Here is a 51,568-nt window from a genome sequence, read left to right as displayed (position 1 = left end):
CTGGATCTGCGTGCACATGACCTCTGTGGGAGCCAGCCTGCTAGCGATGAACGATGACGCGGTATCAGCTTAGAAGGCGGATCGGCGTTCCAGCAGACCAGGCCTGAATATCCTCGATCATCTGCGAAAAGAACTGATGGTAATTCTGCTGGCTGACATACCCGACATGCGGCGTCGCCAGCACATTCTCCAATGTCCTGAACGGGTGATGAGCCGGTAAGGGCTCCAGCTCGAACACATCCAGCGCTGCCCCGGCCAGGCGCTGTTTCTGCAACGCCTTGATCAGCGCTGCTTCATCGACAATCGGCCCGCGTGCGGTGTTGACCAGCAGCGCCGTAGGTTTCATCCAGTCCAGCGCCTGTGCGTCGACCAATCCACGGCTGCGGTCGCTGAGCACCAGATGCACGGAGAGCACGTCGGCCTGTTCGAACAGTTCCTGTTTGCTCACATAGGTCACGCCCACTTCGGCGGCGCGTTCGGCGGTCAGGTTTTCGCTCCAGGCGATCACTCGCATACCGAACACCTGGCCGAACTGCGCGACCCGCTGGCCGATGCTGCCCAGGCCGAGAATCGCCAGGGTCTTGCCGTACAGGTCGCCCCCCAGGCCCTGTTGCCATTTTCCGGCGCGCAGGGCATTGGCTTCCACGACAAGGTTGCGGGTCGCGGCCATGATCAGCGCCCAGGTCAGTTCCGGCGCGGCGTGTTTGTAGCTGTCGGTGCCACTGACCTGAATGCCGAGGGCGGCTGCAGCTTTGAGGTCGAGCGCAGCGTTGCGCATGCCGCCGGTAACCAGCAGTTTGAGTTTCGGCAGACGCCGCAGCAGATCCTCGTCGAACCGGGTGCGCTCGCGCATCACGCAGATCACTTCGAACTCACCCAGGCGTGCTGCCAGCGTCTCGTTGTCGGCCGGGTAATCATGGATAAAATCAACCTGGCCGATGGCGTCCAGCGCCGACCAGTCCACGACAGTGCGCGCCACATCCTGCCAGTCATCGATCACCGCAATCTGCACAGCCATCAGCCTTACCTCATCAACGAACGGGGTTGGTTTTGTTCAGCCAGGCGAGCAAGGCCTGGTGGAATTTCTGCGGTTCTTCCATCTGCGGCGCGTGGCCCATGCCGGGGAATTCCACCAGCGTCGACTGGGGAACCAGCTTCGCGACTTGTTTGCCGAGCACGTCGTAGTGACCGAGTTTTGCCTTGACCTCGGGCGGCGCGATGTCGCTGCCGATGGCCGTGGTGTCGGACGTACCGATCAGCAACAGCGTCGGCATCTTCAGGTCCTTGAACTCGTAGTACACCGGCTGGGTGAAGATCATGTCGTAGATCAGCGCCGAATTCCACGCCACTTGTTTATGCCCCGGCCCTTTATTCAGGCCGGCGAGCATGTCCACCCAGCGATCGAATTCGGGTTTCCAGCGGCCGCCGTAATAGGTGTTGCGTTCATAGGTGCGGATGCCATCGGCGGTCAGTTTCAGCTCACGTTCGTACCATTGATCCACCGTGCGATAGGGCACGCCGAGGGCTTTCCAGTCTTCCAGGCCGATAGGGTTGACGAGGGCGAGTTGTTCAACCTGCTCGGGATATTGCAGTGCGTAACGGGTAGCGAGCATGCCGCCGGTGGAATGCCCGAGCAGGGTCGCTTTCTGGATACCGAGGGCTTTGAGCAGTTGCTGGGTGTTGGTTGCCAGTTGCTGGAAGCTGTACTGGTAGTTGTCCGGTTTGCTGGAGGTGCAGAAGCCGATCTGGTCCGGTGCGATGACGCGGTAGCCGGCGTCACTCAAGGCCTTGATCGAAGTGTCCCAGGTGGCGCCGCAGAAATTCTTGCCGTGCATGAGCACGATGCTGCGTCCGTTGGCCTTGCCATGGGCGGCAACGTCCATGTAGCCCATTTGCAGGGATTTGCCCTGGGACTCAAAGGCGAAATGCTTGATCGTGTAGGGATACTCGAAGCCTTGCAGCTCCGGCCCGTACTCCGGACCTTCGGCAGCGATGACGGGCAGTGCGGCGGTCAGCAGCAGGCTGGGTAGCCAACGGAAGCGGGCGAGGGGCATGGGTGAACTCCACAGGAAATCGGCCGATGCTGGATCGGCATGATTAGGGCGACATTAAACACAGGCAATCGCGGCGAATGATCGTTCAACTCATCCAGCCCAGGGTCGCCAGGGCCAGTACGCCATAGCGGGCGCCTTTGGCAATCGTCACGATCACAAGGAAGCGCCCGAGCGGCTCGCGCATCACCCCGGCGACCAGGGTCAGCGGATCACCAATAACGGGTACCCAACTCAGCAACAGTGACCAATGGCCGTAGCGCTGATAATGAACCCGGGCCTTTTCCAGATGCAGCGGGCTGACCGGAAACCAGCGCCGGTCGCGAAACCGCTCGATACCGCGCCCCAGCCACCAGTTGAACAGCGAGCCGAGGACATTGCCCAGGGTCGCGACCGCCAGCAGCGACCAGAGCCAATACTGCTTGCTGAGCAACAACCCCACCAGCAGTGCTTCGGACTGCAACGGCAACAGGGTCGCCGCACCGAATGCGGCGAGGAACAGGCCGATGTACGCACCGAACATCAATGGGCAGCGTAGTCCGCCACCACCACATCAGTGCCGTCCTTTTTCAGGCCGATGACCTGATAAGCATCGCTCATGCCGTCCATTTCCATGCCCGGCGAACCCATCGGCATGCCCGGGGCCGCCACACCCAACAGGTCATCGCGCTTGCCCAGGGCCAGCACCTGATCGGCCGGGACATGCCCTTCGACGAATTTGCCATTGATCAAAGCGGTGTGGCAGGACGCCAGACGCGGTGGCACGCCGTGCTGTTGCTTGAATTCGCTCATGTTGGCTTCAACGTGATCCTCGACCTTGAAGCCGTTGGCCTCCAGATGGCTGATCCATTTTTTGCAACAGCCGCAGTTGGCGTCGCGATGGACTTCGATCGGGATCAGGTCGGCGGCCTGGGCCAGGGAGGAAATGAACAGGGCGCTCAGGGCGACCAGACGCAGGTGGGTTCGCATGGGCAATATCTCGACTCGGAGGATGGTCAAAAAAAGAGGTATTTTGACTGCTTTAGCCAGTAACGAGGCAAGAGATTGTTTCGAAGTGATACCGCCAGGCGGGCTTTTGTGGCGAGGGAGCTTGCTCCCGCTCGCCTGCGCAGCAGGCGCAAACCAGGTTGCGCGATTTAACTGCTAGCACCGCGTTGAATGCCAAGGCGGCCGCTTCGCAGCCCAGCGGGAGCAAGCTCCCTCGCCACAGGGAGCTGCGTTCACCCATCAGCGGACTTTGAACCGCCCCATAATCGCACTCACGCGACTATTGGCCTCCAGCAACTGCCGGGTATTGAGCTCACTCGCCTGACCGCTTTTCACCAATTCATCCACCATGTGGCGGATTTGCACCATGCTGCGGTTGATCTCTTCGGTCACGGCACTCTGCTGTTCTGCGGCGGTGGCGATCTGGGTGCTGAGGCTGTTGATGTGGCTGACAGAACCGGCCATTTCATCCAGCCCGGTGTTGACGCGAGCCGTCGCATCGGCCGCCGACTGGCAGCTGGCCTGAGTGTTTTCCATGGCGCTGACCGACGAGCTCACGCCTTGGGTCAGGCGGGTGAGCATCTCGTTGATTTCCGACGTGCTGGCCTGGGTGCGAGCGGCGAGGGCGCGAACTTCATCGGCCACCACCGCAAAACCGCGTCCCTGCTCACCGGCGCGAGCGGCTTCGATGGCGGCGTTGAGGGCCAGCAGGTTGGTTTGCCCGGCGATGGCGCCGATCACCCCGAGAATCTCGGTGATGCGCTGGGCGTCCTGTTGCATGCTTTCGACTTTGTGCGTGGCGCTGGCCACTTCGTCGATCAGCGCGATCACACTGCTGGAGGCTTCGCCCACGACCACCCGTGAACGGTCGGCGTTTTCGTTGGCGCGTTGGGTGAACGCAGCGGTTTCAGCCGCATTCTGCGCCACGCTTTCGGCAGTGGAACTCATCTCGGTGATGGCGGTGACAGTCTGGTCGGTTTCCGACGCGTGGCGCACCAGGATCTGGCTGGTGTGCGCGGACGTGCGTTGCAGGTTATCGAGGCTGGACGCCATGGCGCCGGTGGCCTGGGTGACTTCGCCGATCATGTTTTGCAGGTACGCGATGAAGGCATTGACCGAGTGACCGATGGCGCCCAGTTCATCTTCGGCGCGGATGGTGATGCGTTTGGTCAGGTCGGCGTCACCGGCCGACAGCGCGTCGATATTGGCCTTCAGCGCTTTCATGCGCTGGATCAACTGGCGGATCGCGTAGATTTGCAGCAACACCAGCAGGATCACCATCGGGATTTGCAGCAGGCTTAGCGTGCTGAGCACGTCGTCGCGCTGGGCGGTGATCAGTTTGGTCGGCAGGGCGGTGGCAAGGAACCACGGCGTGCCTTCGATCGGGCGCATGAAGAAGGTGCTGGCTTCGCCGTTGTTGTCGAACTCGACGCGCTGCGATCGATCACGGTTTTGCAGGCCGGCCTTCACTTGGCTGGCGAAGGGCGAGTTACCGGCCAGTTCGCTGATGTTCTTCAGCACGATCGGCCCGCTGATGCGCGAGCTGTTGCTGATGATCTTGCCGTCGGACTCGACGATCAGCATTTCCGCGCCCAGGTCTTTTTCCTTGCGTGCCACCAGGTCATTGAAGAAACCGAGGGTCACGTCAATGGTTGATACGCCATACGCCGCGCCGTTTTTCTGAATGGCCATGGCGCAGTTGGTGCGCGGCTCGGCGCTGGCATCATCCTTATAGGCCGCGGCCCAGGCGCATTGTCCGCGCGGGGTCTGCATGCCGCCCTTGTACCAGGTCTGGTCGTAATAGTTGGGCGCCGCGTCACTGTTCCAGAAGGTGTTCACCGCCAGCTTGCCCGAGGCATCGCGGTGCCAGAAGGTGCTGAATTTGTTGCGCCCGGCTTCACGCTGGCCGGGCAGGGGCCAGATGCCGCCGCCGAAGACTTTCAGCTCCCCGTATTGATCGACCAGGCCCGGCAGAACGGTGTCGATGGCGGCGCTGTCGAGCAGAGGAATGGTCTGGGTAATGCTGCGCTGCTGCGCCTGAACCTTGTTCAGTTCGCCCTGGATTTGCTCGGCGACTTCAGCGATGCGATTGAGGGCCACTTGTTCTTCGGTGTGGCGAAGTTTCGGCGCTACCAATTGGCTGATGCCGACTACGGTGAGAATAGACAGCAGCAGAATGAACAGGACCAGAAACAGTGTGTAGCGAGCCTGAATGGTGCGGAATGCGGGCATGGAGCCGGGTCCTTTTTAGCAGCGTTCTTATTGGGAAATTTCGGCGCTTCAAAGGGCTATCGGCCTGCATATGCGGAGCTTTAGGTACGATCGTGCAAGCTAGGGGCGAGGTGACGGGCGGTGGAGTGACCGGCCCGTTCAGGCAACCGAACGGGCCAGGTGCAGATCAACGGTCCAGCAACTTCATGACTTCTTCGGGGTAACGCAAACCGGCCGTGGCATTCGCCGGGAAGATGGCTTCCAGCGCGTGCAACTCTTCGCGGCTCAGTTTGACCTCCAGCGCCGCCACGTTCTCCTCCAGGTACTTACGTTGTTTGGTCCCCGGAATCGGGATCAGGTAATCCCCCTGAGCCAGCACCCACGCCAACGCGAGTTGACCCGCCGTCACGCCTTTTTCCGCCGCCAGGTCCTGAACCTGCTGCACCAGCAATAGATTTTTCGCAAAGTTGTCGCCCTGGAACCGTGGACTGAAACGACGGTAGTCGTCTGCCGCGAAATCATCCGGGCTTTTCAGTGCGCCAGTCAGAAAACCGCGGCCCAACGGGCTGTACGGGACAAAGGCGATGCCCAGCCGCTGACACGTGGCCAGACAGCCGTTTTCTTCCTGGTCGCGGCTCCACAACGAGTACTCGCTTTGCAGCGCACTGATCGGATGGACCTTGTTCGCCCGTTCCAGTGTCGCCGCCGAGGCCTCGCTCAATCCCAGGTAACGCACCTTGCCGGCCTTTACCAGTTCGGCCATGGCACCGACCGTTTCCTCGATAGCCACTTGCGGGTCGATACGGTGCTGGTAATACAAGTCCAGGGTCTCGACACCGAGGCGCTTGAGGGTGCCGTCGATTGAGGCGCGAATGTAGTCCGGACGGCCGTTGACCCCGCGGGCGCTCGGATTCGCCGGGTCGCGCACGATGCCGAACTTGCTCGCCAGGAACACGTGATCGCGCTTGCCGACGATGGCTTTGCCGATCAGTTCCTCATTGGTATGCGGGCCGTACATGTCGGCGGTGTCGAGCAGATTGATGCCCAGTTCCAGCGCCCGGTGCAGGGTTGCCGTGGCCTCGCGGGTGTCGACGCCGGTCGTGTAGAAATCGGTCATGCCCATGCAGCCCAGGCCGATGGCACTGACCTGTGGACCGTTCTTGCCCAGTTGACGTGTTTGCATGAAATCAGCTCCCTGTGAATGTGACGTCCATTGTCGACCTCGACAGAAACGAGATAAACCGGCTAAAACTGCTATCACTATTCATGATTTCTAAATAATAAGTCGGTGCAAACAACAATGGATCGTTTCAACGCCATGCGCGTGTTCACCCGAATCGTCGAACTGGGGGGCTTTGCCAAAGCAGCGGACAGCCTGCAAATTCCCCGTGCCTCGGTGACCGTTCTGATCAAGCAACTGGAAAGCCATCTGGGGGTGCAACTGCTGCAACGCACTACGCGGCAGATCAGCCTGACGCTCGACGGTGCCGCCTATTACCCGCGTTGCGTGCGGTTGCTGGCAGATCTTGAGGAAACCGAAGCGGTGTTCTCCGCCGCACGGCACAACCCCAAAGGTCTGTTGCGCGTGGACATGCCCGGGGGCATCGGGCGGTTGGTGGTGATCCCGGCATTGCCGCAGTTCACCGCCCGCTATCCCTTGATCGAACTGGAGATCGGTTTGAATGACCGGCCTGTCGACCTGATTCGCGAAGGTGTCGATTGCGTATTGCGCGGCGGCGCGTCGCTCGATGATTCACTGGTGGCGCGGCCGCTGGTCATGCTGGATCAGGTCACTTGCGCCAGCCCCGATTACTTGCAGCGTCATGGCACGCCACAGGGTTTGGCCGATCTGGCGGGGCATCAGATGGTGGAGTACGTCGCCAGCAACGGCAAACGCTATGGGCTGGAATTTGTCGTCGATGGGCAGGTACAACCGGTCAGTCTGCCCAGGCAAGTCTCGGTCAACAGTGCCGATGGTTACCTGGCGGCGTGCGAGGCCGGATATGGGCTGGTGCAGGCGCCGTACTATCACGTGGCCCGGCGTATCAAGGAGGGTGGTTTGATCGAGGTGCTGAGAGAAGTGCCGCCACCGGGGATGCCGCTGACGGCGCTTTATCCTCCCCACCGTCAGTTGTCGCGGCGGGTAAGGGTGTTCGTTGACTGGATGATCGAGCTTTGCGCGCAGCCGGGAAATGACTTTTTCAGCCATCCGTCAGCTCGCTGAAAATCCTCAGCGATGCTGGTAGTACCCCGGTCCGCCACGGCCGTCGTAATGGTGGCCGCCGTGCCAGCCGCCGTGGGGGAAAATAATGCAGCCGCTCAGGGAAAGCAGGGCAAGCAGGGGAATCAGCAGTGTGATTCGACGGAACATTTCGAAATCCTCATGGTTATCGCCGCTATGAAGCCAAAAGGCTTCATCGGCTGTAACATGAGACCCCGTTTGCAGCGCCGCATCCCCGAAAAACGGTAGGGGCTTGGCATGCATCCGGATACAAACCGGATACATTTTCAGGTTCACGTTCAGGCTTATGTTTAAGCTTTTTGTTAAAGGAAAAGGGCAATGACCCAGTCGCAACGTTTGAAATACTCGATTCTGATCTCCCTGGTGGTGCTGGGGATCATGTTTGGCCTTTCGTATTTGCAGAATGCCGGCGTCATCAGCGAAAAGCTGTTTCAGTACATCGCCATTGGCGTGGCGGTGATCGTGGTGGTGATCAATGGCGTGATGCGCCGCAAGGTCAAACCCTGAGCGACGCCCGCCGACACGATTATTCGCCGTGCAGAGCGGCGGCAGCCTGTGGATGCAGGCTGTAGCTCTTGTCCGCGTTCAGCGTAATCACGCCTTCGCTGCACAAGCGCTTCAACACTTCGCGGACACTGAGAAAGGACAGGGGAATATCCAGCTCCAGCAGGTGGCTGTGTACACCGCGCACCCCCAGGCTGCGGTCGCTGTCGGCGGCGGACAGCAAGGCATCGATGACTTTCAGGCGGATCAGGCTGGTGCGCAGGCCAAAGCTCTTGAGCAGAACCCGGATCCGTTCGTTGCCGTGACGTTCGGTACGCTGAGTGAACAGGCTCGAGCCCATGGAAGTGCCCATTGGTGCAGTGCTACCGTCCGTTGGCAGTTGCGAGTTGTACATGCAAAAACTCCTTTTCAGAGCCTGAACCGGAAAGATGTGTTGGGTGCTCTTACTCAATAAGACGTACGAGCTACGCAAATCATGAAGGCTCGAATGTAGAAATTTTGTCGCCATCACGTCAGAAGCCTGTAAAGCCCTGCAGAAACACCCTCCAGCGCTCTAAATTTTTGTCCTGAATTTCGTTCCTGTAAACAGACCTATCGCGTGTGACACGCTGGGTGTGACCTTCGTTTATTCGATCAGGAGCGAGCGTGATTATTACCAGGCAATTAACCCGATTGAGCCTTGCCGGTGTGTTGGTGGGCTTGAGTCTTGCGGCAAACGCACGCAGCCAGCCGGACCAGGCGACGGCCGAAATCCGCCGGACCAGCTTCGGCGTGCCGCACATTCGCGCTGAAAACGAACGTGGCCTGGGCTACGGCATCGGCTATGCCTACGCTCAGGATAATCTGTGCCTGTTGGCCAATGAGATCACCACGGTGAACGGCGAGCGTTCACGGTATTTCGGCCCGGAGCAGTTCACGGTCGAAGAGCGCGAAAACCAGGTCAGCGATGTCTTTTTCAACTGGCTGAATACGCCGCAGGCCGTCTCTGCGTTCTGGCAGGCACAAACGCCGGAAGTCCGCGACCTCATGGAAGGGTACGTGGCGGGCTACAACCGCTCGCTGGCGGAGCGTCGCGCGCAAGGTTTGCCGCAGCAATGCCAGGGTGAGTGGGTGCGGGACATTACCGCGCAAGACCTGGTCAAGTTGACCCGTCGCCTGCTGGTCGAAGGGGGCGTCGGGCAATTTGCCGAAGCACTGGCCGGCGCCATGCCTCCCAAAGCCGTCGCTCGCAACGCAAACGCGCCCGCGTCGTTCCAGGTCGCCGATGCACGCCGGCAGCGCTTCGCCCTCGATCGCGGCAGCAACGCCGTCGCGGTGGGCAGCGATCGCTCGTTCAATGGCCGCGGCATGTTGCTGGCCAACCCGCATTTTCCTTGGGTCGGCGGGATGCGTTTCTATCAAATGCATCTCACCATTCCCGGCAAACTGGACGTGATGGGCGCCGCGTTGCCCGGCCTGCCGATGATCAACATTGGCTTCAACCAACACCTGGCCTGGACCCACACCGTGGATTCGTCCAAGCATTTCACCCTGTATCGCCTGCAACTCGATCCGAACGATCCGACCCGCTACCTGCTCGACGGCAAGTCGTTGCCGATGAAGCAGCAGACCGTGACTGTGAACGTGAAACAACCTGACGGGCAGACCCGTGCGGTTTCGCACGTGGTCTACAGCTCCCGGTTCGGCCCGATTGTGCAATGGCCTGGAAAACTGGATTGGGACAATCAGTTTGCCTATAGCCTGCGCGACGCCAACCTCGATAACGACCGCGTGCTGCAGCAGTGGTACGCGATGAACCGCGCGGTCAGCCTCGAGGAATTGCAGGCGTCGGTCCACAAGATCCAGGGCATCCCGTGGGTCAACACCCTGGCGGCGGACGATCAGGGCCAGACGCTGTACATGAACCTGTCGGTGGTGCCGAACGTCAATGCCGACAAACTGGCCAAGTGCAGTGATCCGCGAGCCGGACTGGAACTGATCGTGCTCGACGGTTCCAACAGTGCCTGTGCCTGGGACATCGACCCGACGGCGGCACAAAAAGGCATCTATGCGTCGGACAAGTTGCCGCAACTGTTGCGCAAGGACTTCGTGCAGCACTCCAACGATTCGGCATGGATGGCCAACCCGGCGCAGCCGCTCACCGGTTTCTCGCCGTTGATCAGCCAGGACGGTCAGCCGTTGGGCCTGCGTTCACGCTTTGCCCTGGATCGACTCGGCACGTTGAACAAGGCCGGCCCGATTGCGGCAGCGGATCTGCAACGGATGGTGATGGACGATCAGGTGTATCAGGCGGCGCAAGTCATGCCGGACCTGTTGCAATTCTGCGCGCAGGACCTTGGCGCCGATGCGCCGCTGCTGACTCCGCTGTGTGCGAGCCTGAAGGCCTGGGATCGCAGTGCGAATCTGGACAGCGGTCTTGGTTTTGTCCATTTCCAGAACGTCATGGAATCAGTGCAGGACACGCCGGATGTCTGGCGCGTCGCGTTCGATCCGAAAGATCCGCAACACACCCCGCGCGGCCTGGCGGTTGATCGCCCGGAGGTTGCGAAGGCCTTGCGCGAAGCGATGCTGGCTTCGGTGGAAGTGGTCAGCAGGTCGGGGCTCAGGACCGACAGCCATTGGGGCGATATCCAGGTGGTGAGCAGCGGCGGCCAGCAGACGCCGATTCATGGCGGTCCAGGCACACTGGGCGTTTACAACGCCATTCAGAGCGTGCCGAGAACCGATGGCAAACGTGAAGTGGTCAGCGGCACCAGCTATTTGCAGGTCGTGACTTTCGATGACAAGGGGCCTCAGGCCAAAGGGCTGCTGGCGTTTTCGCTGTCCAGCGACCCGGCGTCGAAACATGCCAATGACCAGACCGTGGCGTTCTCGAAGAAACAGTTGAGTGTGTTGCCGTTCACCGAACAGCAGATCACTTCGGACCCGCAGTATCAGGCGCAGACGATCCGTGAACAGGATGAAAAAGCCGGGAAGGTGGCCAAAAAATAAAACGCTGCTTGAGCGATGAAGAAAGGCCGCACCCCGCAAGGGTGGCGGCCTTTCAGCTTTTCGGGGGTTGTTGCGGAATGGAGTTGAGGACCGGATTGCCTTCCTTGTTTCGAGTCAGGTAGACCGGCAACACCCTGGGCAGCGTCGCCACCAGGTTGTGGAGTTCCTTGATGTTGTAGATGCCGCCGAGGCGGATCGCGCCGGTGCTGTTGTCAGCCACCATCACGGGGTTTTCCAGATAGCGATTGATCAGGGGCAGGGCTTCGGATAACGCCAGGTCATCGAGCACCAGTTTGCCGTGGCGCCAGGCCAGTGACGTGTCATTGGCGTAGGTCTGGCTGATTTGCGGCGTGAAGTCGCCGTGTTTATAGCGCGCCTGCATGGATGGCTCCAGACGCAAACCATCGCCCGGCAGGTCATCGTTGCTATTGACCAGTACCGAACCTTCGATCAGATTCACGCGCACCTGATCCTCATACATCCAGACGTTGAATTTGGTCCCGGTGACCCGAATCCTGCCGTCCGCTGCCTTGACGACAAAGGGGTGGCTGGCGTCATGGCTGACACTGAAAAACGCTTCGCCCTTATCCAGCGAGACCCGGCGCTGGTCCTTGTAATTGCTGAAGGTCAGTTCTGTGCCCAGGTTCAACTCGACTTGGCTGCCATCGCTCAGGGTGACCTGGCGGATCGCATTGCTGGCTTCGAAATGCTGGTACGAATTGGGCAGCAAGCCCAGGTTCCAGCCACTGTACGCTGCCAGTGGCAACGCCAGGGCACAAACGGCCGCGGCAATGCCGACGGTGCGCCAGGGCGTTGCACGCTTGGCCCGAGTGATGGGCACGACAGTCTCGAGGCGCGGCAAATCTTCCGCGACTTCCCAAATCTCCAGCATCGCCTCGTATTCGAACGCATGCAGCGGATGAGCATCGCGCCACTGCTCGAAGGCTTGACGCTCCTCGGCCGTGCAGTCGCTGGCGTGCAGACGCATGCACCAATGCGCAGCGGCATCGGTGACAGCGTCATAGTCGGCTTGTGAGAAAGGGCTGTCGGTCATTGACTCATCCTGATTTCCTGCATTCTAACCTTGAGGGCAGTCTGCGAGAACAGGCGTCATGGCATTTACCCATCAAACGTCTGTTTATTTTCCGCCATCAAGGTGTATTGACGTGTAACTGGCGGCCGAGATGACCGATTAACCAGGCCACGCTGTCGGCATTGCCGAGTTGCACCGCCAGGCGAGTCAGGGAATCTTTTTTAAAGGTTTCGCGAGCACCGCTCAGGTTTTCTGCGCCGGTCAACGTCAAAATATGCGCTTTCACCCGATCCGTATTTTCATAAGTGGAATTTCCCGGATCTTCCCACGCCCCGGTGTCTGGATCCCGGGTCATGAACAGTTGTGTGTAAGGGGTCTTGATCGACAGTGCGGTGTCCTGGATGTGGGTCAATGCATTTTTGAGATCGGTGGCTGTCACGCTGGTTGTGCCAATCAGGTCGGCAAAGGGCCTGCCAGGGTCCAGGTAGGAAATGTCCTCGGTTTTACAGACAAGGTGCGAAAGCTCATGCAAAAGGGTCACCGCCCGGGCATGCGTGTTGATCGGAAATGCTGTATCGGAAAGATGTTGGCGGTATAGGTCGAAACCCGGATTGAAGAACCTTTCCGCCAGATAAATCTTCCGCTTGGCGTCATTCGGGACGATAAAGGCGAATGTGCTGTAGGCGTCCTCGATTACCCGGCCGACGACAAAACGATTGGACTTGGTCTTCCTGAGTGTAGGGTCCAATAACGCGGTAAACAGGTCGCCCACGACTTTTTCCAGTTTCTCGACATGCGCGGGCAGCACTTGCGGCACATCGATGAAACGTTTGATGAGTCGATGCACGGGGGTTTCCGCGTCATCGGATGCCTTCAGCAACTGCAGGTTTCGAAAGCTGTTCCAGGCATAGGTCGTTGCCTGGTCCAGCGCTTCGTCGATCTGACGAGCCTTCTGTGGGAAACACCGGCGTATCTGCGGCATTCCATGGGCGTCGATGTTCATGCCACCCCAGGCCGCTGCCGCCGCATCCAGCCGATCCATGAGGCCGAATTGCGGAGGCGGTGCATTCCGGTCGATTACCCATCGATTCGATGCGTTTTGTCGCAGATAAGGGCCGAGGGTCTGTGTATCTGCGATGCGCCAGCGGCTGCCGCGTTTTGTCACCGGAAAAACTTTGCCTTCAACCGGCCCGTAAAGCTGTTTCGTCGTGGGGTGCGCGTAGAGCCCGGGCGTCGAGTCGGGCTTCAGCGCGTTCAGGTGGACATGGCGGCTTTCATGACGCTTCAAGGCTGTGCGCTCGGGGGCGGTGACCTTGATGTCCTGCCATTTGCAGGCGGCATCGGAGTTTGCTGGTGCCGGTGCGACTGGCGTAGCCGTCGGTGGCGCGTGAGTGTCCAACGACTGGCGCAGCGAAGCGAGCTGTGCGATCCCGCTGATGAATGCCCTGATGGCCGCGCCCCATTTGTGCGTCTGCAGGTCTTCGGCGGATTGCTTGATGTCACGGTAACTGTTCCACACCGTGACGGGGTAAGCGAGTTTACCCATGAAAAACGAGTACGCCTCGTGCAGGTCTTCACCCAGTACGTGCTTGATGGTTGCCCACTCACTCTGCTTCTTGTCATCGGACTGACAACCGAGCAATCGGCCGAGCAACGCGGCATTGTCGTTGAACAAGTGCCCGAACAGGTGGCCCTTGATGGGATTCGACGCCAGGGTAACTTCCTCCTCGGGGGCGCCAGGAGTCTCCGGCGTGGCTCTCGCGACCCGGCTCGGGGGCGTCGCCATTCGGGTCTCCAGCAGGATCCGTTCAGGGTTCTCCAGGTTCATGAGGACCCAGTCGAGCAGTCCGCCCTGGGTCTTCAGTTCTGCCAGCAACTGTGTTTCGCTTTCGTATTCTTTTATCCCGTGCCTGGGGCTGTGCGGTGCGAGCAGCACCTGCGGTGCCGTGCTATCGGCCGATGAGCCGATCAGATAGACGCCAGGCACTTTGACGGTTTGCCCGCTCCTGATACCGAGGAACTCCAGGGGGCGGATGATGCCATGGGCACCGTCGACTGCCGCACGGGCGATGGCGTCGGGCATGTCCATGATCTGGCGGATCAGATCAAACCCGGTTTCGCTGAGGCGTTCCTGCAGTTTTTCTGCGTGGGCGTGGTGCATCAGTTGCCAGGGCAACTGTGTGTAAAAAAGCTTCCTGCGTTCCGCGTTCGCCGAGGTGTCTGCCAGGGCGTCGCTCACTATTTGCTGTTGATGCACACCCGGTTTCAGGTCGCGTATCAGGTCTTTGATATAGCGTTCGTCCATGCCTTCTGGAATGGCTGTGTTATCCAGGGACGTCAGTTTGAGGAAGACGGCGTCCAGGTCCTTGAGGTGAGTCAAGGCAAAGTCGGTCAGGGTTTGGGTGCTGGACGCAGACCTCGGGCTCGCGCTGATCTCGACCCGGACCTTGTCCGGATCAATGTTGAAGTCGTCTGCCTTGAGTTGTTTTTCCAGCTCATGGTGCGCGGTGCGCTGCAACGAGCGGATGCCGGTGAGGTAATCCTGGTCGTCTTTGACGTTATGAAGGTATTGCTGAAGCAGTTCGCCATGCAGGATCAGGTCTTTGATTGGCGCCTTGGCCAGCCAGGCCGGGAGCTTTTGCTGGGTGGTCAGGGATTCGGCAATATCGGTTGCACGGCGCAGCCCGGTCATCGGTTCGCGCAGGGCCACCAGATTCAGCAGGCTGGCCAGCGGTGCGGGAGAGAGCGGGGTGGTCAACGCTTGGGTGACGCAGGTCTGGTCGAGATCGACAAAGGGCTTTTGCAGATAATCGAGGAAGTGCCCATGGACCCGTTGCAGTGGCGCCAGGGTGTAAGCCTTGCCTGGCAACCGCTCGCTGCGGCCGAGGTTTTCCAAGAGCATTGATCGATGATTCTCGTCCTTGAGGCGTCGCTCGAGTTGCTCCAGTAGCGGCGTCAGTGCGTTGAAGGCTTCAAATCCCAGTGCCGGCGTCCACAGAATGGCTTTGCCCGAGTGCACCGGATCCAGGCCTCCCCGTTCAGTGAGGACAAAGCAACTGGCCAGTTTCAACGGGGTCGCGGTGGCGCCGGTCTTCAATGCCAGGGAAAAGACCTCCGGAAAAAAACCGTTCAATGCCGCCCGTTGCAGGTGTATCGGGGTATCGAGCACGGTTTTGATGATTGCCTGTTCCGTTGCACCCAGGGTGCGCGAGACGGCGCGAAGCTTCAATTCACTGCGCAGTGCCGTTGACAGGGTATGGGTAAAACTCGATTGCAAATTCGCCAGGGATATACTGACGAGGCTGTGCGCATCAGTGAATGTGCGGGTTTTGATGGGAATGACCGGGTGTTTTTCAAGGAGTTGATCGAGCGCCTGTTCGACCGAGTCCAGCAGCGACAGCTCCTGTCTGGCCGACTCGGCACGTACGGTGGCCGGTCTCGCGCTGACGCGGCGGTCCGGGCGCGTGCTCCAGCGTCCTGCGGCCTCAGCCAGGAGCAGGCGGTTATCGATCAATCCCCGGACGTCCAGGGCATTGTCGAGCAAGGCGTGAGGGTCCAGCGTACCTTCGCTTTCACGGTAGCGGCTCAAGGCATGGCTGAGGTTTTGCCGTTGTTTCTCCACGATGTCGACCATCATCCGTTCAAACGCCGGGCCGATGACCGGCTCTCCCACAACGACTCGATCGTCCGGTTCCAGCCCAAGAAAAGTACCGCGTTCGTCCAGCGACATGAAATTGAGCAGTGTGTCTTCATGCCCCTCGCTTTTGAGCATGTGCAGCACGATTTTTTTCACCGCGGGCAGGTTGCTTGTGGCCTCGATGCCTCGGGTCGGGTTGTACAGAAAACTCAGGGTGCTGGTGCCCCCGATCATCAAGGTCGAGGCAAGCTCCGCAAAATGTTTGAACGGGGCGGTGACCCGCACTTTTTCGATGCGAAGGGGATTGTTTGGGGCAGGCGCGAGGCTGACATTCATCAGTTGCAGATATTCCTGCGTCGTTAAAGTGCCCTGCTGGCGTTGATGTAAAAGCCGCGTGTGAAACGTGTCGCGCATGCAGTCGCTGAAAAAACTCAGGCGCGACAGGCCATTGCTCATGGGCGTGTTCCAGAACGTCTCAAGCAGGCTTTGCAGGTGAGGCGTAAAACTCTGCGCGATCTCCTTTATGGCGCTTTCCCATGCCTGGTTGTCGATATCGCTGCTGACGCTGTGCTCGGGATGGGTAAACACCCTGGAATCGCCTGTCGGCCACTGGTTCGTCAGGTAAAAATGCAGGAGGGCCTCGCTCAGTGACATCGAGTAAATCGTGTGCGCCTTATCACGGTCATCGAACGCGGAGCCTGTACTGACAAAACTCTTCAGCCGCGTCAGGCGCTGGTCGAGTGTGGGAAATGGCTTGAGCAGCGCATGCTTGAGGGTATCGTCGAGCATCGATTGCAAGGTGGGTATCTTGACCAGCTCACCCGCCATCGCCTGGATGTTTTCTTCTTGCTGTTGCTGAAGGACGAGCTCCTGGTCTTCGAACACCGCACCTTCGATGTCGCTGGTGGCAATGTCGAGTGCAGGGGCGGCGGCCAGGGGCAGGCGTTGTTCGATGGAGACGAAACGCAACAGTTCACGTTTTCCGCTGGCGTGCGCCAACCACTCTTTGAGCTTGCTTTTGAGGTCGTCCATGTCCGCGAATTTGATCAAGCCCTTCCACGGCGTGTAGAGCGTGACCTCGCCATCGTTGGGCCGACTCATGGCAAAAGCGCCGGCCAACGGGATGCCGGTCTCGCCCGGCAAGGACAACAGGAGCCGGTAGGCGTGCATCGGTTTTACATGCGTTTTACGGGCTGACTGGGTGGGTCGATAAACCGTCTTCAGCCAGTTCAGATCGTCCAGGCTAAAGCTCAGCGCGTTTTCCCGTTCGCCGGGTTGCCTGGCGGCGGATGCGCGTTCTGCTTCGTCAAAAAAATACGGCAGTGCAGGCGTCGTCATGATGTTTCCTCGATGGGCTGCGACGGTGTTCAGTGCAGGTCGTTGGGTCGAGGGGCAACAATAGAGGCCGGAAAAAGGCGGGGTGCGGTACATATTGCTTGCGCGAGAGACTTGACAGGACGCCGGTAAGAAAGCGCTTAATCGACCTGTCGCCCGTCTCTAAAAATAATACTGGAGCTTCAGATGACCGCTTCGCCTGAAATGGCAGTCAGTTCGGCCAACTCAACCCTGGATTTTGATTCTCTCGTCCTGTTGCTCGAACGCATTTTCGTTCGCCATGGCACCTCCGCCGAGGTCGCCAGGACACTGGCTCTCAACTGCGCGGGCGCCGAACGCGATGGCGCCCACAGTCACGGCGTATTTCGCATTCCCGGTTACGTCTCGACGCTGAAGAGCGGCTGGGTCAATGGCCAGGCCGTGCCGGTGGTAGAAGACGTGGCGTCGGGTTTTGTCCGGGTCGACGCCGGCAACGGTTTCGCTCAACCGGCGCTCGCCGCTGCCCGCGCCTTGCTGGTGGAAAAGGCCCGCAGTGCCGGTATCGCGGTGCTGGCGATTCGCAATTCCCATCACTTCGCGGCGTTGTGGCCCGACGTCGAACCGTTCGCCTATGAAGGATTGGTGGCGTTGAGCGTGGTCAACAGCATGACCTGCGTGGTGCCGCATGGCGCCGATCGCCCGCTGTTCGGTACCAACCCGATTGCTTTCGCCGCCCCGCGCGCGGACGGTGATCCGATAGTCTTTGACCTGGCCACCAGTGCCATCGCCCATGGCGATGTGCAGATCGCTGCACGCAAGGGTGAGCGTTTGCCGGCGGGCATGGGCGTGGATAGCCTCGGTCAGCCGACCCAGGACCCGAAAGCGATTCTTGAAGGCGGGGCGTTGCTGCCGTTTGGCGGGCATAAAGGTTCGGCGCTGTCGATGATGGTGGAACTGTTGGCGGCGGCGTTGACCGGCGGCAACTTCTCGTTCGAGTTCGACTGGAAGAACCACCCCGGTGCCAAAACACCATGGACCGGACAGTTGTTGATCGTGATCGATCCGAGCAAGGCCGCCGGACAGAATTTTGCCGAGCGCAGCCAGGAACTGGTGCGGCAGATGCACGGTGTGGGGCTTAAGCGATTGCCGGGTGATCGTCGTCACCATCAGCGGGCCAAATCCAGCGTGGGTGGCATTCAGCTGGATGCGGACACGCTGGCGAATTTGCGGGAGTTGGCCGGCGCCTAGAAATTGGAACGCAGACCTGTGGGAGCGAGCAAGCTCGCCCCACAGGGATTTCATTTCACTAATGAATTATTGATAGGCGGGCTTAACGGCGGCCCAGCAACAACCCGACAACCAAACCAAAACCGGCGGAAATGGCCACGGTTTGCCATGGATGCCCGCCAATGTAGGTTTCAGTGGCTTCGACCGCCGGGAGGGTGCGGTCGCGAACGCTGGTGACCGAGTCCCGTGCCTGCTGGAGTTTCTGGGCGATCTGTCCGCGAAGCGTGTCTGCTTCTTCACCGACCAGCGACGCGCTGCTTTTCAGCAGTTTTTCCGACTCTTCGATCAGCGCCTGTAGATCGCTGAAAGCCTGGTCCTTGATTTGGTCTTCAGCGACTTGTGCGGCAGTTTTCCGGGCCATTGAGGTACTCCTTGCAAGTGAATAGGCAGTGAACAATGGAGTCTGCCACGACGGAAAAAGTTGCAGTGATTTTGCGCGGCACCGTCATCCTGTGGAAAAATCCAGCGCAGGACATTTCTTCCTACAGTGTAAGATGTCGCCTATTTACGCAGCAGGTAACTCCCCATGAGCTTCAATCTGGCCGACAAACCCCTTGCCGAGCGCGCGGCGCTTGAAGACGAGAAATCCCGTCTGTTCGAACTCTGGCAAAACAACCTGGGCAAAGCCAAGGGCGAAGCCGCACGGTTGTTCGGCGAGCGCGCCAAGCGCAAAGGCAAATGGGCCGAATGGGTCCGTTCCGAACTCGACGGCATGTCGCCTCCGGAGTTCGCGAACATGGTGCGCAGTGAAGTCAATCGCTTGATGGCGGCCAAGTAAACCCCTGCCTGACACTACCCGAGTAGGCGCAGCCTGCGGCAGCTCCTACGGGCTTGCAAAAATCGCGACAATTGCCTCACGCACCTTCAACACCACCGGATCGAGCTGAGTGCTGGTGCGCCAGCCCAGTTCGATCGGGTAACGCGGCAACGCCAAAGGGCAGGGCAGCAGCGCCAGTCCGGTGAGCGCTGCAAGGCTTCGAGCGGCATGCGCCGGAATGGTCGCCACCGCCTGACTGCCCTTGAGCAAATGCGGTAGCGCCGCGAAATGTGTGGTCGAAGCGCATACTCGCCGGCTAAGGCCCAACGCGGCCAATCCTTCGTCGGTGATCCCGATAAAGCCACCCGATGACACCAGAATATGTTCACGGGTGACGAATTCCTCAAGGTCCATGGCCTGCTGTCCCGCGACCAGGCTGATCGGGTCTACCAGACACAAATAATCACCTTCGCCCAGCACCTGACGACTCAGCAATCGCTCGGCGAACCCGCCGGCCGTGATCGCCAGATCGATACTGCGCTCCATCAACGCCTGCGCGACGATCTGACTGTGAGTCTGGCGGAATATCAGCCGCAGCTTCGGCGCGCAGCGGGCGATTTCCTCGATCAAGCGACGGCCGTAGGCGATTTCGAAATCATCTGACAAACCGACCGTGACCGAGCGGCCATCGTAGTGATTGGCGGTCGGATCGACCATCGCCAGGCTTTGGCGGCATTTGTTCAATGCGTCGCTGACCACCGGTTTCAACTGATTGGCCTTGAGCGTGGGTGCGAGGCCTCGTCCCGTGCGTACGAACAATTGATCGCCGTAGACCTCGCGCAGCCGGCGCAATGCCGCGCTGACCGCCGACTGCGTGACGCCCAGGCGCAACGCCGCACGGCTGGCGCTGGACTCTTCATGCAAGGCTTCGAACACTTTGAGCAGGTTGAGATCGACGGTGGCGATATTCATTTGGTTCATATCATTCAGCAGTGGATGGGGCTTTATTGATGATCCCGTGACGCCTGAGAATGAGCAACACCTGATGTGAACGGAGTGACCGCGATGCCCAAGTCAATCGTAGCTGCACTGCAAATCGGCGCCTTGCCCGGCGGCAAGGCCGAGACCCTGGAACAGATTCTCTCGTTCGAAAGCGCCATCCTTGAAGCCCGCGCGGCGCTGGTGGTCATGCCCGAAGCGCTGCTGGGCGGATACCCCAAAGGTGAAGGTTTTGGCACCCAACTGGGTTATCGCCTGCCGGAAGGTCGTGAAGCCTTTGCCCGTTATTTCGCCAATGCCATCGATGTGCCTGGGGCGGAAACCGAAGCGCTGGCCGGGCTGTCGGCGCGTACGGGGGCGAACCTGGTGATCGGTGTGATTGAGCGCGCTGGCAGCACGCTGTATTGCACCGCGCTGTATTTCGATCCGCAGGCCGGGCTGGTGGCGAAGCACCGCAAGCTGATGCCGACCGGCACCGAGCGGCTGATCTGGGGCAAGGGCGATGGCTCGACGCTGCCGGTGATCGACAGCCAGGTCGGGCGGATCGGCGCGGTGGTGTGCTGGGAAAACATGATGCCGCTGCTGCGCACCGCGATGTACGCCAAAGGCGTGGAGGTGTGGTGCGCGCCAACGGTGGATGAACGGGAGATGTGGCAGGTCAGCATGCGCCATATCGCCCATGAAGGCCGCTGCTTTGTGGTCAGTGCCTGTCAGGTTCAGGATTCGCCGCAAGCCTTGGGCGTGGAAATCGCCAACTGGCCGGCGGACCGGCCGTTGATTGCGGGGGGCAGTGTGATCGTAGGGCCGATGGGCGACGTACTGGCGGGGCCGCTGCGGGGAGGGCGCGGTTTGCTCAGCGCTGAAATCGACACTGACGACCTGATCCGCGCGCGTTACGACTACGATGTCGTCGGCCACTATGCGCGCCCGGATGTGTTCGAGTTGAGCGTGGATGAACGCGCCAAACCGGGCGTGCGGTTCAACACATAAGCAAAAATGTGTGTGAGTTTTTGTGGCGAGGGAGCTTGCTCCCGCTCGGCTGCGAAGCAGTCGTAAAGCTTTTGGGGCCGCTTCGCGCCCCAGCGGGAGCAAGCTCCCTCGCCACAAAAGCTCGCTCTCACATTGGATTATCAGCGTTAGTGCATTTACCAGGTGCCGACTGTCGACCCCGGCAAACTCAGCTTGCCGCTGTCTGTAAATCGCATCGTGCCGAACAAACCGCCCGCCAGTTTGCCGCGCAAGACATAAGGCAGGTTGTTCAACGTTTGGGTCTGGCTCAGGCCCAAAGTCTGGCGCAGCACCGAGAACGCCGAAACACTCACCGGCACGCTCAGCACTGTCTCGGAAAAGCGCCCGATCGAGCCCGACTGATCACTGACGCCGGAGGCGAGGGGCTGGCCGTTGACTGACAGGTCCAGCGCCACGCCGTTGTAGTCGATCGCGGTTTCATTGGGATTCTGTACGCGGATTTTCACTGCGAAACGCACTTCCATGTCCTGGCTTTGCAACGGCTCGAAACCGACCACATTGATGTTCAGCGGGTCGCGATTGGGAAACAGGGCGCAGGCGCTCAGGGACAATAAAAGGAGGCAAAGGACAACGGCGTGGACACTGCGCATGGACATGCTCTCTTGAAGAAAAGGCCGAACCGCCCTTGGCTCGGCCTTGAGCGTGCCTAGCGGTTCAACTGTGCGACAACCGCAGGCGAGGCGGGTTCACCTTTGGCCGGCACATCCGGGTTTTCCATGACCTGGAGTATCGAGGCTTCCGGATCGAAATCGTCTTCTTCCAGCTCGATGAACTCTTCGGGCAGGAAGATATTCAGCACGATAGCGCACAACGCGCCGACGGTGATCGGCGATTCAAAGATGTTGTGCAGCGCTTTCGGCAACTCGCGCAGCACCTCCGGCACAGCCGCCACTCCAAGACCCATGCCGAGGGAAATCGCCACGATCAGCATGTTGCGCCGGTGCAGGCCGGCTTCGGCGAGGATCTTGATGCCGGCGACCGCCACGGTGCCGAACATCACCAGTTCAGCGCCACCGAGTACCGGTTTGGGCATCAGTTGCAGCACGGCGCCGATCATCGGGAACAACCCCAGCACCACCAGTAGACCGGCAATGAAAAAAGCCACGTAACGGCTGGCCACGCCGGTCAGTTGAATCACGCCGTTGTTCTGCGCGAAGGTCACCATCGGCATGCTGTTGAACACGGCTGCCATGGCTGAGTTGAGACCGTCGGCGAGCAGGCCGGACTTGATCCGGCGGAGGTAGATCGGGCCTTTGACCGGCTGCCGGGAAATCATCGAGTTGGCGGTGAGATCGCCGGCGGCCTCCAGCGGCGACACCAGGAAAATCACCGCCACCGGCACGAACGCCACCCAGTCGAAGTTGAACCCATACTTGAACGGCACCGGCACGCTCATCAGCGGCACGTCGGGCATGCTGCTGAAATCCACGTGGCCCATGAACCAGGCGACGACATAACCGAAAGTCAGGCCGATCACGATCGCCCCGAGACGCAGGAACGGCACATCCACCCGGTTCAACACCACGATGGTGCCGAGCACAAGCGCTGCCAATCCCAGATGGCTGGCGGCACCGAGGTCGGTCGCGCCGAAGCCGCCGGCGATATCGGTCATGGCGACTTTGATCAGCGACAGGCCCATCAGCGTGATGATCGTCCCGGTCACTACCGGCGTGATCAGCATCCGCAGTTTGCCGATGAACTGGCTCAACACCACCTCAATGAACGCGGCGAAAAAACACACGCCAAAGATCGTCGAAAGAATTTCATCGGTGCCGCCGCCGCGCGCCTTGACCATGAAACCGGCGCTGAGGATCACGCTGATGAACGAAAAACTGGTGCCTTGCAAGCACAGCAAACCGGAACCGATCGGGCCGAATCGGCGTGCCTGGACAAAGGTGCCCAGGCCTGAGACAAACAGCGCCATGCTGATCAGATAGGGAATTTCGCTTTGCAGGCCGAGGGCGCTGCCCATGATCAGGGTCGGGGTAATGATGCCGACGAAACTGGCGAGTACGTGTTGCAGGGCGGCGAAGACCGTGGCGGTCAAATGCGGGCGGTCGTCGAGGCCGTAGATCAGGTCGCTGTGGCGCGGGGCAGGGGCTTTTTCAGAGGCGGTCATGGTGGTTTGCGTGCCGAAAGGCGGGCCGGGGCAGAAAATGGAGGCGCAGGATGCCAGAAAGACAGGTATGTCGAAACATTAACTCGGGTTTACACCGGGGGATTCAGGCAAACGCTGCCAGTAGATCCTCTTCAAACGCTTTCTGTGCATCCCCCGGCACCTGCGCCCGATGGCGGGCAAGATGGAAGGCCACGTCGAAACTCATATCGCTTTGGCGCACGGCCTTGAGCAACCCCTTGTCTTCCCAGCTGCGGGCGAAATGACTGGGCAGATAGCCGACATGCTTACCGGACAGAATGAAAGCGAGGGTGCCCTCGACCTGTTCCGAGCGCGCCGAGCACCGCTTGCCCTGGAAGGGCTCATCGCTGCGTAGAAAGCGGTAAGGGTGATCCACCCGGTCGCAGGCCTGCAACGCCTGATCGTCTGGCGCATCGTCAGTGAACAGCGGATGGCCGGGGGCGCAATACAAATGCTGGGTTTCGCTGAACAGTTCGCGGTAGTCAAACGCACTCTGCACCTGTGAGAAATAACCGATCGCCAGGTCCAGCCGTTGTTGCAGCAGCAAGCGCTCCATCTCGCCGGGCATGGCGCTGATCAACTCGATGCGCACCGACTCATCGCGCTCGCGAAAGCGGCGGATCGCCTCGGCCACCCGCTGCAGCACCGATTGATCCACGGCTTCGGACAGCCCCAGACGCACCTCGCCGATCAGCCGGCCGGCCACGCCATTGGATTGATGACGGAACGCTTCGATCGACTCGAACAGCCCCCGCGTCGCGATCAGCAGTTGTTCGCCTTTAGGTGTGATCCTGAATCCGCCCTTGCCGCGACTGCACAGCCGATAACCGAGCCGGGTTTCGAGCCTGGCCATTTGCTGGCTGATGCTCGATTGACTCAGGCCCAGTTCTCCCTGGGCCGCACTGAAACCGCCACATTCCACCACGCTGACAAACAGACGCAGCAATTGCAGATCCACATCGTGAAGCTGGCCGAGCATCAAACATTACTCCGCAATAAAGTCAGGATAATTGACTTGGTATTTTTTCAATGTATCCGACGACGCATGCTGCAGCCACTTCCTCTGGTCAGGTGTTCGTCATGGGTCCTTCATTCAAGCTGTGTTTACCCGCACTGTTCCTTTCCATGGCGGTTTCGGCTCAGGCCGAGGAAAACGTCGTCAATCTCTACAGCTGGGCCGATTACGTCGCGCCGGACACCCTGCAGCGCTTCGAGCAGGAAACCGGCATTCATGTGCGCTACGACACCTTCGACTCCTCGGAAGTGCTGGAAACCAAGCTGCTCACCGGCGGCAGTGGTTATGACGTGGTGGTGCCGTCGTCCAGCGTGCTGGCGCGCGGGTTGGCGGCCGGCGCGTTGAAGGCGATTCCCCACGAAGGCCTCAAGGGCTACGCCAACCTCGATCCGGACTTGCTGGAAAAACTCGCCGCGGTCGATCCCGGCAACCGCTACGGCGTGCCCTATACCTGGGGCACTTTGGGGCTTGGGATGAATGTCGAAGCGGTGAAAAAGCGTTTGCCTAATGTGCCGCTCAACAGCCTCGATCTGTTGTTCAAACCCGAATACGCCAGCCAGTTGAAAGACTGTGGCATTGCCATTCTCGATTCGCCGCAAGAGGTGATCGGCCTGGCGCTGCACTATCTGGGTAAAGATCCCTACAGCACCGACAAGTCTGATCTGTCAGCCGCCGAGGCCTTGTTGCATCAGCTTCAGCCGAATGTGCTGTACGTCGCCACCGGGCGGCAGATCAGCGATCTGGCCAATGGCAGCGTTTGTCTGGCGTTGACCTACAACGGTGACGCCAGCATGGCTGCCGATCAGGCGCGCAAAGCCGGCAAGCCCTACGAAGTGGCGTACCGGATTCCCAGGGAGGGCACGCTGGTCTGGCAGGACAACCTGGCGATTCCCAAGGATGCACCGCACCCCGAAGCTGCCCGCGCCTTCATCGAGTTCATGTTGCGCCCCGAGTCCGTCGCGGCGCTGACCAACACGCTGTTCTTCGCCACGGCCAACCAGGCCGCCACGCCGCTGGTGGATGAAGCGGTGCGCACCGATCCGGACATTTACCCGCTCGCCGATGTGCGCGAACGGCTGTACGCCGACCGCAGTATGAGCCTCAAGGACATGCGTCAGCGCACCCGTTTGTGGACCACTTTCCGTAGCCGCCAATAACTAAAACAAGGAGAAACCGATGGACGTCCCAGTGCAAAACGATCAGGCCATGACCCGCGACAGTCTCTACGGGACTGCCGCCGAAAGTACCTACGCCGGTATCACCAGTTTCATGCGTCGTCGTTACAGCCGTGACTTGCGCGGTGTTGATGTTGCCGTCAGCGGCGTGCCGTTCGATACCGCCACCAGCAACCGTCCCGGCGCGCGTTTCGGACCCCGTGGCATTCGCGCTGCATCCACCGGGATTGCCTGGGAACGCCACTGGCCGTGGGCGTTCGATCCGTTCGATCACCTCGCCGTGATCGACTACGGTGATTGCGACTTCGATTACGGCTCGCCTCATTCGGTACCGGAAAGCATTGAAGCCCACGCCGAACGCATTCTGAATGCCGGTTGCGCGATGCTGACCTTCGGCGGCGATCACTTCATCAGTTACCCGCTGCTCAAGGCCCACGCCCGTAAACATGGGGCGCTTTCGCTGATCCATTTTGACGCGCACAGCGACACCTGGCCGGACGAAGAGGGCAAGCGCGTCGATCACGGCACGATGTTCTGGCATGCGGCCAAGGAAGGTCTGGTGGACCCGTCGCGCTCGGTACAGATCGGCTTGCGCACCACCAATGACGATCATCAGGGCTTCCAGGTACTGGATGCGCGGCAAGTGCATCGCCGTGGAGTCGAGGCGATTGCCGAAGCCATTCGGGCACGGGTCGGCGACAACCCGGTGTACCTGACATTCGACATCGATTGCCTCGACCCCGCCTTCGCCCCCGGCACCGGAACGCCGGTGTGCGGCGGTTTGAGCACGGTGCAGGCGCTGGAAATCCTCGGCGGGTTGCGCGGGATCAATCTGGTGGGAATGGATGTGGTAGAGGTGGCGCCGGCCTACGACAGTGCGGACATTACCTCACTGGCGGCGGCGACGTTGGCGATGGAGATGCTGTGTTTGTATGCGGCTAAACATAAGGTGGATCGATAGTCCGTGATCAAAATGCGGGAGCAAACCTCCGTGGCGAGGGAGCTTGCTCCCGCTGGGTCGCGAAGCGGCCCCAAAGCCTTGCGACTGCTTCGCAGCCGAGCGGGAGCAAGCTCCCTCGCCACGGAGGTTCTTTCCTGCAATCTGGTGGGTGTCAGGCGACCGGAATTATCGGCGGATCCAGGGTTTCACTCCCGCCAAACCGTGCAACAGAACCGGCAATGGACTCATGTGGCACACCCATCGCCACGGCGCTGACCCCATCCAGCCGCGCCAACTGTTCCGCGCTCACCTGCACATTCAACGCGCCCAACGTCGCATCCAGCTGCTCACGCGTACGCGAACCCAGAATCGGAATCAGCGCGGTCGTCGAGCGCTTGGCTTTTTCCCGCAGCCAGGCAATGGCTACGTGCGTCGGGCTGGCGCCCAGTTCTGCCGCGACGGCGAGCAAGGTGTCGAGCAGGGCGGTTTCGCGGGCGCTTTTCTCGGCGTGCACCAGCATGCCCAGTTTAGCGGCGCGGTTGTTCTCGTCGCTGGAACGGTATTTGCCAGTCAGGAACCCGCCACCCAAGGGCGACCATAAGGTCGCGGCCAGCCCCAACGCTTCGGCCATCGGCAGTTGTTCGCGTTCGGCCGTGCGTTCGGCGAGGCTGTACTCGACCTGAATGGCGGCAATTGGCGCAAAACCGCGGACTTCGGCCAGCAGGTCGGCCCGGGCGATGCGCCACGCCGGGAAGTTCGACAGGCCGGCGTAGTGAATCTTGCCGGCGCGCACCAGATCATCGAAACCCCGCAGGATCTCTTCCATGGGCGTGACACCGTCACTCATGTGCGCCCAGAAGAGGTCGATGTGATCGGTCTTGAGCCGTGCCAGGCTTTCTTCCACGGCGCGAACCATGTTCTTGCGGTTGTTGCCGGTGTGGGAAATGCCCGCGGCCGGCGTAGTTCCCAAGGTGTATTTGGTGGCGATGACCAGGCGATCACGCTCCGGGGCGATGAACTCGCTGAGCATGGCTTCCGACTGGCCACCCTGATAACCGTTGGCGGTGTCGATGAAATTGCCGCCGGCCTCCAGGTAGCCATCAAATATGCGTTGGGCTTCATCGCGTTCGGCGCCGTGGCCCCAACCCGTACCAAAGTTACCCGCGCCCAACGCCAGTTCCGAAACACGCAAGCCGGTTTTTCGGCCGAACACTTTGTAATGCATGGGATGACTCCTGGAGGGAATAGTCGGTGACTGATTATAAATGTCGTATGACATGTATAAAAGATGATGTCTGTCATGTATTTCGTCAAGGAGCTTTTTCAATCGCGGCAATAAGGCCGGCCACGAAGCGTTTCGCTACTGCCACTTTCTGACAGGACCCTCTGCTAAGCTCCGACCACTTTTCCGGAAAGAGCTCGCCAATCGTGTCTCGCACCACACGTTTACTGACCCTGTTGCAAGTGCTGCGCGGCAAGAGTCGCCCGGTCACGGCGGCGACCCTTGCCGGTGAACTGGAGATTTCCGAGCGCACGCTATACCGCGATATCGCTGAACTGACCGCGCTGGGTGCGCCGATCTACGGCGAGGCGGGCATCGGTTACGTGCTGCGCAGCGGTTTGTTTCTGCCGCCTTTGATGCTCAACGCCGACGAAACCGAAGCCATCGTGCTGGGACTGCGCTACGTGGATCAGCGCGGTGATGAGGTGTTGAGCAAGGCGGCAGCCGATGCGCTGGCCAAGATTGCTGCGGTGCTGGCGCCCGAGGCGCTGGACGCCTTACGCAACCCGACGGTACTGCCGGGCCCGCCTGGTTATGGCTTCGCACCCAATGCCGTGGCGTTGAATGTGTTTCGCCAGGCGATCCGCAATCAGGCCAAGTTGCACATCGACTATGCGGACGCCCAACAGGTGCCGAGCCAGCGGTTGATCTGGCCTTTGGCGCTGGGGTTTCTCAACGAAGTGCGAATCATCGTCGCCTGGTGTGAACTCCGCGGCGCCTATCGGACGTTTCGCACCGACCGGATTTCGGCGGCAGACGAGCAGGGCGAGCGTTATCCGGGGCGGCGCGGTGACCTGTTGCGCACCTGGCGCAAGCAGATGCAACTGGATGAGGCGGGGCGTTTCACTCCTGACAAGAACTGACACAGGCATGTTTTAGCATGGCTCCAGAATCAACCAACAAGGAGTTATAAACATGTCCAGTTCCGCCTCTTCGCTTGCGCCCGCCATCGCCGCTTACCTGGCTGCCGCCAATGCCCGCGACACCTCGAGGGTCGCCAGTTTCTTCGCTGAGGATGCCAATGTGTTCGACGAAGGCCGGCATCAGATCGGCGCCCAGGCCATCGCCCAGTGGATGCAGGACACTGCCCGGCGTTATCAGCCAAAAGTCGAAGTGCTCGACGTGCAACTGCGCACGGGCAAGGTACTGGTGCATAACCGGGTGTCCGGCACGTTTCCCGGCAGCCCGCTGGAATTGCGCTACATGTTCCGTCTGAACGAGCAGGGCAAGATCGCTCGACTGGACATTTCACTGTAGCGGCCGCGCCGCGATGGCATACTGCCGCGCATGAATGTCGACTCCCCGTTAAGCGCCTGGCAACACGCCATCGAACAGAAGGGCTTCGTCCAGGACGAAGCCCAGGAGCATGCTGTCTGGGCGTTGCAAAAATGCTACGAAGCGCTGCATGAAGGTCGCTCGCAGGTGATGGGCGTTTACCTCTGGGGCCCGGTCGGGCGGGGCAAGACCTGGTTGATGGACCAGTTCTACCAAAGCTTGCAGGTCCCGGCCCGACGCCAGCACTTCCATCACTTCATGGGCTGGGTGCATCAGCGCTCGTTTCAGCTGACCGGCACTGCCGACCCGCTGAAAGCGCTGGCCCGGGAATTGAGCGAAGAAGTGCGCGTGCTGTGTTTCGATGAGCTGTTCGTCAATGACATCGGCGACGCGATCATTCTCGGGCGCTTGTTTCAAGTGATGTTCGACCAGGGCGTGGTGGTGGTCTGCACCTCTAATCAGCCGCCGGACCTGCTGTACGCCGATGGCTTCAACCGTGACCGCTTCGTGCCGGCGATCGAGGCGATCAAGCGCCATATGCAGGTGATTGCAGTGGATGGCGGCGAGGACCATCGCCTGCATCCCGGCGCAGGTTTGCAACGCTATTGGGTCGCCGCGCCCGGTCAGTCTGGCGCGCTGGGCGATGTGTTCAAGGCGTTGACCGCCGGCCAGTCGGTTTTCGTCGAGCCGGTCAAGGTCGGCTACCGTTCGCTGAAGGTGGTGCAGGCCAGTGAAACCGTGCTCTGGTGCCGTTACGCCGACCTCTGCGAACAACCCTTTGCCGCCATGGATTTCATGGCCCTGTGCGACACCTACAAGGCTATTCTGTTGAGTGAAGTGCCCAACCTCAGCGCGCAAAAGCGCGAAGGGCGCATCGCCCGTGGTACCGAAGACGGTGTCGAGCGGGTGGTGGCGGGCGATCGCGAATTGCCGCAATTGTCGGTACACGACGATGGTGTGCGGCGTTTCATCGCGTTGGTGGACGAATGCTACGACCGCAAAGTGCCGCTGTACCTTGAGGCGCAGGTGCCGATGGAATCGCTCTACACCGAAGGCTATCTGGAATTCCCGTTCCGTCGCACCCTCAGCCGCTTACAGGAAATGCAGCTGCAACGTTTCGCCGACGCTTGAACCCAAGGAGCCGCGAACATGAATCAGCCCTTGTCCCATCATTTGCTGACCATGGCCTATCAGAACGCCTGGGCCAATCATCGACTGGCCAAGGCCTGGGGGCAGTTGAGTCCGCAGGACCTGGTGGCGCCGCGAGTCAGTTTCTTCCCCAGCCTGCGGGCGACCCTCAATCACATCCTGACCTGCGACTGGTTTTATGTGGATGCGCTGGAACGTGAGTTGCGCGGGGATGCGCCACACCCGGATTGCTACGTGTTTTTCACTGACGACGAGCCGTTCACCGCCGCTGCGGACCTCAAGCGCGAACAGGCCCAGGTGGATCGTCGGTTGATCGCTTACTGCGAACAGATGCGCGACGCGGACCTGTGCAAGATCGTGACCATCGCCCGGGACACGCCGCAACACGAGAGTCGGCTGCGCATGCTGTCGCACCTGTTCGAGCACCAGATTCATCACCGTGGGCAGATTCACGCGATGCTCAGTGGAACGTCGATCGCACCACCGCAGCTGGACGAGTTTTTCTGTGTCGGTGAGTCGGGCCTTCGGGCTGCGGACTTCGCCGAACTGGGCTGGACCGAAGCGCTGATCTGGGGCACTTCCGGTTAAAGATTGCAGGATGAGCAGCACTCGCGATAGGGTCGCTGGACCTTGCGGTGCGGTCTGCGCGCCGGGGCTTTTTATGTGTGATCGAGGATGGAAATGGAATCCGCAGAAATTCTTGTGCTTCAGGCCAGCTACACCAACCCGGTGCATGCCGAGGCTGTACGCCTTGTGTTGAATCATTACGCCGAAGATCCGATGGGTGGCGGTCATTCCTTGCCCGCCGAGGTGCTGGAGCACCTGCCGGAAGAACTGGCCAAGCGTCCCCATGCGTTCAGCGTGCTGGCTTTTGTCGGTGGAGAACCGGCCGGGCTGGTCAATTGCTTTGAAGGCTTTTCGACGTTCGCCTGTCGTCCGTTGGTCAACGTGCACGACGTCGTCGTGATGAAGGCGTTTCGTGGATTGGGCCTGAGCCAGAAGATGCTGCAGAAGGTCGAGGAAATCGCCCGTCAGCGTGGCTGCTGCAAAATCACCCTGGAAGTGCTGGAAGGTAATGCCGTGGCCCAGTCGTCCTACGCCAAATTCGGCTTCAGCGCCGGCATGTTCGATCCGGCGCACGGCCGGATGCTGTTCTGGACCAAGGCTCTGTAGCATCGCGCTCTGCTTTTTGCGGGAGCCGGCTTGCTGGCGGTGGCGATCTCCAAAACGCCGTCGCCAGCAAGCCGGCACCTACGCCTCCGAGTCTTGCCTCGCTCGGTTCATTGTTTGTAATGCTCCGTCACCTGCGCCGTCTGATCGTCCGGAACCCGGACTTGAGCGGTTTGCTGGCTCTGATTCTCCTGCTGGCTCAGCCGCAGGCTCTCGTAGTAATAGCGCATGCGTTCCGCGCCGCCTTCTGCAAATGCGCTGGCCGAAACGAACGTCATCAGGCCGGCAACGATCAAGGGTGTACGTTTCATGGTTCGCCTCCCACATCGGATATCGGGTGCCTTTCTTCCATGAAGCAATGTCGCGCGACCATTATCTGCCGATTTCGTTAATTGGGAATTAACTGCACATGGGCTTCCCCGTCCCGGTTTGGGACGGGCAAGAAAAAGGGGCCGGATACGGCCCCTGAAAGGTTTACTGCAAAACGACGTTCGCGGGGTTTGGTTTCGCCTTCGGTTTGATCAGGCTGAAGTCGATCAACGCCTTCTGCTCGCGTTCATAGGGATTGCCGATCATCAGTGGGCGTGGTTTGAAACTGTCGCTGACCAGGCTCTTGCTGCGATCGAGCTCATCGAAATTCAACCCCGCCAGATCGGCCCAGGTATGGATCAGGTGCGAGCTGCTGTACGGCCGCCCGAGGTCTTCGGCGAAGCGCCAGTCATGGCTTTCGCGCCACTTCGGCGAAGCCCAGGCCATGAACGGAATGGTGTACATCGGCGCCGTCGGCTTGGCCTCGTTGCGACCCAGTGTGCTGTGGCCGGGCGAGTCGAAAACGTCTTCACCGTGGTCGGAGAGGTACAGCAGGAAACCGTTCGGATCGGACTTGGCATAGTCCTTGATCAGGCTCGAGACCACGAAGTCGTTGTACAGCACCGCGTTGTCATAGCTGTTGTAGGTCGGCAGTTGATCGTCACGCACGCCGGCGGGCACGCCATTGCGGTCCTTGAACTTGTCGAATGTCGACGGATAGCGGTACTGGTAGCTCATGTGGGTGCCGAGCAGATGCACGACGATCAACTTGCGTGGCGCCGCATCAGCCAGGGCCTTGTTGAACGGTTCGATCACATCGCCGTCGTACTGGGCGGCGTTCTGGTTACGGTTGTTGTTCAGGTACACCTGCTCGTCGGCCTGCTCGGAGAAGGTCGTGAGCATGGTGTTGCGTTTGGTCATGGTCTGCTGGTTGGTGATCCAGAACGTTTTGTAGCCGGCCTGTTTCATCATGCTGACCAATGACGGGGTCGACAGGTACAGGTCCGGGTTTTCTTCGTCGGCGAAGGTCAGCACCTGCTGCAGCGCCTCGATGGTGTAGGGGCGTGGGGTGATGACGTTATCGAAGACCGCCAGCTGATCCTTGAGCTTGTCCAGTTCCGGCGTGGTTTCACGCGGATAGCCATAGAGGCTCATGCGCTGACGGTTGGTGGATTCACCGATCACCAGCACCAGCGTGGCCGGCTGGTTGGCCGTGGCATCCTTGAGGTTGTGCAGCGGAGGAATCTTGCTCGCACTGGCGAGCATGTCCTGCATGCCGGCGAGGGTGTCGAGGTAACGGTGATAAGCCACTGCCATCTGCCATGGCACTGCCGGTTCGATACGGGTTTCGAACTTTTCGAAACCGCCGGCGAGGCTGCCGGTGCGGGCGGTCTGTTTGATCATCGGATAGCCGACCACAGCCACCAGAATGGCCGTCGCCGCCACCAGCGCGCGACCGCGGGGCATGTATACCGGGCGCAACCGTGTCCACAGGAAATACGCAAAAAGGGTGTGGGCGAGGAACGCTACAATCATCCACCAGGCGAAATACTGGGTCATGTACTCGCCAGCTTCAGAGATGTTCGATTCGAACATGATGAAGATGACGCTCTGGGAAAATTCCTGCTGATAGATGAAGAAATAACCCAGGCTGGCCATGGAACAGGCCCATAGCACCACGCCTATCAGTGCGGCCAACACACGGGTTTGCCGGGGAAACATCAGCATCGGCGCCAGCCAGATGGCGCTCATCACAAAGGCCTGGCGGAATCCGCTGAATCCGGAAGTGCCCGTCAACTGGATCAGCAGCTGGGTGATGCCGGAAAAATACCAGAAGAACACAAACAGCCACAGAATCCCTGCCCAATCGAATCCTTTCGCAGACAAACTGCTGCTGCGTTGAAACAAAGCCATTGCGCGCTCCAGCCAGAATCACTTTTCACCGCCGGGACTAAAAAGTCGCCGACGAACGGGGGCCGCGCGGACACCGAGCGGCCATATTGGGGCCGGAGTATCAACAAGGGGGTGTGAAAGTTTTGTGAGCTGGGAACGCTGGCGAATCGAAAAGACATATCGGAAACAGCGCAGGGCTGCTTCCGAATCAGGCGAGGGTCAGGCGTGGGGAGCTCGCAACGTGACAGGCTTCGGCTGAGCCTGGATGCCTTGAGTCAGCAGGCGCAATTGCTCGACTTCCTGCTTCAGTTGGTCGCGCTCGTCTTTCAACTGGCGCAATTCATCGCGACGGATCGTGACGTAAAGGGTTTGTGCTGGCCGTGCTGCTTGTACTGTGCCCATTGCTCACCTCGCAAATGGCTGTCTCAACTGTAAATCCGCCCCGACATCGGTGCTTATTTACTATCGGCACCGATTTTGATTTCTTTTGCCCCGCAAGGGAACTTTTTTATTTTTCATGGTCGTTGTGTCTTTGGCACGATTCCAGACGTTATCAGTCTGGATCGGGCACAATGCCCGGAAACTTCACGCCAACGCTCTGGACTAACCCTCATTAGTCGCGTTGGGCTATAACCTTTGACACACATTTATTTGTAGTAGGGAGCATCAGCACATGCAACTCGGGATTATTGGACTGGGCCGCATGGGCGGCAATATTGCGCGGCGCCTGATGCTCAACGGGCACACCACCGTTGTTTACGACCGCAATACCGCCTTCGTCGACACCCTGGCTGCCGAAGGCGCCAAAGGCGTCATCGACCTGCCGGCCCTGGTCGCTGGCCTGGCCAAGCCACGAGCGGTCTGGGTCATGCTGCCGGCCGGCGCACCGACCGAAGACACCATCGACACCCTGAGCACCTTGCTCGAACCCGGCGACACCATCATCGACGGCGGCAACACCTTCTATAAGGACGACATCCGCCGGGCGAAAACCCTGTCGGAAAAAGGCCTGCACTACGTCGACGTCGGCACCTCCGGCGGCGTCTGGGGCCTGGACCGCGGTTACTGCATGATGATCGGCGGCGAAGCCGAAGTGGTGAAACGCCTTGATCCGCTGTTCGACAGCCTGGCGCCGGGCATGGGTGATATCCCGCGCACCAAGGATCGCAAGTCGGACGACGATCGTGCCGAACGCGGTTACATCCACGCCGGTCCCGCAGGCTCTGGCCATTTCGTGAAGATGATCCACAACGGCATCGAATACGGAATGATGCAGGCCTTCGCCGAGGGCTTCGACATTCTCAAGACCAAGGCCAGCACCAACCTGCCGGAAGATCAGCGTTTTGATCTCAATGTCGCCGACATCGCCGAAGTCTGGCGCCGTGGCAGCGTCGTGTCGTCCTGGCTGCTCGACCTGACGGCTGACGCCCTCGCCAGCGATCCGAAACTCGACGGTTACTCAGGCTCGGTGGCTGACAGCGGTGAAGGTCGCTGGACCATCGAAGCCGCCATGGAGCAATCGGTGCCCGTGCCGGTGCTGTCGAACTCGCTGTTCTCCCGCTACCGTTCCCGCGGGCAAGGCACCTTTGGCGACAAGATTCTCTCTGCCCAGCGCTTCGGCTTCGGCGGCCACGTGGAGACTGCGAAAAAATGACCCGCTTGATCCGCAATAAATCCAAGGCAGAACCCGCACCACCGACCACGCTGTTCCTGTTCGGTGCCCACGGAGACCTGGTCAAGCGCTTGCTGATGCCGGCGCTGTACAACCTGAGTCGCGACGGTCTGCTTGGCGATGGACTGCGGATCATTGGCGTTGACCACAACGCCATCACCGATGAGGCCTTTGCGCAGAAGCTCGAAGATTTCATTCGCGCTGAAGTGGCGAGCAAGGTCGGCAAGGGCGATCAAGCCCTTGATCCGCAACTGTGGGCCAAACTCGCCAAAGGCATCAGCTACGTCCAGGGCGATTTCCTGGACGACAGCACCTATCAGGCGCTGGCGGCGAAAATTGCCGCCAGCGGCACCGGCAACGCGGTGTTCTATCTGGCCACCGCGCCACGTTTCTTCAGCGAAGTGGTGCGTCGCCTCGGCGCCGCCGGTTTGCTGCAAGAGACACCGGAAGCCTTCAGGAGGGTGGTGATCGAAAAACCGTTCGGTTCCGATCTGCACACTGCCGAAGCCTTGAACGCGTGCTTGCTAAGGGTCATGACGGAAAACCAGATCTATCGGATCGATCACTATCTGGGCAAGGAAACCGTGCAGAACATTCTGATCAGCCGGTTCTCCAACAGCCTGTTTGAAGCTTTCTGGAACAACCATTACATCGACCACGTACAAATCACCGCCGCGGAAACCGTCGGTGTGGAAACCCGTGGCAGTTTTTACGAGCACACCGGCGCTCTGCGGGACATGGTGCCCAATCACCTGTTCCAGCTATTGGCGATGGTGGCCATGGAACCGCCGGCCGCCTTTGGCGCCGATGCGGTTCGCGGCGAGAAAGCCAAAGTGGTGGGAGCGATCCGGCCCTGGTCCACCGAAGAGGCGCGAGCCAATTCGGTACGCGGCCAATACACCGCCAGCGAAATCGACGGCAAGCCGCTGCCAGGTTATCGCCAGGAAAACAACGTAGCGCCCGACAGCACCACCGAAACCTATGTCGCGCTCAAAGTCATGATCGACAACTGGCGTTGGGTCGGCGTGCCGTTCTACCTGCGCACCGGCAAGCGCATGAGCGTGCGCGACACCGAGATCGTCATCTGTTTCAAACCGGCGCCTTATGCTCAGTTCCGTGATACCGAGGTCGATGAGCTGCAACCGACCTACCTGCGGATCCAGATTCAGCCCAATGAAGGCATGTGGTTCGATCTTCTGGCCAAGCGGCCTGGCCCGGCGCTGAAAATGGCCAATATCGAACTGGGTTTTGCCTACAAGGATTTCTTTGAGATGCAGCCGTCCACCGGCTACGAAACCTTGATCTACGATTGCCTGACCGGCGATCAGACGCTGTTCCAGCGCGCTGACAATATCGAAAACGGCTGGCGCGCCGTGCAACCTTTTCTCGACGCCTGGCAGCAGGACCCGAGCCTACAGACCTACGCGGCTGGTGAAGACGGCCCGGCGACGGCAGAAGACCTGCTGGCTCGCGACGGCCGCGTCTGGCATAGCCTCGGATGAGTGGTGAAACGCAACAACTCATTCGCTTTTTGCTCAGTGACATGGACGGCACGTTGTTGCTGCCGGACCACAGCCTAAGCCAGCGCACCATAGAAGCCGTTCGTTCGTTGCGCGACGCGGGTGTTCTGTTCAGCCTGGCCACTGGCCGGCCGCCGAAAGCCATGTTGCAGCAGATCGAAGCGCTGGGCGTGGACTTGCCGACGGCGGCCTTCAATGGCGGCACGATCGTCCATCCCGATGGCAGTTTGCTGGTCGCGCATTATTTGCCGGCCACGGCCGCACTGACCACGCTGACGCTGTTTGCCGATCTGCCGGACATTGAGGTGTGGGTATTCAGTGGCGGCGACTGGCTGGTGAAAGACCCGACCGGGCCGATGGTGCCCCGGGAACAGCATGGCCTGGGCTATCCGCCAGTGGTGGTGGAAAGTTTTGAACCGTATCTGGAACACATCGACAAGATCGTCGCGGCGAGCAATAACGCGCAGCTGTTGATTGAGCTGGAGGCGCAATTGCTGCCCATGGTCGAGGGTCAGGCGCAGGTCTCGCGATCGCAACCGGTTTATCTGGATGTGACCGCGATGCAGGCGAACAAGGGCTCAGCGCTGGCGACACTGGCCGAGTTCCTGGGTGTGCCGATCGAGCAGACGGCGGCCATGGGCGATGGCGGCAATGACCCCGCCATGTTTCACCGCGCAGGCCTGTCGATTGCCATGGGGCAGTCGGAAGAAGCGGTGAAGCGTCAGGCTGACGTGGTGACCGGGGCCAATACCGAAGACGGTGCGGCGCAGGCGATCGAGCGGTATATCCTCCCTCGCTAGCGACACAAAACCAATGTGGGAGCGAGACCGGCTTGCTCCCACATTGTTTATCGGGTGTTTATAGCCAGTAACTCACCGCGTACCACCCGAGACCACCCATCACCACCGTATAAGGCACCGCCATCCACACCATCCGCCCGTACGACAGGCGAATCAGTGGTGCAATCGCCGACGTCAGCAGAAACAGAAACGCCGCCTGACCATTGGGCGTCGCCACACTCGGCAGGTTGGTGCCGGTGTTGATCGCAATCGCCAGTGTCTCGAAATGTTCACGGCTCATTTGCCCGGAGATGAAGGCCTGTTTCACTTCGGTGATGTAGATGGTCGCGACAAACACGTTGTCGCTGATGGCCGACAGCAAGCCGTTGGCAATAAACAGCATGCCCGGTTGTTGATCTGCCGGCAGCGCCAGCACCCAACGGATCAACGGGGTGAATAACTGCTGATCGTGAATCACCGCCACCACCGCAAAAAACACCACCAGCAGCGCTGTGAACGGCATGGCGTCCTTGAACGCACTGCCGAGGCGATGCTCGTCAGTAATGCCAGTGAACGCGGTGATCAGTACGATCACCATCAAGCCGATCAGGCCCACTTCAGCCACATGAAAGGCCAGGCAGCCAATCAGAATCAGCGCCGCCAGCCCCTGAACGATCAGCGCCGCGCGTTGGCGCGAGGTGCGTTCGGCGTTGTCTTCGGCGGCATAGTTGGCCAGCACGGCGCGCACGTTGTCCGGCAGGAGTGTGCCGTAACCGAACCAGCGCAACTTCTCCAGCAGCACGCACGTCACCAGGCCTGCCACCAGCACCGGCAGCGAAACCGGCGCGACTTTCAGGAAGAACTCAGCAAAGTGCCAACCCATTTCGTGGCCGATCAGCAGGTTCTGTGGCTCGCCAACCAAGGTACAGACGCCGCCCAGCGCGGTGCCCACGGCGCCGTGCATCAGCAGGCTGCGCAGGAAGGCGCGGAACTGTTCGAGATCTGCGTGATGCAGCTTTGGAAGGTGCTGGTCATCGCCATACTCACTGTCCTGACGCGGATCATTGCCCGAGGCCACGCGGTGATACACCGAGTAGAACCCCACGGCTGCGCTGATGATCACGGCGGTCACGGTCAAGGCATCGAGAAAGGCCGAGAGAAACGCCGACAGGAAGCAGAACATCAACGCCAGCAAGGCCTTGGAGCGAACACCGAGCAGCAGGCGCGAGAACATAAACAGCAGCAGTTCTTTCATGAAGTAGATACCCGCCACCATGAACATCAGCAGCAGGATGACCGGGAAGTTGTGCACCAGTTCGTCATACAGCGCCTGGGGCGTGGTCATCTTCAACAGCAGCGCTTCGATCAGCAGCAAGCCACCGGGCATCAGCGGATAGCACTTGAGCGCCATGGCCAGGGTAAAGATGAACTCCAGCACCAGCAGCCAACCGGCGGCCACCGGACCCACGGTCCACAACACCAGGGCGTTGAGAATCAGGAACCCGAGAATGCTGGCCTTGTACCAGCGAGGTGAGTGCCCGAGAAAATTATGCGCGAACGCTTGAGCCATTGAGCCAGACATCGGCTGCTCCTTGTATTAAGAAGCGCGCAAGTTGCCGTAAGCCGAAGGGAAGATCAAGCGTCGGATAGGTCGGAGTGCCTATCCCAGATACCGTGCGACGACTGCCCGGTAGTTACCATCCAGCGAATGGCCGCCTACAACGATGTTGCCATTGGACTGCACGGCCAGCGAGGTCGCGGTATCCGGGCCGCGGCTCAAACGGGTGCGGACCCAACCGCTGCCATTGCCAAAGCGGCCATCGAGCTGTCCGCCGGGCAGGTGCCGGGCCAGAATGAAATCAGCTTCGATGCCCCCGGCTGTAGCGCCGACGGTCAGCACGCTGCCGTCCGCCAGAACCTGGGCGGCGGTCCACTGGCAGCCGTTGTGGCCAATTTCCAGTAATTGCGGTTGGCCGCCGTTGCAGTGAATGTCCGGGCGACCATTGCTATGGACTTTCAGGACCATGCACTGCATAGGGTCGCGGCTGCTGCCAACACATTGCAGGTCGCCACTGTGTTGCTGGACGATCTGGCTGACCTGAGCATGACGTCCCTGTGCCATGAAACCCATGAAACCATCCACGGCGAAACTTTCGTCGAGGCTGCCGTTGCTGTGATAACGCGCCAGCAGGCCTTCTTCAGGAAAGTTGATCGAGCCGCCGACCAGAATCCGTCCGTCAGGTTGCACCAGCAGGCTACTCAGCCAAGTGTTCATCAGCAGATGCCTGACCAGCACGAAACCGCGTCCGTTGAAGGTATCGTCCAGTGAGCCGTCGGGGTGAAGCCGTACCAGTACGCCGACATGATCGGCCAGTTCGAAATGGTGATTGGTCAGCAAAAGGATTCGCCCGTTGTCCGGCACGCACACATCACACGCTTCGGCGCCCGGCACGCCAGGCGGCAACCAGGCATCGCGCACGCCTTGGGAAAGATTGCCCGGCAGGCGCACGATACAGCGTCCGTTGTCGCCGAATGACTGGACCGGTTTACCCTGCTGATTGAAAAGCGCGAAGGCGGGCAGGGTTCGGTGCGCATTCTCATAGTGCAGGCCGGCCAACAGGATGCGCCCATCGGCCAGTAGCAGGACTTTGCCGCCCATGGCTTCAAAGCCGGGTTTGAACTGGCTGATGACACTGCCTTGTTGGCCGAAGGCCAGGTCCGCCGAGCCGTCCTCGAGCAGACGTGCCAGGCCAAAGCGGCTGCCACCCGGGGTGCCGACTTTTGCGGCTATCAGCAGCCTGCCCGCGGAATCAATCGCGACGCCATTGGCCATGCTGGAGGTGCTGCCAGCGAAATACACTTGGGTTTTGCCGGAGCCGGCAAAGGACTCATCAAGTTTCCCTGCATCGTTCAGCGCTGCGGGTAAGGCTAAAGCGCTCTGGATTGACATGCACGCGTCTCCTTGCGAGTCGTCGTGATCCAGGAATAGGCGGTGGCGACTGGGGAATCATTCAACGCCTGAATGACCGGTTCCACAACTGAGAGAACTAACAAGCGGAGGGTCGCTTTGTGCCAGAACAGTGTCTTTTCGAACCACTGAAAAGCCAGCCAATGAATTGGCCTTGGGAACTTCGAATAAACGGACGTCGAAAGTGTGTTTGGCGCAGAAGGCCAGCAAACTAACGATTGAGGGGGAGGGGCGGATTACCGGAAGTAATCCGCAAAACGCTTTAGTGCGGCATCGACCACGATTGCAGCGCGTAACCTTCCTGGCTCAGCTCTTTACGGGCTTCTTCCAGAAACTGTTCAAGTTGTGCCGGATCGGTATAGGCACTGCTTGGAATCTGTTTGCGGCCAATACGGGTATTGGTGCGGTCGATCACGGTCAGGCTGAGTTCGCCGTTGCCGTCTTGTGGGGCCCAGGCCACGCATTGAAATGGCTGGAATGCGCGGTCGGCAATCAAAAGAGCTTCGTTGATACGGAGCGGGGCGTTCATGGGATCTTCTCTCTGTATGCCCAATCAAGTGATGTGCCGTCGGTTGGGCTTACCGTTCGGCTGGTTACTTGTACTGATGCCCGCAACCGGGGGGTGGGTCACATACAATTAAAAGAAATTTCAACTTTCTTTCTTCGGCTCAAGGTGCTTGCAGGCTTTGAAAGGTAAATGAAAGGTTCGACTCGTTAGGTAACTAACAAAGTTACTTCTTATAACTGCTTCCGCGACAGTCCTATAGTCAATCGGTACAAGCAAATGTCAAATTATTGCTAATGTTACAGTCAGGTCTGCCAAATGACTGTTTTTAATAATATTTCCTACAATTTGGCGCCAAGGAACAGTCATGATCGAAGCGCCCGCTTTACGACGCCTGTTAGTGGTGGACCCGTGTGACGACTGCCATCGTCTGCTGCCGGGGTTGCGCGCTGTAGGTTGGGACGTTGATAGCTGCACACTGGAAAATGCCGCCGACCGAACCTGCGACGTTGGCCTGTTGCGTCTGCAGCCGTTCCATCTGGAACGCCCAGAGGCCGTCAAGGAGCTGATCAGCCGCAGCGGCACCGAGTGGATCGCCGTGCTCAACCAGGAAGTCCTGCGGCTGCAAAATGTCGGGGACTTTGTCTGCGAATGGTTTTTCGATTTTCACACCTTGCCGTTCGATGTGTCCCGGGTTCAGGTGACACTCGGCCGGGCGTTCGGCATGGCGCGCTTGCGTGGCCAGGGCACGGTTCACATCGATCAGCCGGAACACGAGCTGCTCGGCGACAGCAAGCCGATTCGCGAGCTGCGCAAACTGCTGAGCAAGCTGGCGCCCACTGAGTCTCCGGTGTTGATTCGCGGTGAGAGCGGAACCGGCAAGGAACTGGTCGCCCGGACCCTCCATCGACAATCCCAGCGGCACAGCAAACCCTTTGTCGCAATCAATTGCGGTGCGATTCCGGAACATCTGATCCAGTCCGAACTGTTTGGTCACGAGAAGGGGGCCTTCACCGGCGCCCATCAACGCAAGATCGGACGGATCGAAGCTGCGAACGGCGGAACCCTGTTTCTCGACGAAATCGGTGACCTGCCTCTGGAGCTTCAAGCCAACCTGCTGCGCTTCCTCCAGGAAAAACACATCGAGCGCGTGGGCGGCAGCCAGCCGATTCCTGTGGATGTACGGGTATTGGCGGCGACACACATTGACCTGGAAGCCGCCATCGAGAAGAAGCGCTTCCGCGAAGATTTGTACTACCGCCTCAATGTGCTGCAAGTGGTCACCGCGCCGCTGCGTGAGCGCCATGGCGATCTGTCGATGCTGGCCAACCACTTCTCCCATTTCTACAGCCATGAAACCGGCCGTCGTCCGCGCAGTTTCAGTGAGGACGCGCTGATTGCCATGGGCAAGCATGACTGGCCGGGCAACGTGCGTGAACTGGCCAACCGGGTGCGCCGCGGGTTGGTCCTGGCCGAGGGGCGGCAGATCGAGGCCCGCGACCTGGGGCTGATCAGCCAGCAGACCATCGCCGCACCGATGGGCACCCTCGAGGACTACAAGACACGCGCCGAACGCCAGGCATTGTGCGATGTATTGAACCGCCACAGTGACAACCTGAGTGTCGCCGCCCGGGTGCTGGGCGTGTCGCGGCCAACCTTTTACCGACTGCTGCACAAGCACCAGATCCGCTAGGGCGGGGCGAAACGAAAAGGCCCGCTGCGATGAACTCGCAGCGGGCCTTTTCCATTCAGGTGAAGCGGTTAGAAGTAGTACGGGAATTTCAGGCTGAAGGAAAAGTCTGGCGCGTCGTCGGTTATGCCGATGGCCAGGTTGGGAACGATCGTCAGGTTATCGGAGGCTGCCAGCGTCATGCCGATGTTGAAGTTGGCCGCGTTGTAATCGCTGTTGGAAATCGATTGCCAATCGCCGCCGTCCGGTTTGATCTTGCTCTTGCGGGCGAACTGATCGGTGAACGAGAACGACATACTCATCTTCTCGTTCAAGGCGAATGCAATGCCTGCGCCGACTTGCCAGGAATCGCCCAGTTTCACGTCCCCTTTCACCTTGGAGCCGACCTGAGGGCTGATGTCGCTGAAAGAATCCTCCATGTTGTAGGTGTAGGCCAGGGAGCCGAACAGCACGGCCGGGTCGAAAGTCTTGACCAGCGAGATACCCGGGGTGATCGACCAGACACCGTTGCCGGTCGGCAAGTCCTCGGGGACCGCGAGGTTATCGTTGTTCGGGTCCTCGATCAGCTTGATGCCGTAAGGATCCTTGCCGGTCGGTGCCTTGACGCGCAAGGTAGCCACCGCGTCGGGCAGGCTGGCCGACTCATCCAGAAACTTGTAAGCCACGCCCACGTTCACATCGCCGATGGTCGGGTCGCGGGTTACGGTTGCGTCCGACGTCACCGGGCCTGCACCACCCGCGCCGCCTGAGGAATACGTTGATTCGCGATAAACCACGGGGACGTTAACGTCGAACTGCCAGCGTTGCGCCACGTTGTAGCGGGCGGTCAGGTCCAGCGTCCAGTTGTCAGCCTTGATTCGGTCGAGGTTGATGTTGCCAAGGAAAATCGAGTCCAGTGCCAGAAAGCCATTGAGCGTCAGCGCACGCGTATCGAAGTGGGTGTAGGTCAGGCCGGTTTCGACACTGAATTTGCCGCCACCGAAGAAACCGCTGGCTTCGTCATACAGGTTTGAAACGCTTTGCGCAGGTTCGGAATCATCCTTGAGCGATTGGCCGTATGAACTGCCGGTGGTTCCCGGCGCACCGGCCGCCACCGCCTGGCCACCCCTGGACGGTTCGGCAGGGGATTTGGTCAGGCGCTTGGGCGCCGGTGTCGCAGGTGTTTCTTCGACCTGGCGAACGCGCTGCTCGAGTACCATCAGCGCGTTCTGTTGTGCTTCGTAACGCTGTTTCAACTCCATGAGTTCTTGTTTTAGTGCTTCAACCTGGGGATCCGGAGCTGCGTACAGCATTGTTCCCGGTGCCAGGCTACTCAAACAAACGATAGCCCTGAGCGTCAACGATCGGTGCATGGTTAGCCGTCCCTTCTGAGTGCATCTGATGAGACTGAGCGTAGATCAGAATCCGAGAGCGCGAAGACCTTTAAGTTGATCCAGGTTGCCATTCAGCGAACTGGTAGACGGCAGGTTATCGCGCAGTACAACGTTGATCGTCATCGCGTTGTTGACCTGGTTGCCACCGCCAAGCAATGTCGCGTTTTGCATAAGCCCACCTTGGGCGAGGCGCTGCGCGATGCTCCCCTGGTTGTTACTGGCCACGATATTGAGCTGCACGCCCGAGCCGGAAGATGAAATGCTCAGCGCCCCGGCACCATTGGCATGGGTCAGGGTTGAACCCGCGGCCAACACTTGCCCTTGGTTGTCCATTTGTGGCGCCTGGCCACCTTTCTGGACGTTGAGATTAACGTTGTTGTAAGCGCTGTTGTTGTCGCCGGCGGCGCGCACCACTTGAGTGACGCCCTGGGTCGTGCTCAAACCGTTACCGCCGCTGACGGTACCGGTGCCCTGGGAAACCGCCGAGCCATTACCTGTCTGGTCGATCATCGACACATAGAACTGTGGCTTGATGGTTGTTTGCTGAATTTGCATCGAGGACGTTGCCCCGATCACTTGGCCGTTGGCATTTTGCCAAGTGCTGGTCATGACAATCCCGAAACTGACGATCCGTCCAGGCATGACATAGCGGCCTCGCAGGCTCGCCAACTCCTGATCATTCAGTTCGATGGGTTTCAATATCTGTGCCTGGGTTGGCAGGCTGGCGGCCAGGCAGACTACGGCCAGCCAGATTGGAGTCTTCATTGGATGCTCCCGGAGCGTCGTGCTCCATTGTTATTAGAAGAAGTCGCTTCGGATAAATCCGAAGTCCAACAACTCTGCGTCTTGCACCGGGCTGAAGGTGTTGATGCGGTTCTTGGCGGTCAGTGGCAGGGGTGGGTCGAGCAGCGCATTGGCTTTGTCATAGCCCTGGCCAATGACGGCAAAGATGATGCCGTTCCAGCCTTTGACAAAGTCGTCGACTTTGAAACGTTTGTGACCCAGCACCGGATCTCCGATATAGACCCAGCCGTTATGGACTTTTTGCAGCACTACAAAATGTTTGTAGCCACGGATATCCAGGAGTACCACGACCGGAATTTTGATTTCGCTCAACGTTTCCGCCGCTACCCGGTAGCCACGGGCCCGCATGCCGATACTTTCCACGTAACGCTTCATGTCGAGCATGGAGAAGCCCTGGACGCGGACAATGTCTTGATCGGCGTGGGCCAGCATGCCTTCGATGATCTGATCTTCATTCACGTCCAGCCAATAGGCCTGGCGCAAGATGGTCGCCAGCGCAGCTGCGCCGCAACTGAAGTCGGTTTTCTGTTGTACCAGGTCGGCAAATTTACGCTCGCGTACGCTCTGGATCGGCTTGTAAATCACCGCGCCGCCCGGCAGGACGGAAAGCGGCAGTTGTGCAGCCTCGATCACACTGGCCACGCAAAGCAAAACTGCCAAGGCGATAATGCGCATGGTGGGACGCCCTCTGGTTGTGTTGAAAAAAGGCCCCCGTGAGGGGGCCTCCAGAGTCAGCCATCAGAACGATTGGTTGGAAATGGCCAGCGAGTTGCTTTGTTGGTTGCCCACACCGGCAGCCACGTTCACGCCGAGGTTGCCACTGCCGCCATTCACCGAACCACTCAGGGTTGCAGTGTTGGTCACAGGGTTTGCCCAGCCATTTGGGGTCAGGATTTGATAGGAGACGGTGTTGCTCAAATCCCAAGTATTGCTTTCGCTGTAGCCCTTAACTTCGTGCTTGGTAGAAGCGGACGATTGCTCGCCTGATTTGTCGTACGAAGAGTCAAACGATTTTGTAAACGAAGAATCGAACGCTTTTTCGAACGAAGAGTCGGTCGAATTGGTGTGCTCTGTATCGACAGATGCATCGAGCGAAGCGTTAAGCGATGCGTCGAAAGAAGCGCTGTGAGTGCGATCTCCATGGCCATAATTAACGGTAACGGATTTGGAACCATCCGCCGCTGCTTCCAGGGAAGCGACTATAGAAGCATGGCTGGTAGCGCTGCTATCGGTGCCTTTTGAACCGCTTGCATCGAAGTGACTGGCACCGCTGGCGTCATAACTGCTGGCACCGCTCTTGGCCCAGTTGCTGGAAGCGCTCTTATCAATGTTCAGCTCGGAGTTATGGCTGAAAGAGGCACTGCCGCTTTTGGTTGTGGTCAGCGTCACCGTAGTCAGCGCGACGTTCTGATCCGCCCTGTTGTTCACGACCAGACCAGGACCATTTTGTTCAGCAGAGGCGGTGGCTGTTGCATTGCCAAGCGGAGCATTGGAGTTGGCAATTGCCATGGTGTTTTTCTGTTGGTTGAGGTCGCCACCAGCAATGTTGATCCCCATGTTGCCGTTGCCGCCATTGCCCGACTGGCTCATCACCGCAGAGGCTGTGGTGTTGTAGTTGTCGACCTTGTTGTTGTTGCTGTACTGCTTGACGGTGGCAGTGGCAGTGGCAACGCCGAACACGAAGGAGTTATCGAGAGCGGAGGTGGCGCCGGCGTTCGCGATAGCAGCAGCGTTGTCCTGTTGGTTGCCGGCGCCCGCCGCGACGTTGACGCCGACGTTGCCGCTGGCGCCTGTGGCAGAGCCGCTCATCTCGGCGTTGTTCACAGTCCCTTGGTTAAGGATGCGGTTGCCGGTACTGCTCTGTTTGTCGTTGGCATTGGCAGTCGCGTAGACAGGGATTTTAGTTGGAGGAGGGGTGTGGTGACCGTTGTTATTATGGCCATGGTGGTCATCGTTACGACGATCGTTGCCAGCTTGTACAGCAACAGCCATGAGCGCAGCAATTGCGAAAACCAGAGGCTTGAGTGCCATCGAAGGTTTCATGGTGATTCTCCGTACTTATTTTAGGTTAAGTGTTGTAACTACCTTTTTTGGGTCAGTCCGCGACCCGTACGCTCAGGGTATTGGCCATTCGGTTTCCTACCCCGGCGCTCTGATTCAACTGGATCACCCCACGGCTACCGGTGAAAGCCTGGTCACTGGTAGTGACCTGGCGGAGGCCTGGTGCAGAGGCAGTTGGATCGGAGTTGTTGAGCAGCGCCACGTTCTGTTGCATGAGGACGCTGTCGTCGATACTTTGCGGTTGTTTACTGATGCTTATCCGCAGGGCATTGGCTTGCTGGTTGCTGGCACCCGCGCTCTGGTTTACGCCCAGAACACCGTTGCCATGGCTGAAGGAGTCGCCTTGAATGCTGGCTCGAGCATCCATCCTGGGGTCGACCTGCGTATTCAGCCGTTGGCGAATCTGAGTGGTCGCGCTGGCCGCATCGCCAATGGCGATGGCCCGGGCGTTGGCCTGTTGCTGCTGATCGCCCGCGGCCTGGTTGACCGCGAAGTTGCCTTGGTACTGACTACCGGACCCATTGATGTCGGCGTTATTGATGACGGGTGGTTGAGCAAAGCTCGACGCACTGCAAAGCATGGCGACAATCAGCAGTTTGCGATTCATCTCATTGGCCTCCCGTGATGATTTTCAGACCGCCCAGGCCTCGCTGAACGCTTGAATTGACCAGGTTGGAGATGCCGTTGCCCGAACTTCCCCGTCCGGCGGGGAGGTTGGAAAGCTGATTCTGGGTGGTGATATTGCCGCCCAGATTGGTGTTGTTTAAATTGACCAGGCGTGTGATACCCGCACCACTGGCGACGTTGGCAAAATCGCCGTCGTTCAGTTCGCTCGTCTGATTGAGAATTAGCTTGGAGGGGTTGGCATTGGCGGTCGTGGGGTTAGGGTCGGGAGCTACCGGCGCTTGCACTGCGTTTCGCGTCTGGACATCACGTTTGATAATAATGATGCCGTTGTCCGCCTGAACGGGGCAGACGCTTGAGCCGAGTGCGATCAGCAGGAAGCTATAGATGTTGTTATGAAATTTCCCCACGGCGGCAATTCCTTCTGTAAGAACGCTGGCCCTTGTCAGGGTTGCGAGGAAGAGAGCAGAAGGTGTGCCGGTTTTTGTTTTTCTTTAAAAAACAATTACTTGTATTTAATTGTCGAGGCGGTCAAAAAAATTTTGTAACGCTGCTGAGACACACCCACGCAAAATCACCGTCCATTGCTGGCGCAATTGCTCGTTACGGGGTCTTGTAGGCAATTTGTATCAGTGGCGTAACATTTTCTTGGAGGCGGGCACGGGCAGCTTTAGCCCGCGGGTTTTCGCAGGGGAGAGTGTTTCAGGAATGGACATATATGACGCCTGTCAGGGACTGAGCAAGCGTGTCACAGCCTCGAATACCGCGTCCTTGCGTTGATTCCAGTCACCTTGCACAACCTGGTAAGGCTGACGATGCAGCTCAAGCCACTGGTGGCTGGCCTGGAAAAACGCCTTGCGTTCTTCCAGCTGCGGTTGGCAACGCTGGCCATCGTCATGCCAGGGCACCGATTCGGGGCTGAGCAACAAATGCAGGTCGTAGTGCCTGGCCAGCAATGCTCGCTCGACCCACGTCGGGCAAGCGTTAAACAAGGTGCGGCTCCAAAGGATATTGCTCAACAGATGCGTATCGAGAATCAGCAGTCGCGGTTGTTTGGCTCGTGCTTCATCTTCCCAAGTCAGCTGGCCAAGTGCTATTGGCGTAATATCGTCGTAGCAAGTTACACGGGCTTCAGTATCGATGAAATGCCGAACATACTCGCCGACCAAAATGCCGCCAAAGTTGGCGCGAATCTCACTCGAAAGCCAGCTCTTGCCGCTGGATTCGGGCCCGGTCAGTACCAGGACTTTCATGTGCGTAGCGCCGGGTCGGCGCGCCATTCACGCCAGCCTTGCACGGCAATCACGGCGAACAACCCATAGAGCCCGGCGGTCAGGTACATGCCCTTATAGATGAAGAGCCCGACGAAAATCACATCGAGGGTGATCCACAGTGGCCAGCATTGAACGCGCTTTTGCGCCATCCACACCTGCGCCACCAGGCTGAAGCCAGTCAACGCCGCATCGAGCCAGGGTTGGGCGGCATCGGTCCAGTGCGCCATGGCCGCGCCGAGCATCAGACTGCCGACGGCACCAATGGCCAGGCCTGACACGACCGATTCTCCCTTGAGCTGGCTAACCCGCCGCCCCTGTCGCGCAGCCCCCGCGCGCGTCCATTGCCACCAGCCATAGAGTTGCAACGCGGCGTAGATCACCTGCAACAGCATGTCCGAATAAAGCTTCACTTCAAAAAACACCCAGCTGTAAAGCGACACCATGACCAGGCCAATCGGCCAGCACCAGGGGTTCTGTTTGACCGTCAACCAGACGGCAATCACACCGAGGGAGGCGGCAAACAGTTCAAGCCCGGACATGGAGGTTCCTTGGGGAAATCGTAGAGGGGGGGAGATTGTACCGGGATTGTGGCGAGGAGGCTTCTGTGGCGAGCGAGCTTTTGTGGCGAGGGGACTTGTCCCCGTTGGACCGCGGAGCGGTCCCAAAAGATCGACGACTGCTTCGCAGCCGAACGGGGATAAATCCCCTCGCCACAGAGATTGGTGTCTGGATTACACGCGGAACTGCTTGAGCAAACCGTTCAACTGCTCGCTCAGATCCTTGAGCCGCACGCTCGCCATACTCGACTGTTCCGCCGCCAGCGCCGTGCTGTGGGACAAACCGGCGGCCTGGGTGACGTTCTGGTTGATGTCCTCGACCACGTGGGCCTGTTGCAGGGTGGCGCTGGCGATGGAGGCGTTCAGGCCGTTGAGGTTGCGCAGTGCCTGGCCAATGGCATTCAGGCTCGCACCGGCCAGGCCGGCTTGTTCGATGGTCAGCTGCGATGCGCGACTGCTGTCGCCAATGACCTTGACCGCCGCTTCGGAGTGGCCTTGCAGGCGTTCGATCATCGACTGGATCTCGGCGGTGGACTTCTGCGTGCGCTGGGCCAGCAGACGCACCTCATCCGCCACGACGGCAAACCCGCGACCTTGCTCGCCGGCCCGGGCGGCCTCGATGGCGGCATTGAGGGCGAGCAGGTTGGTTTGCTCGGCGATAGAGCGGATCACTTCCAGCACGCTGCCGATCTGGGTGCTTTCGGTGGCGAGCGTACGGATGACTTCCACAGCCTGATCAATGGTGCCGGACAACGTGTCGATCTGTTGCAGGCTGCTGTCGATGTTGACCTGGCCCTGCTGCGCCTGGGATTCGGCATCGCGCATTTCGCTGGCCGCTTGCTCGGCATTCTTGGCGACATCCTGCACGCCGTACGTCACTTCATTGATGGCCGTGGCCACCAGCTCCATCTGCTGGGATTGCTGCTGACTGCGTTGCTGGGCCTGCGCGGCGTCGTTGCCCAGCTCGCTGGACGACTGGCCCAAAGCGCTGGCGGACACCTGCAATTGACCGATCACCAACCGCAGTTTGGCGGTAAAGGCATTGAAGTGGCGGGCCAATTGCGTCACTTCATCCTGGCCATGGGTATCGAGGCTGCGGGTCAGGTCGCTTTCACCGCTGGCAATATTGGCCATGGCGTTCACGGTTTCCTGGAGCGGGCGCACGATGCTGCGGGCAATCAGGATCACCAGCAGGGCCATGATGGCGGCAATCACCAGCCCGACGACGGTCGCTTTCCAGACCTGGGCCATGAACTCGGCTTGCATGTCATCGATGTACACGCCCGAGCCGATCACCCAGCCCCATGGCTCGAACAGTTTGACGTAGGACGTTTTTGCCACCGGCTCGCTGGCGCCCGGTTTCGGCCAGCGATAGTCGATTGCGCCGGCGCCCTTGGCTTTGGCGAGGGCGACCATTTCGTTGAACAGCGCAAACCCGTCCGGGTCGCGAATCGCCGAGAGGTTCTGGCCATCGAGTTTCGGGTTGGCCGGGTGCATGATCATCACCGGCGTCAGGTCGTTGATCCAGAAGTAGTCGTTCTGGTCATACCGCAGGCCGCGAACGGCGGTCATCGCCTGTTTCTGCGCGGCCTCGCGTGTGAGCGTGCCGGCAGTTTCCAGGTCATGGTAATAGGTCAGAATGCCGCTGGCGGTCTGCACCACGTGCTGGGTTTTCTGCGCCTTGGCGTGATAAAGGTCTTCGTGGATCTGCTTGAGCATCAACACGCCTAACGTCAAAAGCATCATGACGGCCACGATCAAAATGAGCCACAAGCGGCGGCTGATCGACATATTTCGCAAGCTGTTCATAACGCTGTCACCCCGGTTTCTTTTTCTTGTAATAAATGATCGCCGGCATCCAACCACACTTTGCCGATCGGGCATATCCGACCCAAGTCCAATAACGTGGCAGCGTTATTCAGCCTTGTCTGATAGGATTTCGGCCCCGCACGGAAAAACCTGAATCCAAGTCGATGTTTCACGGAATTTTTACGGTTCCGTCCGGATTCTGTGCGCGCGGGTCTTTTGGCTACGCTGACTGTTCTTGAAAAAATATTAACGGGGCATGCCGTTGCGCATCGCCTTTTGGGGGATTGATGGATCTTTGGACCGCCTTGCAGGCATTGATACTTGGCGTTGTAGAAGGGTTGACGGAGTTTTTGCCGATTTCCAGTACCGGACACCAGATTATTGTGGCCGACTTGCTCAATTTCGGTGGTGAGCGGGCCATGGCGTTCAACATCATTATTCAGCTCGGCGCGATTCTCGCCGTGGTCTGGGAATTCCGGCGCAAGATTTTTGATGTCGTCATTGGTTTACCGACGCAGCCAAACGCCCGGCGCTTTACTGCCAAC

At 59.5% G+C, this 51,568-nt stretch carries 49 protein-coding genes (1 of these 49 running past the window's edge); 18 read left to right on the top strand and 31 right to left on the bottom strand.

Annotated elements, in window-relative coordinates:
• Positions 1-64: 64 nt before the first annotated feature.
• The 6 genes from ACM6IQ_RS14600 to ACM6IQ_RS14575 form a co-directional block, all read right to left on the bottom strand.
• A complete protein-coding gene (locus ACM6IQ_RS14600) occupies positions 65-1,018 on the bottom strand; it encodes a D-2-hydroxyacid dehydrogenase family protein (RefSeq protein WP_414879153.1) in 954 nt (317 codons plus the stop codon).
• 13 nt (positions 1,019-1,031) lie between these two features.
• Positions 1,032-2,054, bottom strand: a complete 1,023-nt coding sequence (locus ACM6IQ_RS14595) for an alpha/beta fold hydrolase (protein ID WP_017338647.1) — start codon at positions 2,052-2,054, stop codon at positions 1,032-1,034.
• A gap of 85 nt (positions 2,055-2,139) precedes the next feature.
• Entirely contained in the window at positions 2,140-2,574 is a 435-nt protein-coding gene (locus ACM6IQ_RS14590) for a YqaA family protein (RefSeq protein WP_414879152.1), read from the bottom strand.
• Complete coding sequence (locus ACM6IQ_RS14585) at positions 2,574-3,020, bottom strand: DUF411 domain-containing protein (protein ID WP_017338649.1); 447 nt, start codon at positions 3,018-3,020, stop codon at positions 2,574-2,576. Before ACM6IQ_RS14585 ends, ACM6IQ_RS14590 begins: the two co-directional genes overlap by 1 nt.
• Positions 3,021-3,278: 258 nt before the next feature.
• Positions 3,279-5,270: a methyl-accepting chemotaxis protein gene (locus ACM6IQ_RS14580; protein ID WP_414879151.1), complete on the bottom strand. Its 1,992-nt coding sequence runs from the start codon at positions 5,268-5,270 to the stop codon at positions 3,279-3,281.
• Positions 5,271-5,436: 166 nt separating this feature from the next.
• Complete coding sequence (locus tag ACM6IQ_RS14575) at positions 5,437-6,432, bottom strand: aldo/keto reductase (RefSeq protein WP_017338651.1); 996 nt, start codon at positions 6,430-6,432, stop codon at positions 5,437-5,439.
• A gap of 117 nt (positions 6,433-6,549) precedes the next feature.
• Here ACM6IQ_RS14575 and ACM6IQ_RS14570 point away from each other — a divergent pair, with 117 nt between their 5' ends.
• Positions 6,550-7,473, top strand: coding sequence for a LysR family transcriptional regulator (locus ACM6IQ_RS14570; protein WP_414879150.1), 924 nt, complete (start codon positions 6,550-6,552; stop codon positions 7,471-7,473).
• Between the two features lie 6 nt (positions 7,474-7,479).
• Here the strand turns inward: ACM6IQ_RS14570 and ACM6IQ_RS14565 are convergent, their stop codons facing one another.
• Complete coding sequence (locus tag ACM6IQ_RS14565) at positions 7,480-7,620, bottom strand: hypothetical protein (RefSeq protein WP_017338653.1); 141 nt, start codon at positions 7,618-7,620, stop codon at positions 7,480-7,482.
• A gap of 189 nt (positions 7,621-7,809) precedes the next feature.
• Here ACM6IQ_RS14565 and ACM6IQ_RS14560 point away from each other — a divergent pair, with 189 nt between their 5' ends.
• The gene (locus tag ACM6IQ_RS14560; protein WP_008024801.1) at positions 7,810-7,998 is read left to right on the top strand and encodes a hypothetical protein; all 189 of its coding nucleotides are present in this window, start codon (positions 7,810-7,812) and stop codon (positions 7,996-7,998) included.
• 19 nt (positions 7,999-8,017) lie between these two features.
• On the opposite strand, the gene ACM6IQ_RS14555 is transcribed toward ACM6IQ_RS14560, so the two are convergent.
• Positions 8,018-8,389 (bottom strand): fe2+ zn2+ uptake regulation protein, encoded by a 372-nt coding sequence (locus ACM6IQ_RS14555; RefSeq protein WP_414879149.1) that lies wholly within the window; start codon positions 8,387-8,389, stop codon positions 8,018-8,020.
• Between the two features lie 251 nt (positions 8,390-8,640).
• Here ACM6IQ_RS14555 and ACM6IQ_RS14550 point away from each other — a divergent pair, with 251 nt between their 5' ends.
• Positions 8,641-10,986 (top strand): acylase, encoded by a 2,346-nt coding sequence (locus ACM6IQ_RS14550; protein ID WP_414879148.1) that lies wholly within the window; start codon positions 8,641-8,643, stop codon positions 10,984-10,986.
• Positions 10,987-11,038: 52 nt separating this feature from the next.
• Here ACM6IQ_RS14550 and ACM6IQ_RS14545 read toward each other — a convergent pair whose 3' ends face one another.
• The gene (locus ACM6IQ_RS14545; RefSeq protein ID WP_414879147.1) at positions 11,039-12,040 is read right to left on the bottom strand and encodes a FecR family protein; all 1,002 of its coding nucleotides are present in this window, start codon (positions 12,038-12,040) and stop codon (positions 11,039-11,041) included.
• A 97-nt stretch (positions 12,041-12,137) separates the two neighbouring features.
• Positions 12,138-16,994, bottom strand: coding sequence for a dermonecrotic toxin domain-containing protein (locus ACM6IQ_RS14540; RefSeq protein WP_414879146.1), 4,857 nt, complete (start codon positions 16,992-16,994; stop codon positions 12,138-12,140).
• 183 nt (positions 16,995-17,177) lie between these two features.
• Here ACM6IQ_RS14540 and ACM6IQ_RS14535 point away from each other — a divergent pair, with 183 nt between their 5' ends.
• Entirely contained in the window at positions 17,178-18,218 is a 1,041-nt protein-coding gene (locus ACM6IQ_RS14535) for an Ldh family oxidoreductase (protein WP_017338658.1), read from the top strand.
• Between the two features lie 82 nt (positions 18,219-18,300).
• Here ACM6IQ_RS14535 and ACM6IQ_RS14530 read toward each other — a convergent pair whose 3' ends face one another.
• Positions 18,301-18,618, bottom strand: coding sequence for a DUF883 family protein (locus ACM6IQ_RS14530; RefSeq protein ID WP_017338659.1), 318 nt, complete (start codon positions 18,616-18,618; stop codon positions 18,301-18,303).
• Positions 18,619-18,783: 165 nt separating this feature from the next.
• Between ACM6IQ_RS14530 and ACM6IQ_RS14525 the strand changes: the two genes are divergently transcribed.
• The gene (locus ACM6IQ_RS14525; RefSeq protein WP_007937833.1) at positions 18,784-19,035 is read left to right on the top strand and encodes a hypothetical protein; all 252 of its coding nucleotides are present in this window, start codon (positions 18,784-18,786) and stop codon (positions 19,033-19,035) included.
• Between the two features lie 45 nt (positions 19,036-19,080).
• Here ACM6IQ_RS14525 and ACM6IQ_RS14520 read toward each other — a convergent pair whose 3' ends face one another.
• Positions 19,081-19,995: a LysR substrate-binding domain-containing protein gene (locus tag ACM6IQ_RS14520; protein WP_414879145.1), complete on the bottom strand. Its 915-nt coding sequence runs from the start codon at positions 19,993-19,995 to the stop codon at positions 19,081-19,083.
• A gap of 84 nt (positions 19,996-20,079) precedes the next feature.
• On the opposite strand from ACM6IQ_RS14520, the gene ACM6IQ_RS14515 reads away from it, so the two are divergent.
• Positions 20,080-21,003 carry a carbon-nitrogen hydrolase family protein gene (locus tag ACM6IQ_RS14515; RefSeq protein WP_017338662.1) on the top strand — a complete coding sequence of 308 codons (924 nt, stop codon included), beginning with the start codon at positions 20,080-20,082 and terminating at the stop codon, positions 21,001-21,003.
• A 155-nt stretch (positions 21,004-21,158) separates the two neighbouring features.
• Here ACM6IQ_RS14515 and ACM6IQ_RS14510 read toward each other — a convergent pair whose 3' ends face one another.
• The 3 genes from ACM6IQ_RS14510 to ACM6IQ_RS14500 all read right to left on the bottom strand — a co-directional run bounded on the left by ACM6IQ_RS14510 (position 21,159) and on the right by ACM6IQ_RS14500 (position 24,158).
• Positions 21,159-21,632 (bottom strand): LEA type 2 family protein, encoded by a 474-nt coding sequence (locus ACM6IQ_RS14510; protein ID WP_414879144.1) that lies wholly within the window; start codon positions 21,630-21,632, stop codon positions 21,159-21,161.
• A gap of 56 nt (positions 21,633-21,688) precedes the next feature.
• Positions 21,689-23,161, bottom strand: a complete 1,473-nt coding sequence (locus ACM6IQ_RS14505; protein WP_414879143.1) for a nucleobase:cation symporter-2 family protein — start codon at positions 23,159-23,161, stop codon at positions 21,689-21,691.
• A 103-nt stretch (positions 23,162-23,264) separates the two neighbouring features.
• Complete coding sequence (locus tag ACM6IQ_RS14500; protein WP_414879142.1) at positions 23,265-24,158, bottom strand: LysR family transcriptional regulator; 894 nt, start codon at positions 24,156-24,158, stop codon at positions 23,265-23,267.
• 101 nt (positions 24,159-24,259) lie between these two features.
• Between ACM6IQ_RS14500 and ACM6IQ_RS14495 the strand changes: the two genes are divergently transcribed.
• Complete coding sequence (locus tag ACM6IQ_RS14495; RefSeq protein ID WP_414879141.1) at positions 24,260-25,351, top strand: polyamine ABC transporter substrate-binding protein; 1,092 nt, start codon at positions 24,260-24,262, stop codon at positions 25,349-25,351.
• 19 nt (positions 25,352-25,370) lie between these two features.
• Positions 25,371-26,330, top strand: coding sequence for an agmatinase (gene speB / locus ACM6IQ_RS14490; RefSeq protein WP_414879140.1), 960 nt, complete (start codon positions 25,371-25,373; stop codon positions 26,328-26,330).
• Between the two features lie 151 nt (positions 26,331-26,481).
• On the opposite strand, the gene ACM6IQ_RS14485 is transcribed toward speB, so the two are convergent.
• Positions 26,482-27,534, bottom strand: a complete 1,053-nt coding sequence (locus tag ACM6IQ_RS14485) for an aldo/keto reductase (RefSeq protein ID WP_414879139.1) — start codon at positions 27,532-27,534, stop codon at positions 26,482-26,484.
• Between the two features lie 203 nt (positions 27,535-27,737).
• Here ACM6IQ_RS14485 and ACM6IQ_RS14480 point away from each other — a divergent pair, with 203 nt between their 5' ends.
• The 5 genes from ACM6IQ_RS14480 (at position 27,738) to ACM6IQ_RS14460 (ending at position 31,188) form a co-directional block, all read left to right on the top strand.
• Positions 27,738-28,454: a helix-turn-helix transcriptional regulator gene (locus ACM6IQ_RS14480; protein WP_017338669.1), complete on the top strand. Its 717-nt coding sequence runs from the start codon at positions 27,738-27,740 to the stop codon at positions 28,452-28,454.
• A gap of 52 nt (positions 28,455-28,506) precedes the next feature.
• Entirely contained in the window at positions 28,507-28,848 is a 342-nt protein-coding gene (locus ACM6IQ_RS14475) for a nuclear transport factor 2 family protein (protein WP_414879138.1), read from the top strand.
• 30 nt (positions 28,849-28,878) lie between these two features.
• On the top strand, positions 28,879-29,997 hold the full coding sequence (gene zapE / locus ACM6IQ_RS14470; RefSeq protein ID WP_414879137.1) for a cell division protein ZapE: 1,119 nt from the start codon (positions 28,879-28,881) through the stop codon (positions 29,995-29,997).
• 18 nt (positions 29,998-30,015) lie between these two features.
• Positions 30,016-30,603, top strand: coding sequence for a DinB family protein (locus tag ACM6IQ_RS14465; protein WP_414879136.1), 588 nt, complete (start codon positions 30,016-30,018; stop codon positions 30,601-30,603).
• 93 nt (positions 30,604-30,696) lie between these two features.
• Positions 30,697-31,188, top strand: coding sequence for a GNAT family N-acetyltransferase (locus ACM6IQ_RS14460; protein ID WP_017338673.1), 492 nt, complete (start codon positions 30,697-30,699; stop codon positions 31,186-31,188).
• Positions 31,189-31,295: 107 nt separating this feature from the next.
• On the opposite strand, the gene ACM6IQ_RS14455 is transcribed toward ACM6IQ_RS14460, so the two are convergent.
• The 3 genes from ACM6IQ_RS14455 to ACM6IQ_RS14445 all read right to left on the bottom strand — a co-directional run bounded on the left by ACM6IQ_RS14455 (position 31,296) and on the right by ACM6IQ_RS14445 (position 33,789).
• The gene (locus ACM6IQ_RS14455; RefSeq protein ID WP_017338674.1) at positions 31,296-31,496 is read right to left on the bottom strand and encodes a hypothetical protein; all 201 of its coding nucleotides are present in this window, start codon (positions 31,494-31,496) and stop codon (positions 31,296-31,298) included.
• 163 nt (positions 31,497-31,659) lie between these two features.
• Complete coding sequence (locus ACM6IQ_RS14450; protein WP_017338675.1) at positions 31,660-33,408, bottom strand: phosphoethanolamine transferase CptA; 1,749 nt, start codon at positions 33,406-33,408, stop codon at positions 31,660-31,662.
• 198 nt (positions 33,409-33,606) lie between these two features.
• Positions 33,607-33,789 (bottom strand): DUF6026 family protein, encoded by a 183-nt coding sequence (locus ACM6IQ_RS14445; RefSeq protein ID WP_017338676.1) that lies wholly within the window; start codon positions 33,787-33,789, stop codon positions 33,607-33,609.
• A gap of 271 nt (positions 33,790-34,060) precedes the next feature.
• Here ACM6IQ_RS14445 and gnd point away from each other — a divergent pair, with 271 nt between their 5' ends.
• Genes gnd through ACM6IQ_RS14430 form a run of 3 tightly spaced genes read left to right on the top strand, consistent with a single transcriptional unit; the run spans position 34,061 to position 37,379 of the window.
• Positions 34,061-35,041 carry a phosphogluconate dehydrogenase (NAD(+)-dependent, decarboxylating) gene (gnd, locus tag ACM6IQ_RS14440; protein WP_017338677.1) on the top strand — a complete coding sequence of 327 codons (981 nt, stop codon included), beginning with the start codon at positions 34,061-34,063 and terminating at the stop codon, positions 35,039-35,041.
• The gene (gene zwf / locus ACM6IQ_RS14435) at positions 35,038-36,561 is read left to right on the top strand and encodes a glucose-6-phosphate dehydrogenase (protein ID WP_414879135.1); all 1,524 of its coding nucleotides are present in this window, start codon (positions 35,038-35,040) and stop codon (positions 36,559-36,561) included. The genes gnd and zwf overlap by 4 nt, the downstream gene beginning before the upstream one ends.
• A complete protein-coding gene (locus ACM6IQ_RS14430) occupies positions 36,558-37,379 on the top strand; it encodes a Cof-type HAD-IIB family hydrolase (protein WP_017338679.1) in 822 nt (273 codons plus the stop codon). Before zwf ends, ACM6IQ_RS14430 begins: the two co-directional genes overlap by 4 nt.
• 58 nt (positions 37,380-37,437) lie before the next feature.
• On the opposite strand, the gene nhaB is transcribed toward ACM6IQ_RS14430, so the two are convergent.
• The 3 genes from nhaB to ACM6IQ_RS14415 all read right to left on the bottom strand — a co-directional run bounded on the left by nhaB (position 37,438) and on the right by ACM6IQ_RS14415 (position 40,855).
• The gene (gene nhaB, locus ACM6IQ_RS14425) at positions 37,438-38,940 is read right to left on the bottom strand and encodes a sodium/proton antiporter NhaB (RefSeq protein ID WP_414879134.1); all 1,503 of its coding nucleotides are present in this window, start codon (positions 38,938-38,940) and stop codon (positions 37,438-37,440) included.
• A 78-nt stretch (positions 38,941-39,018) separates the two neighbouring features.
• On the bottom strand, positions 39,019-40,308 hold the full coding sequence (locus ACM6IQ_RS14420) for a hypothetical protein (protein ID WP_414879133.1): 1,290 nt from the start codon (positions 40,306-40,308) through the stop codon (positions 39,019-39,021).
• Positions 40,309-40,588: 280 nt separating this feature from the next.
• Positions 40,589-40,855 carry a hypothetical protein gene (locus ACM6IQ_RS14415; protein WP_017338682.1) on the bottom strand — a complete coding sequence of 89 codons (267 nt, stop codon included), beginning with the start codon at positions 40,853-40,855 and terminating at the stop codon, positions 40,589-40,591.
• Between the two features lie 343 nt (positions 40,856-41,198).
• Here ACM6IQ_RS14415 and ACM6IQ_RS14410 point away from each other — a divergent pair, with 343 nt between their 5' ends.
• On the top strand, positions 41,199-42,524 hold the full coding sequence (locus tag ACM6IQ_RS14410) for a sigma-54 dependent transcriptional regulator (RefSeq protein WP_017338683.1): 1,326 nt from the start codon (positions 41,199-41,201) through the stop codon (positions 42,522-42,524).
• Between the two features lie 68 nt (positions 42,525-42,592).
• Here ACM6IQ_RS14410 and ACM6IQ_RS14405 read toward each other — a convergent pair whose 3' ends face one another.
• The 9 genes from ACM6IQ_RS14405 to ACM6IQ_RS14365 form a co-directional block, all read right to left on the bottom strand.
• Positions 42,593-43,873, bottom strand: coding sequence for a hypothetical protein (locus ACM6IQ_RS14405; protein WP_414879132.1), 1,281 nt, complete (start codon positions 43,871-43,873; stop codon positions 42,593-42,595).
• Between the two features lie 45 nt (positions 43,874-43,918).
• A complete protein-coding gene (locus ACM6IQ_RS14400) occupies positions 43,919-44,659 on the bottom strand; it encodes a hypothetical protein (protein ID WP_414879131.1) in 741 nt (246 codons plus the stop codon).
• A gap of 33 nt (positions 44,660-44,692) precedes the next feature.
• Complete coding sequence (locus ACM6IQ_RS14395) at positions 44,693-45,373, bottom strand: C39 family peptidase (protein ID WP_414879130.1); 681 nt, start codon at positions 45,371-45,373, stop codon at positions 44,693-44,695.
• Between the two features lie 63 nt (positions 45,374-45,436).
• Positions 45,437-46,741: a heme utilization protein gene (locus ACM6IQ_RS14390; protein ID WP_414879129.1), complete on the bottom strand. Its 1,305-nt coding sequence runs from the start codon at positions 46,739-46,741 to the stop codon at positions 45,437-45,439.
• Positions 46,742-46,793: 52 nt separating this feature from the next.
• Positions 46,794-47,366 (bottom strand): adhesin, encoded by a 573-nt coding sequence (locus ACM6IQ_RS14385; protein WP_414879128.1) that lies wholly within the window; start codon positions 47,364-47,366, stop codon positions 46,794-46,796.
• A 1-nt stretch (position 47,367) separates the two neighbouring features.
• Positions 47,368-47,793, bottom strand: a complete 426-nt coding sequence (locus ACM6IQ_RS14380; protein ID WP_414879127.1) for a hypothetical protein — start codon at positions 47,791-47,793, stop codon at positions 47,368-47,370.
• 318 nt (positions 47,794-48,111) lie between these two features.
• Positions 48,112-48,636: an AAA family ATPase gene (locus ACM6IQ_RS14375; protein WP_414879126.1), complete on the bottom strand. Its 525-nt coding sequence runs from the start codon at positions 48,634-48,636 to the stop codon at positions 48,112-48,114.
• Positions 48,633-49,196 (bottom strand): nicotinamide riboside transporter PnuC, encoded by a 564-nt coding sequence (gene pnuC / locus ACM6IQ_RS14370; RefSeq protein ID WP_017338691.1) that lies wholly within the window; start codon positions 49,194-49,196, stop codon positions 48,633-48,635. The genes ACM6IQ_RS14375 and pnuC overlap by 4 nt, the downstream gene beginning before the upstream one ends.
• A gap of 192 nt (positions 49,197-49,388) precedes the next feature.
• A complete protein-coding gene (locus ACM6IQ_RS14365) occupies positions 49,389-51,023 on the bottom strand; it encodes a methyl-accepting chemotaxis protein (RefSeq protein ID WP_017338692.1) in 1,635 nt (544 codons plus the stop codon).
• Between the two features lie 287 nt (positions 51,024-51,310).
• On the opposite strand from ACM6IQ_RS14365, the gene ACM6IQ_RS14360 reads away from it, so the two are divergent.
• Positions 51,311-51,568: the beginning of an undecaprenyl-diphosphate phosphatase gene (locus ACM6IQ_RS14360; protein ID WP_414879125.1), read on the top strand. 573 nt of this gene lie beyond the right edge of the window; 258 of the gene's 831 nt are visible here — the first part of the coding sequence; it begins with the start codon at positions 51,311-51,313; its stop codon lies beyond the right edge, outside the window.

Origin of the sequence: Pseudomonas sp. IT-P100, assembly GCF_949767185.1 — a bacterium.
GTDB classification, from domain to species: Bacteria; Pseudomonadota; Gammaproteobacteria; order Pseudomonadales; family Pseudomonadaceae; genus Aquipseudomonas; species Aquipseudomonas fluorescens_B.
This window is presented reverse-complemented; position numbering and strand designations above follow the sequence as displayed.

Bases quoted from the DNA above. Each gene is read 5' to 3' on its own strand.
- ACM6IQ_RS14555 (WP_414879149.1), bottom strand. From the start codon at position 8,389: ATGTACAACTCGCAACTGCCAACGGACGGTAGCACTGCACCAATGGGC.
- ACM6IQ_RS14400 (WP_414879131.1), bottom strand. From the start codon at position 44,659: ATGAAGACTCCAATCTGGCTGGCCGTAGTCTGCCTGGCCGCCAGCCTG.
- ACM6IQ_RS14450 (WP_017338675.1), bottom strand. From the start codon at position 33,408: ATGGCTTTGTTTCAACGCAGCAGCAGTTTGTCTGCGAAAGGATTCGAT.
- pnuC (WP_017338691.1), bottom strand. From the start codon at position 49,196: ATGTCCGGGCTTGAACTGTTTGCCGCCTCCCTCGGTGTGATTGCCGTC.
- ACM6IQ_RS14515 (WP_017338662.1), top strand. From the start codon at position 20,080: ATGCCCAAGTCAATCGTAGCTGCACTGCAAATCGGCGCCTTGCCCGGC.
- ACM6IQ_RS14420 (WP_414879133.1), bottom strand. From the start codon at position 40,308: ATGTCAATCCAGAGCGCTTTAGCCTTACCCGCAGCGCTGAACGATGCA.
- ACM6IQ_RS14395 (WP_414879130.1), bottom strand. From the start codon at position 45,373: ATGCGCATTATCGCCTTGGCAGTTTTGCTTTGCGTGGCCAGTGTGATC.
- ACM6IQ_RS14600 (WP_414879153.1), bottom strand. From the start codon at position 1,018: ATGGCTGTGCAGATTGCGGTGATCGATGACTGGCAGGATGTGGCGCGC.
- ACM6IQ_RS14530 (WP_017338659.1), bottom strand. From the start codon at position 18,618: ATGGCCCGGAAAACTGCCGCACAAGTCGCTGAAGACCAAATCAAGGAC.
- ACM6IQ_RS14375 (WP_414879126.1), bottom strand. From the start codon at position 48,636: ATGAAAGTCCTGGTACTGACCGGGCCCGAATCCAGCGGCAAGAGCTGG.
- ACM6IQ_RS14455 (WP_017338674.1), bottom strand. From the start codon at position 31,496: ATGAAACGTACACCCTTGATCGTTGCCGGCCTGATGACGTTCGTTTCG.
- speB (WP_414879140.1), top strand. From the start codon at position 25,371: ATGGACGTCCCAGTGCAAAACGATCAGGCCATGACCCGCGACAGTCTC.
- ACM6IQ_RS14410 (WP_017338683.1), top strand. From the start codon at position 41,199: ATGATCGAAGCGCCCGCTTTACGACGCCTGTTAGTGGTGGACCCGTGT.
- ACM6IQ_RS14585 (WP_017338649.1), bottom strand. From the start codon at position 3,020: ATGCGAACCCACCTGCGTCTGGTCGCCCTGAGCGCCCTGTTCATTTCC.
- ACM6IQ_RS14580 (WP_414879151.1), bottom strand. From the start codon at position 5,270: ATGCCCGCATTCCGCACCATTCAGGCTCGCTACACACTGTTTCTGGTC.
- ACM6IQ_RS14445 (WP_017338676.1), bottom strand. From the start codon at position 33,789: ATGGGCACAGTACAAGCAGCACGGCCAGCACAAACCCTTTACGTCACG.
- ACM6IQ_RS14545 (WP_414879147.1), bottom strand. From the start codon at position 12,040: ATGACCGACAGCCCTTTCTCACAAGCCGACTATGACGCTGTCACCGAT.
- ACM6IQ_RS14365 (WP_017338692.1), bottom strand. From the start codon at position 51,023: ATGAACAGCTTGCGAAATATGTCGATCAGCCGCCGCTTGTGGCTCATT.
- ACM6IQ_RS14385 (WP_414879128.1), bottom strand. From the start codon at position 47,366: ATGAATCGCAAACTGCTGATTGTCGCCATGCTTTGCAGTGCGTCGAGC.
- ACM6IQ_RS14520 (WP_414879145.1), bottom strand. From the start codon at position 19,995: ATGAACCAAATGAATATCGCCACCGTCGATCTCAACCTGCTCAAAGTG.
- gnd (WP_017338677.1), top strand. From the start codon at position 34,061: ATGCAACTCGGGATTATTGGACTGGGCCGCATGGGCGGCAATATTGCG.
- ACM6IQ_RS14465 (WP_414879136.1), top strand. From the start codon at position 30,016: ATGAATCAGCCCTTGTCCCATCATTTGCTGACCATGGCCTATCAGAAC.
- ACM6IQ_RS14430 (WP_017338679.1), top strand. From the start codon at position 36,558: ATGAGTGGTGAAACGCAACAACTCATTCGCTTTTTGCTCAGTGACATG.
- zapE (WP_414879137.1), top strand. From the start codon at position 28,879: ATGAATGTCGACTCCCCGTTAAGCGCCTGGCAACACGCCATCGAACAG.
- ACM6IQ_RS14540 (WP_414879146.1), bottom strand. From the start codon at position 16,994: ATGACGACGCCTGCACTGCCGTATTTTTTTGACGAAGCAGAACGCGCA.
- nhaB (WP_414879134.1), bottom strand. From the start codon at position 38,940: ATGTCTGGCTCAATGGCTCAAGCGTTCGCGCATAATTTTCTCGGGCAC.
- ACM6IQ_RS14560 (WP_008024801.1), top strand. From the start codon at position 7,810: ATGACCCAGTCGCAACGTTTGAAATACTCGATTCTGATCTCCCTGGTG.
- ACM6IQ_RS14460 (WP_017338673.1), top strand. From the start codon at position 30,697: ATGGAATCCGCAGAAATTCTTGTGCTTCAGGCCAGCTACACCAACCCG.
- ACM6IQ_RS14570 (WP_414879150.1), top strand. From the start codon at position 6,550: ATGGATCGTTTCAACGCCATGCGCGTGTTCACCCGAATCGTCGAACTG.
- ACM6IQ_RS14415 (WP_017338682.1), bottom strand. From the start codon at position 40,855: ATGAACGCCCCGCTCCGTATCAACGAAGCTCTTTTGATTGCCGACCGC.
- ACM6IQ_RS14535 (WP_017338658.1), top strand. From the start codon at position 17,178: ATGACCGCTTCGCCTGAAATGGCAGTCAGTTCGGCCAACTCAACCCTG.
- ACM6IQ_RS14485 (WP_414879139.1), bottom strand. From the start codon at position 27,534: ATGCATTACAAAGTGTTCGGCCGAAAAACCGGCTTGCGTGTTTCGGAA.
- zwf (WP_414879135.1), top strand. From the start codon at position 35,038: ATGACCCGCTTGATCCGCAATAAATCCAAGGCAGAACCCGCACCACCG.
- ACM6IQ_RS14525 (WP_007937833.1), top strand. From the start codon at position 18,784: ATGAGCTTCAATCTGGCCGACAAACCCCTTGCCGAGCGCGCGGCGCTT.
- ACM6IQ_RS14390 (WP_414879129.1), bottom strand. From the start codon at position 46,741: ATGAAACCTTCGATGGCACTCAAGCCTCTGGTTTTCGCAATTGCTGCG.
- ACM6IQ_RS14505 (WP_414879143.1), bottom strand. From the start codon at position 23,161: ATGACCGCCTCTGAAAAAGCCCCTGCCCCGCGCCACAGCGACCTGATC.
- ACM6IQ_RS14565 (WP_017338653.1), bottom strand. From the start codon at position 7,620: ATGTTCCGTCGAATCACACTGCTGATTCCCCTGCTTGCCCTGCTTTCC.
- ACM6IQ_RS14500 (WP_414879142.1), bottom strand. From the start codon at position 24,158: ATGCTCGGCCAGCTTCACGATGTGGATCTGCAATTGCTGCGTCTGTTT.
- ACM6IQ_RS14595 (WP_017338647.1), bottom strand. From the start codon at position 2,054: ATGCCCCTCGCCCGCTTCCGTTGGCTACCCAGCCTGCTGCTGACCGCC.
- ACM6IQ_RS14495 (WP_414879141.1), top strand. From the start codon at position 24,260: ATGGGTCCTTCATTCAAGCTGTGTTTACCCGCACTGTTCCTTTCCATG.
- ACM6IQ_RS14405 (WP_414879132.1), bottom strand. From the start codon at position 43,873: ATGCACCGATCGTTGACGCTCAGGGCTATCGTTTGTTTGAGTAGCCTG.
- ACM6IQ_RS14590 (WP_414879152.1), bottom strand. From the start codon at position 2,574: ATGTTCGGTGCGTACATCGGCCTGTTCCTCGCCGCATTCGGTGCGGCG.
- ACM6IQ_RS14475 (WP_414879138.1), top strand. From the start codon at position 28,507: ATGTCCAGTTCCGCCTCTTCGCTTGCGCCCGCCATCGCCGCTTACCTG.
- ACM6IQ_RS14575 (WP_017338651.1), bottom strand. From the start codon at position 6,432: ATGCAAACACGTCAACTGGGCAAGAACGGTCCACAGGTCAGTGCCATC.
- ACM6IQ_RS14510 (WP_414879144.1), bottom strand. From the start codon at position 21,632: ATGCGCAGTGTCCACGCCGTTGTCCTTTGCCTCCTTTTATTGTCCCTG.